The organism is Thiohalorhabdus denitrificans, from assembly GCF_001399755.1.
Classification (GTDB): Bacteria; Pseudomonadota; Gammaproteobacteria; order Thiohalorhabdales; family Thiohalorhabdaceae; genus Thiohalorhabdus; species Thiohalorhabdus denitrificans.
The window spans coordinates 112,412-168,312 of the sequence record NZ_LJCP01000014.1 but is presented as its reverse complement, the minus strand read 5'-3'; the positions used below and the strand labels follow the sequence as shown (position 1 = coordinate 168,312).

Annotated in this window: 53 protein-coding genes and 1 tRNA gene (1 of these 54 cut by a window edge); 33 read left to right on the top strand and 21 right to left on the bottom strand. The window is 70.4% G+C overall.

What is annotated here, in order from left to right; genetic code table 11:
* Positions 1–542: the final stretch of a glutathione-disulfide reductase gene (gene gorA / locus AN478_RS12550; RefSeq protein ID WP_054967117.1), read on the top strand. Its footprint begins 808 nt before the window's first position; 542 of the gene's 1,350 nt are visible here — the last part of the coding sequence; the start codon falls outside the window, past its left edge; the stop codon is at positions 540–542.
* 177 nt (positions 543–719) lie between these two features.
* On the opposite strand, the gene AN478_RS12545 is transcribed toward gorA, so the two are convergent.
* Together AN478_RS12545 and AN478_RS12540 are read right to left on the bottom strand one after the other, a co-directional pair.
* The gene (locus AN478_RS12545) at positions 720–1,730 is read right to left on the bottom strand and encodes a ribonuclease Z (RefSeq protein ID WP_054966962.1); all 1,011 of its coding nucleotides are present in this window, start codon (positions 1,728–1,730) and stop codon (positions 720–722) included.
* Between the two features lie 101 nt (positions 1,731–1,831).
* The gene (locus AN478_RS12540) at positions 1,832–4,345 is read right to left on the bottom strand and encodes a putative bifunctional diguanylate cyclase/phosphodiesterase (RefSeq protein WP_054966961.1); all 2,514 of its coding nucleotides are present in this window, start codon (positions 4,343–4,345) and stop codon (positions 1,832–1,834) included.
* Between the two features lie 276 nt (positions 4,346–4,621).
* On the opposite strand from AN478_RS12540, the gene AN478_RS12535 reads away from it, so the two are divergent.
* From AN478_RS12535 to AN478_RS12515, 5 genes are all read left to right on the top strand, one after another.
* Positions 4,622–5,266, top strand: coding sequence for a lysophospholipid acyltransferase family protein (locus tag AN478_RS12535; RefSeq protein WP_231627425.1), 645 nt, complete (start codon positions 4,622–4,624; stop codon positions 5,264–5,266).
* Entirely contained in the window at positions 5,250–6,569 is a 1,320-nt protein-coding gene (locus AN478_RS12530) for an MFS transporter (protein ID WP_054966959.1), read from the top strand. The genes AN478_RS12535 and AN478_RS12530 overlap by 17 nt, the downstream gene beginning before the upstream one ends.
* A gap of 165 nt (positions 6,570–6,734) precedes the next feature.
* A complete protein-coding gene (locus AN478_RS12525; protein WP_054966958.1) occupies positions 6,735–7,154 on the top strand; it encodes a rubrerythrin family protein in 420 nt (139 codons plus the stop codon).
* Between the two features lie 263 nt (positions 7,155–7,417).
* Complete coding sequence (locus AN478_RS12520; protein ID WP_054966957.1) at positions 7,418–8,758, top strand: heterodisulfide reductase-related iron-sulfur binding cluster; 1,341 nt, start codon at positions 7,418–7,420, stop codon at positions 8,756–8,758.
* Positions 8,759–8,980: 222 nt separating this feature from the next.
* Positions 8,981–9,562, top strand: a complete 582-nt coding sequence (locus tag AN478_RS12515) for a DUF3501 family protein (protein ID WP_054966956.1) — start codon at positions 8,981–8,983, stop codon at positions 9,560–9,562.
* A gap of 17 nt (positions 9,563–9,579) precedes the next feature.
* Here AN478_RS12515 and AN478_RS12510 read toward each other — a convergent pair whose 3' ends face one another.
* Positions 9,580–10,392, bottom strand: coding sequence for an ABC transporter permease (locus AN478_RS12510; protein WP_054966955.1), 813 nt, complete (start codon positions 10,390–10,392; stop codon positions 9,580–9,582).
* A complete protein-coding gene (locus AN478_RS12505) occupies positions 10,382–11,089 on the bottom strand; it encodes an ABC transporter ATP-binding protein (protein ID WP_054966954.1) in 708 nt (235 codons plus the stop codon). The genes AN478_RS12510 and AN478_RS12505 overlap by 11 nt, the downstream gene beginning before the upstream one ends.
* A 138-nt stretch (positions 11,090–11,227) precedes the next feature.
* On the opposite strand from AN478_RS12505, the gene AN478_RS12500 reads away from it, so the two are divergent.
* The 3 genes from AN478_RS12500 (at position 11,228) to AN478_RS12490 (ending at position 15,035) form a co-directional block, all read left to right on the top strand.
* Positions 11,228–11,602, top strand: coding sequence for a DnaJ family domain-containing protein (locus AN478_RS12500; RefSeq protein ID WP_074471179.1), 375 nt, complete (start codon positions 11,228–11,230; stop codon positions 11,600–11,602).
* Between the two features lie 132 nt (positions 11,603–11,734).
* Positions 11,735–14,272, top strand: a complete 2,538-nt coding sequence (locus AN478_RS12495) for a putative bifunctional diguanylate cyclase/phosphodiesterase (protein ID WP_054966953.1) — start codon at positions 11,735–11,737, stop codon at positions 14,270–14,272.
* A 103-nt stretch (positions 14,273–14,375) separates the two neighbouring features.
* Positions 14,376–15,035, top strand: a complete 660-nt coding sequence (locus AN478_RS12490) for a phosphoribosyltransferase (RefSeq protein ID WP_054966952.1) — start codon at positions 14,376–14,378, stop codon at positions 15,033–15,035.
* Here the strand turns inward: AN478_RS12490 and AN478_RS12485 are convergent.
* A complete protein-coding gene (locus AN478_RS12485) occupies positions 15,032–15,337 on the bottom strand; it encodes a hypothetical protein (protein ID WP_143004026.1) in 306 nt (101 codons plus the stop codon). The two genes, AN478_RS12490 and AN478_RS12485, sit on opposite strands and share 4 nt — an antisense overlap.
* 293 nt (positions 15,338–15,630) lie before the next feature.
* Here AN478_RS12485 and AN478_RS12480 point away from each other — a divergent pair, with 293 nt between their 5' ends.
* The 3 genes from AN478_RS12480 to ftsH are packed head-to-tail and all read left to right on the top strand — an operon-like array spanning position 15,631 to position 19,085.
* Positions 15,631–16,392, top strand: a complete 762-nt coding sequence (locus AN478_RS12480) for a DUF72 domain-containing protein (RefSeq protein ID WP_054966950.1) — start codon at positions 15,631–15,633, stop codon at positions 16,390–16,392.
* Between the two features lie 3 nt (positions 16,393–16,395).
* Entirely contained in the window at positions 16,396–17,037 is a 642-nt protein-coding gene (locus tag AN478_RS12475) for a dienelactone hydrolase family protein (RefSeq protein ID WP_054966949.1), read from the top strand.
* A 47-nt stretch (positions 17,038–17,084) separates the two neighbouring features.
* On the top strand, positions 17,085–19,085 hold the full coding sequence (gene ftsH, locus AN478_RS12470; protein WP_074471180.1) for an ATP-dependent zinc metalloprotease FtsH: 2,001 nt from the start codon (positions 17,085–17,087) through the stop codon (positions 19,083–19,085).
* A gap of 128 nt (positions 19,086–19,213) precedes the next feature.
* Here the strand turns inward: ftsH and AN478_RS12465 are convergent, their stop codons facing one another.
* The 3 genes from AN478_RS12465 to AN478_RS12455 all read right to left on the bottom strand — a co-directional run bounded on the left by AN478_RS12465 (position 19,214) and on the right by AN478_RS12455 (position 22,739).
* Entirely contained in the window at positions 19,214–20,473 is a 1,260-nt protein-coding gene (locus AN478_RS12465; protein ID WP_054966948.1) for an MgtC/SapB family protein, read from the bottom strand.
* 15 nt (positions 20,474–20,488) lie between these two features.
* Positions 20,489–21,808 carry a citrate synthase gene (locus AN478_RS12460; RefSeq protein WP_082433085.1) on the bottom strand — a complete coding sequence of 440 codons (1,320 nt, stop codon included), beginning with the start codon at positions 21,806–21,808 and terminating at the stop codon, positions 20,489–20,491.
* Between the two features lie 169 nt (positions 21,809–21,977).
* Complete coding sequence (locus AN478_RS12455) at positions 21,978–22,739, bottom strand: YdcF family protein (RefSeq protein WP_054966947.1); 762 nt, start codon at positions 22,737–22,739, stop codon at positions 21,978–21,980.
* Positions 22,740–22,795: 56 nt separating this feature from the next.
* Here AN478_RS12455 and AN478_RS12450 point away from each other — a divergent pair, with 56 nt between their 5' ends.
* Positions 22,796–23,320 carry a hypothetical protein gene (locus tag AN478_RS12450; RefSeq protein WP_054966946.1) on the top strand — a complete coding sequence of 175 codons (525 nt, stop codon included), beginning with the start codon at positions 22,796–22,798 and terminating at the stop codon, positions 23,318–23,320.
* 121 nt (positions 23,321–23,441) lie between these two features.
* On the opposite strand, the gene acnA is transcribed toward AN478_RS12450, so the two are convergent.
* The 4 genes from acnA to AN478_RS12430 form a co-directional block, all read right to left on the bottom strand.
* Positions 23,442–26,111: an aconitate hydratase AcnA gene (gene acnA / locus AN478_RS12445; RefSeq protein ID WP_054966945.1), complete on the bottom strand. Its 2,670-nt coding sequence runs from the start codon at positions 26,109–26,111 to the stop codon at positions 23,442–23,444.
* A 219-nt stretch (positions 26,112–26,330) separates the two neighbouring features.
* Complete coding sequence (gene htpG / locus AN478_RS12440; protein ID WP_399354568.1) at positions 26,331–28,235, bottom strand: molecular chaperone HtpG; 1,905 nt, start codon at positions 28,233–28,235, stop codon at positions 26,331–26,333.
* A gap of 100 nt (positions 28,236–28,335) precedes the next feature.
* Entirely contained in the window at positions 28,336–29,163 is an 828-nt protein-coding gene (locus tag AN478_RS12435; protein WP_074471183.1) for an endonuclease/exonuclease/phosphatase family protein, read from the bottom strand.
* A 151-nt stretch (positions 29,164–29,314) separates the two neighbouring features.
* Positions 29,315–29,785: a thioredoxin family protein gene (locus AN478_RS12430; protein WP_054966944.1), complete on the bottom strand. Its 471-nt coding sequence runs from the start codon at positions 29,783–29,785 to the stop codon at positions 29,315–29,317.
* 206 nt (positions 29,786–29,991) lie between these two features.
* Here AN478_RS12430 and hemC point away from each other — a divergent pair, with 206 nt between their 5' ends.
* The 5 genes from hemC to AN478_RS12405 all read left to right on the top strand — a co-directional run bounded on the left by hemC (position 29,992) and on the right by AN478_RS12405 (position 35,299).
* Entirely contained in the window at positions 29,992–30,924 is a 933-nt protein-coding gene (hemC, locus tag AN478_RS12425) for a hydroxymethylbilane synthase (RefSeq protein ID WP_054966943.1), read from the top strand.
* Complete coding sequence (locus AN478_RS12420) at positions 30,917–31,711, top strand: uroporphyrinogen-III synthase (protein WP_074471184.1); 795 nt, start codon at positions 30,917–30,919, stop codon at positions 31,709–31,711. The genes hemC and AN478_RS12420 overlap by 8 nt, the downstream gene beginning before the upstream one ends.
* A 14-nt stretch (positions 31,712–31,725) precedes the next feature.
* Complete coding sequence (hemB, locus tag AN478_RS12415; protein ID WP_054966941.1) at positions 31,726–32,700, top strand: porphobilinogen synthase; 975 nt, start codon at positions 31,726–31,728, stop codon at positions 32,698–32,700.
* Between the two features lie 101 nt (positions 32,701–32,801).
* Positions 32,802–34,046 (top strand): uroporphyrinogen-III C-methyltransferase, encoded by a 1,245-nt coding sequence (locus AN478_RS12410; protein ID WP_054966940.1) that lies wholly within the window; start codon positions 32,802–32,804, stop codon positions 34,044–34,046.
* Positions 34,046–35,299: a heme biosynthesis HemY N-terminal domain-containing protein gene (locus tag AN478_RS12405; RefSeq protein ID WP_054966939.1), complete on the top strand. Its 1,254-nt coding sequence runs from the start codon at positions 34,046–34,048 to the stop codon at positions 35,297–35,299. Before AN478_RS12410 ends, AN478_RS12405 begins: the two co-directional genes overlap by 1 nt.
* A 100-nt stretch (positions 35,300–35,399) precedes the next feature.
* Here the strand turns inward: AN478_RS12405 and AN478_RS12400 are convergent, their stop codons facing one another.
* Entirely contained in the window at positions 35,400–36,413 is a 1,014-nt protein-coding gene (locus tag AN478_RS12400) for a CDP-6-deoxy-delta-3,4-glucoseen reductase (protein WP_054966938.1), read from the bottom strand.
* A 104-nt stretch (positions 36,414–36,517) separates the two neighbouring features.
* Here AN478_RS12400 and AN478_RS12395 point away from each other — a divergent pair, with 104 nt between their 5' ends.
* Positions 36,518–37,441 carry an NAD-dependent epimerase/dehydratase family protein gene (locus AN478_RS12395; protein ID WP_074471185.1) on the top strand — a complete coding sequence of 308 codons (924 nt, stop codon included), beginning with the start codon at positions 36,518–36,520 and terminating at the stop codon, positions 37,439–37,441.
* Positions 37,442–37,485: 44 nt separating this feature from the next.
* A complete protein-coding gene (gene trmB, locus AN478_RS12390; protein WP_054966936.1) occupies positions 37,486–38,190 on the top strand; it encodes a tRNA (guanosine(46)-N7)-methyltransferase TrmB in 705 nt (234 codons plus the stop codon).
* Here the strand turns inward: trmB and AN478_RS12385 are convergent.
* The 4 genes from AN478_RS12385 to mltA form a co-directional block, all read right to left on the bottom strand.
* Complete coding sequence (locus AN478_RS12385) at positions 38,187–38,609, bottom strand: gamma-glutamylcyclotransferase family protein (RefSeq protein ID WP_054966935.1); 423 nt, start codon at positions 38,607–38,609, stop codon at positions 38,187–38,189. The two genes, trmB and AN478_RS12385, sit on opposite strands and share 4 nt — an antisense overlap.
* 38 nt (positions 38,610–38,647) lie before the next feature.
* Positions 38,648–39,802, bottom strand: coding sequence for a radical SAM family heme chaperone HemW (gene hemW, locus AN478_RS12380; RefSeq protein WP_054966934.1), 1,155 nt, complete (start codon positions 39,800–39,802; stop codon positions 38,648–38,650).
* Complete coding sequence (rdgB, locus tag AN478_RS12375) at positions 39,799–40,401, bottom strand: RdgB/HAM1 family non-canonical purine NTP pyrophosphatase (protein WP_054966933.1); 603 nt, start codon at positions 40,399–40,401, stop codon at positions 39,799–39,801. Before rdgB ends, hemW begins: the two co-directional genes overlap by 4 nt.
* 70 nt (positions 40,402–40,471) lie before the next feature.
* Positions 40,472–41,692, bottom strand: coding sequence for a murein transglycosylase A (gene mltA / locus AN478_RS12370; RefSeq protein WP_054966932.1), 1,221 nt, complete (start codon positions 41,690–41,692; stop codon positions 40,472–40,474).
* 213 nt (positions 41,693–41,905) lie between these two features.
* On the opposite strand from mltA, the gene AN478_RS12365 reads away from it, so the two are divergent.
* The 5 genes from AN478_RS12365 (at position 41,906) to AN478_RS12345 (ending at position 46,652) form a co-directional block, all read left to right on the top strand.
* On the top strand, positions 41,906–42,772 hold the full coding sequence (locus AN478_RS12365) for a YicC/YloC family endoribonuclease (protein WP_054966931.1): 867 nt from the start codon (positions 41,906–41,908) through the stop codon (positions 42,770–42,772).
* A gap of 18 nt (positions 42,773–42,790) precedes the next feature.
* On the top strand, positions 42,791–43,453 hold the full coding sequence (gmk, locus tag AN478_RS12360; protein WP_054966930.1) for a guanylate kinase: 663 nt from the start codon (positions 42,791–42,793) through the stop codon (positions 43,451–43,453).
* Between the two features lie 63 nt (positions 43,454–43,516).
* Positions 43,517–44,008 carry a DNA-directed RNA polymerase subunit omega gene (gene rpoZ, locus AN478_RS13720; protein WP_074471186.1) on the top strand — a complete coding sequence of 164 codons (492 nt, stop codon included), beginning with the start codon at positions 43,517–43,519 and terminating at the stop codon, positions 44,006–44,008.
* Between the two features lie 68 nt (positions 44,009–44,076).
* Positions 44,077–46,233, top strand: a complete 2,157-nt coding sequence (locus AN478_RS12350; RefSeq protein ID WP_054966929.1) for a RelA/SpoT family protein — start codon at positions 44,077–44,079, stop codon at positions 46,231–46,233.
* 17 nt (positions 46,234–46,250) lie between these two features.
* Positions 46,251–46,652, top strand: coding sequence for a RidA family protein (locus AN478_RS12345; protein WP_054966928.1), 402 nt, complete (start codon positions 46,251–46,253; stop codon positions 46,650–46,652).
* 78 nt (positions 46,653–46,730) lie between these two features.
* On the opposite strand, the gene rpmB is transcribed toward AN478_RS12345, so the two are convergent.
* Positions 46,731–46,922 carry a 50S ribosomal protein L28 gene (gene rpmB, locus AN478_RS12340; RefSeq protein WP_054966927.1) on the bottom strand — a complete coding sequence of 64 codons (192 nt, stop codon included), beginning with the start codon at positions 46,920–46,922 and terminating at the stop codon, positions 46,731–46,733.
* 158 nt (positions 46,923–47,080) lie between these two features.
* On the opposite strand from rpmB, the gene recG reads away from it, so the two are divergent.
* The 3 genes from recG (at position 47,081) to AN478_RS12325 (ending at position 50,109) form a co-directional block, all read left to right on the top strand.
* A complete protein-coding gene (gene recG / locus AN478_RS12335) occupies positions 47,081–49,147 on the top strand; it encodes an ATP-dependent DNA helicase RecG (RefSeq protein WP_074471187.1) in 2,067 nt (688 codons plus the stop codon).
* 108 nt (positions 49,148–49,255) lie between these two features.
* The gene (locus AN478_RS12330) at positions 49,256–49,525 is read left to right on the top strand and encodes a hypothetical protein (RefSeq protein ID WP_054966925.1); all 270 of its coding nucleotides are present in this window, start codon (positions 49,256–49,258) and stop codon (positions 49,523–49,525) included.
* Positions 49,526–49,665: 140 nt separating this feature from the next.
* On the top strand, positions 49,666–50,109 hold the full coding sequence (locus AN478_RS12325) for a molybdenum cofactor biosynthesis protein MoaE (protein ID WP_054966924.1): 444 nt from the start codon (positions 49,666–49,668) through the stop codon (positions 50,107–50,109).
* 13 nt (positions 50,110–50,122) lie between these two features.
* On the opposite strand, the gene AN478_RS12320 is transcribed toward AN478_RS12325, so the two are convergent.
* A complete protein-coding gene (locus AN478_RS12320) occupies positions 50,123–50,881 on the bottom strand; it encodes a DUF481 domain-containing protein (RefSeq protein WP_176758708.1) in 759 nt (252 codons plus the stop codon).
* Between the two features lie 135 nt (positions 50,882–51,016).
* On the opposite strand from AN478_RS12320, the gene thiO reads away from it, so the two are divergent.
* The 4 genes from thiO (at position 51,017) to AN478_RS12300 (ending at position 54,062) form a co-directional block, all read left to right on the top strand.
* Positions 51,017–52,147, top strand: coding sequence for a glycine oxidase ThiO (gene thiO, locus AN478_RS12315; RefSeq protein ID WP_054966922.1), 1,131 nt, complete (start codon positions 51,017–51,019; stop codon positions 52,145–52,147).
* Between the two features lie 244 nt (positions 52,148–52,391).
* Positions 52,392–52,838, top strand: a complete 447-nt coding sequence (locus tag AN478_RS12310; RefSeq protein ID WP_054966921.1) for a Fur family transcriptional regulator — start codon at positions 52,392–52,394, stop codon at positions 52,836–52,838.
* Positions 52,839–52,958: 120 nt separating this feature from the next.
* Positions 52,959–53,034 (top strand) — tRNA-Thr (locus tag AN478_RS12305).
* A 179-nt stretch (positions 53,035–53,213) separates the two neighbouring features.
* A complete protein-coding gene (locus tag AN478_RS12300) occupies positions 53,214–54,062 on the top strand; it encodes an SAM-dependent methyltransferase (protein ID WP_054966920.1) in 849 nt (282 codons plus the stop codon).
* A 102-nt stretch (positions 54,063–54,164) separates the two neighbouring features.
* Here AN478_RS12300 and AN478_RS12295 read toward each other — a convergent pair whose 3' ends face one another.
* Together AN478_RS12295 and AN478_RS12290 are read right to left on the bottom strand one after the other, a co-directional pair.
* On the bottom strand, positions 54,165–54,722 hold the full coding sequence (locus tag AN478_RS12295; protein WP_054966919.1) for a DJ-1 family glyoxalase III: 558 nt from the start codon (positions 54,720–54,722) through the stop codon (positions 54,165–54,167).
* Positions 54,723–54,868: 146 nt separating this feature from the next.
* Positions 54,869–55,354, bottom strand: a complete 486-nt coding sequence (locus tag AN478_RS12290) for a DsrE family protein (RefSeq protein WP_054966918.1) — start codon at positions 55,352–55,354, stop codon at positions 54,869–54,871.
* A gap of 209 nt (positions 55,355–55,563) precedes the next feature.
* Between AN478_RS12290 and AN478_RS12285 the strand changes: the two genes are divergently transcribed.
* Positions 55,564–55,863, top strand: a complete 300-nt coding sequence (locus AN478_RS12285) for a hypothetical protein (RefSeq protein WP_054966917.1) — start codon at positions 55,564–55,566, stop codon at positions 55,861–55,863.
* The last annotated feature ends 38 nt before the right edge of the window (positions 55,864–55,901 follow it).

The following is a 55,901-nucleotide window of genomic DNA, read 5'->3' as shown; positions in this document are numbered from 1 at the left end:
GGCTCGAGGCGGCCGGGGTGGAGACCGGTCCGGAGGGCATTGTCCCCGTGGACGAGTGGCAGGACACCAACATCCCCGGCGTCCACGCGGTGGGCGACGTCACCGGTCGCGCTCCCCTGACCCCGGTGGCCATCGCCGCGGGGCGCCGGCTCGCCGACCGCCTCTTCGGGGGGCAGGCCGACGCGCGCCTGGACTACGCCGACATCCCCTCGGTGGTGTTCAGCCATCCCCCCATCGGTACCGTGGGCCTTACCGAGGAGGAGGCGGAGGAGCGGTACGGCCAGGGCGGCTTTGCCTGCCACACCACCACCTTCAAGGACATGTACTACGCCCCCCTGGACCGCAAGGAGCCCACCGCCATGAAGGTCATCACCGTGGGCCCCCACGAGAAGCTGGCGGGCATCCACGTCATCGGCCGCGGCGCCGACGAGATGATCCAGGGCTTCGCCGCGACCCTGAAGGCGGGCGGCACCCTCCAGACCCTGCGTGACACCGTCGCCATCCACCCCACCGCCGCCGAGGAGCTGGTGCTCATCGGCTAGTGTCCTGTCGCAGAAATTCGTACCCAAAATGGGCTCCCCGGGATGCGGGGTAAGCCCGAAAGGCGACTGAAGGGATGCCCGCAGGGCAGGGCCCCTTGGAGCCTGGAGGGCTTGCCCCGCGTCCCGGGCCCGGCCCAAAGATTAGAGAAAGAATTTCTGCGACAGGACACTAGGGCGTCAGAGGTCGGCCGCGAAGGCCTCCTCGGCCTCCCGGATCAGGGCCTCCACCTCGTGCTCATGACGCGGGGAGAAGTGGAAGGGCACCAGCTCCCCCACCCCCGCCCGCGCGGCCAGGCGGCCGGCCTGCGGGGCCGTCAGGTGGTAGGTGGCCGCGGCCCGGTCGGTTTCCCGCCCCCGGAAGGCCGCCTCGATGTAGAGCCGGTCCGCGCCGCGCACCAGCTCCACGATGCGCGCGGCGTTGCCGGGGCTGTCCACGGCGTCCACCACATAGCCCACCTTCTGGCCCCGCTCCCGGGAGAGGAGGGCGGCGCGCAGCTCGCCCAGGGGTAGGGTGGCCGGCCGGTTGCCCGGGTCCTTCCAGGCCACCCGGATGGGGGTGGCATCAGGGTCTTCCCGGCGCACCGCCGCCTTGAGCTCCGCCAGCCAGGGGCCAGGCCTCAGGCCGCGGTCCTCCAGCCGGTTACGCCACACGTTGAGGTGCTCCGGCTCTTCCAGCGCGAAGGCGAGGCAGGGGATGCGGTGGTCCAGCTCCGCCGCCCGCACCCGGAAGGCATCCTCGTCCACCAACAGGCCGCCGGGGAACCGGGGCGGCTCCAGCTCCTCGCGCCGGAAGCCGTTGCGTACCCGGAAGCGGGCCCGGTGTCCCGGCCGGTCCTCGGCGTACTCCGCCACCTCCAGAGTGAGGTCGTTGGCGTAGCCCTCCACCAGGTTCCAGGTGTAGCCGCCCAGCTTGTGGCCCACCCGGTCGATGAAGCCCGGCGGGCCGAACAGGCGCAGGCGCACGTCCCGGCCCAGGCAGATGCGCAGCAGGCGGTCGAAGCCGGCGAAATGGTCCATGTGGGCGTGGGAGACGAAGACGTGGGTGAGGCGCAGGATCTTGCGCGGGGCGAGGTCGGGGATCTCGCCCAGGTCGAACAGCAAAGCCCCGCGCCGGTCCAGGAATTCCACGTAGAGGGCGGGGTCTCCCAGCGGCCCGTTCACCAGTGCGGGGTGGAAGGTGGGGCGCATGACGGCATGCTCCTCCCGGTGCCGACGCCGGCGGGCGCCGCCGGGCCTGCCCCTCATCATGGGAGCGGTGGCCGGCGGTGACAAACCGCCCACAGCGGGGTTCAGCCGGTCCAGTCCCCGGACGGCAGGGGGGCGCCCAGGTGGAAGCCCTGGGCGCGGTCGCAGCCCCATTGGCGCAGCAGGTGCAGGGCCTCCCCGTCCTCCACACCCTCCGCCACCACCTGCAGGCCCAGGCTGTGGCCCAGGTCGATGGTGGAGCGCACGATGGCCTGGTCCTCGGGGTCCTGATGGAGCCTCATGACGAAGGACTTGTCGATCTTGAGGGTGTCCACGGGGAGCTCCTTGAGGTAGCCGAGGGCGGAATACCCAGTGCCGTAGTCGTCCACGGCGATACGCACGCCGAGGGCGCGCAGGTCGCCCAGGATCCGCTTGGCGCGCTCGGCGTCGGCCACCATGGCGTTCTCCGTGATCTCCAGCTCCAGCCGGTGGGCCGGGAGGTCCCAGGCCGTCAGGAAGTTCCGGATCTCCTCCACCATACCGGTTTCCTGGAGGTCGTCCGCGGAGAGGTTCACGGCGATCCCCAGGTCGTATCCGCGGAGGTGCCAGCGGGCGCATTCCCGCACCGAGGCGTTGAGCACCCTTCGGGTCAGGGCGTGGAGGACCCCGGCGCGCTCCGCCATGCCGAAGACGTCCTGCGGCGGCAGAGGGTGGGTTCCGGCTGGGCCCCAGCGCAGCAGGGCCTCCGCGCTGGCGGTTCGGCCCGAGGCCAGGTCCATCTGGGGCTGGAAGTGGACAGGGATGCGGTCCTGGCGGATGTCCTCGAAAAGGTCGTTCACCCGGGTGAGGCGCTCCACGGTGTCGGGGTGGTGGTCGGAATGGAACTCCACGAAGCCCTGGCGGAGCCGTTTGGCCTCGTACATGGCCAGGTCGGCGCGCCGGATGAGAGTCTCGGGGTCCTCGCCGTGCTCCGGGAAGAGGGTGATCCCCATGCTGGCGCCGATGTGCAGGTCGCCGTTGCCCGAGCTCAGCGGGGCCTGGAGGCGGGCGAGCAGCTTGCCCGCCACGTGCTTGGCGGCGTCGCCGTCCGTGTCCGGCAGCAGGATGCCGAACTCGTCCCCGCCGAAGCGGGCTACCGTGTCCGTGTCCCGCAGGACCTGGCGGAGGCGCTGGGCCACCTCCACCAGCACCCGGTCGCCGGTGGGATGGCCGAAGGTGTCGTTGATCTCCTTGAAGAAGTCCAGATCCAGCATGACCAGGGCCCCCGCCAGGCCCTTCCGGCGGGCCCGCTGGATGGCCTGGGTGAGGCGGTCCTCCAGCAGCGGGCGATTGGGCAGGTCCGTGAGGGGGTCGTGGAAGGCCTGGTGCTGCAGGTCGGATTCCCGGGAACGCACCTCCTCGCGCATGACCCCGAAGGCGTGCACCACGTCCTCGATCTCCCGGGGGCCGCGCGGCAGGGCCGGCGCCCCGCTGCCGCCCTCGGCCTCCCGCTTGATGGCCCCTGCCACCCGCGCCAGGGGGGCGAGGATGCCGCGGTTGAGGAAGGCGTAGCCCAGCACCACCACCCCGAGGTGGATCACCAGTAGCCCCCACAGCATGGCGGTGAGGTGGCTGGCCACCGTGGCCATGGAGTCCGTGGCCCGGTTGGCGGAATCCGCCAGGCGCTTGTCCAGGCGGATGAGGGAGGATTGGATGGACTGGTAGAGGGGGTGGAGGGAGCCGGTGATCAGCGGGAAGTCCTCCCGCCAGTTGTGGTGGAGGTAGACGCTGCGCACCCGCTCGTAGGCGTCGTACCAGCGGCCCGCCTGCTCCCGCATGGCCACCACCGCCCGCTGCTGGGCCAGGGGCAGGGTTCCGCGCGCGGCGCGTTCCTCGAGCTCCGCCAGGGACTCGGACACGCCGAGGAAGAAGGATTCCACGTTCCGGGCCCGGGTCTCGTCCTCGTCCCCGCCCAGCATCCCCATGCGGGCGGTCATGTACAGGCGGAACTCCGCGATCATGCGGCTCCACTGGTAGCGGCAGTGGTGCAGCACCTCGGCCACGTCGCCGTCCGCCACCCGGCCCAGGGGGCCGGCGGTGCGGGAGGCGTCGGAGGCCAGGGCGAGCTGGGCGGCGTTGAGGAAGGCCCGGCTGGCGGGCCCGAGCTCGTCGCGCATGATGCGCAGGGCCGGGTACATCCGGTCCGGGGAGGTGCGGATGGCGATGAGCGAACGGGCCTCTCCCTCCAGGGCCTCGAAGGCCCGGTCCAGGGCGCGGGCGGGGGGCTCCCAGTGGTTGCGTGCCACCCAGGGCAGGCCGCGGAGTCGCGCGGCCCCTTCCTGGGCGCGCTGAATGGCCTCCAGGGCCCGGGCGCGGCTCTCCTCGTCAGGGGTCAGGGCGAAGGCCTGCAGGTAATGCTCCGCCTCCCAGAAGGCGTTCTGCAGCATGCGGCTGACCTCCAGGGCCTCCTGACGCTGCCGAAAGTGCTCGGTGCGCAGGGACTGCTGGTCGTGCAGGTAGGCCTCCGCGAACCAGCTGCTGGCGAGCAGCACCGCGAGCACCAGCAGGGCGCCGAGGAGGTAGCGCCCGTGCAGGCTGTTGAGCTCCGGCGGCGAGAAGGCGGGGACGCGTGGAGGCAAGGCCTGGGTTCTCCGGGGGGCTCGGGGCGCCCCAAGGCGGTTCCTGGGGCGGTACCCCATGATCAAGGGGTTACGGAATTCTGCTTTAGCCGGCGGCCGGGCTCAAGGGATGTCCGAAAGGCCGGGGGTATTTTTGTCCGGTGCCTCGGACACGACGGTGGAAAAAACGGCGCCCGAATAGGGGGAAAGGATGAGGCCGGACTTTCTTCGGCCCCCGGGCCCCGGTATGGTTACGCTGTCCGCTAGTGGCAATCGCGAGGTGCCGGCTTGTCCTCCATGCTCCCCGACCACACCCGGGACTGGCCCCTCTGGGCCCGCCTCCTGCACGGCGCGATCCGTGCCTACTGCCGCTTCTTCCATCGCCTCCGCGCGGAGGCGAGCACCCTTCCGGAGACGGGTCCGGCGCTGTTGGCGGCCAACCACCACGCCGGTCCGGACCCGCTGTTCCTTGTAGCCACCAACCGTCGGCTCATCTCCTTCATGATCGCCATGGAGTACTACCGGGTGGGCGCCCTGACCTGGCTGTACGACAAGGCCGGCTGCGTGCCCGTGAAGCGGGTGCGGCCCACCGCCTCCAGCCTGCGCGGGGTCCTGGACCGGCTGGACCAGGGAAGGGTGGTGGGGATCTTTCCAGAGGGGGGCATCCATCCCCCGGAGGAGCGGGTCCATCCCAAGGCGGGAATCGCCATGCTGGCCCTGGAGAGCGGTGCGCCGGTCTTTCCGGTGCACGTCGACGGCATTCGGCAGCTGCCCGGCCACGACCTGAAGACCTTCCTGCGCCCGCGCCGGGTGCGGGTGCGGTACGGCCCGGCGGTGGACCTGGAGGACCTCCGCAGCCGGTATGCCGGGGACCGCGACCGCGCCCTCCTCAACGAAGCCGCCCGCCGCATTGTGGACGCCATCTATGCCCTCCCCCGCTGAGCAGGCGCCGGAGCAGGGCTGGGCCGGGCGCCGCGAGATCGTCGCCTGGGCCTTCTACGACTTCGCCAACTCCGGCTATACCACGGTGGTGGTTACCGCCGTGTTCAACGCCTACTTCGTGGGCGCGGTGGCGGGCGGCGGACCCACCGCCTGGCTGCTGTGGACGGTGGCCCTGGCGCTGTCCCACGCCCTGGTGCTGGTCATCGGCCCGTGGGTGGGGCAGACCGCCGACGAGAACGGCCGGCTCAAGCCCTGGCTGGGCGCTTCCACCGCCCTGTGCATCGTGGGGACCGCGGCCCTGGGGCTGGTGGGCCCCGGGGACCTGGTGCTGGGCATGGCGCTGATCGTGGTCTCCAACACCGCCTTCGGCCTGGGCGAGAACCTCATCGCCGCCTTCCTGCCGCGGCTGGTGCCGGTGCACCGCCTGGGCCGCACCTCCGCCTTCGGCTGGACCATCGGCTACCTCGGCGGCCTGCTCACCCTGCTGGTGTGCTTGGCCTACGTGCGCTGGTCCCAGGCCCAGGGGGGCGCCGCCGAGGACTTCGTGCCGGGAACCATGGTCATCGTCGCCGTCATGTTCGCCTTCGCGGCCCTCCCTACCTTCGTCTGGGTGCAGGAGCGGCCCGGCCCCCTGGCCCGCACCGGTTACCGGACCAACCCGTGGCAGCGCACCGTGCAGGCGTGGCGCGACGCGCGCCAGCTCCCCGACCTGGCCCGCTTCCTGGTGTGCCTGGGCATCTTCTATTGCGGCATCCAGACGGTGGTGGCCCTGGCGGCGGTCTACGCCGAGCAGGTGATGGGCTTCTCCAAGGACGAGACCATCAGCATGATCCTGGTGGTCAACCTGGCGGCGGCCGGCGGCGCCTGGCTCCTGGGCCGGGTGCACGACCGCATCGGCGCCGTGCGCACCGTGGGCATCACCCTGGTGGGATGGCTGGCGGCCATCCTGCTGGCCTTCTTCGCCCGGGAGCCGGGCACCTTCTGGGCGGCGGCCTTCCTGGTGGGGGCCTGCATGGGCGCCAGTCAGTCCAGCGGCCGGGCGCTGGTGGCCATGCTCTCCCCGGCCGGCCACGAGGGGGCCTTCTTCGGCCTGTGGGGGGTGGCGGTGAAGGTGGCGGCCATCGTGGGGCCGCTGTCCTACGGCCTGCTCAGCTACTTTTCCGCCGGCAACTACCGCGGCGCCCTGCTGGCCACCGCGGGCTTCTTCGTGGTGGGGCTGGTGCTGCTGGCGGGAGTGGACGAGCGTCGGGGACGGGAGCGCCGCAACCGGTTCGCGCAGGAGGCCGGCGGTGGGGCGGGGTGAGAGGGGCGAGCGTTAGCCGGAAATCCCGGGAGAACAAGCCCTTGAAAGCAATCGACCCCGGCCCCATGTAGCCTGCTGGGAGGGGTTGCATTCCCTTCCAATGCAAACTAGATTTTAATTTAGACTGATTCTAAAACCCACCCGCTCAATGGAGGAGGAGCCACCATGGCGGATCTGAAGGGCACCAAGACCCACGAGAACCTGAAGGAAGCCTTCGGCGGCGAGTCCATGGCCAACCGCCGGTACCTGTATTTCGCCCAGAAGGCCGACGTGGAAGGGGAGAACGAAGTTTCCGCCCTGTTCCGCTCCACCGCCGAGGGCGAGACCGGCCACGCCCACGGCCACCTGGAGTTCCTGGAGGCCGCCGGCGATCCGGCCACCGATGAGCCCATCGGCGATACCACCACCAACCTGAAGTCCGCCATCGCCGGCGAGACCTACGAGTACACCGACATGTACCCCGGCATGGCCAAAACCGCTCGGGACGAAGGTTTCGACGAGGTCGCCGATTGGTTCGAGACCCTGGCCAAGGCCGAGCGCTCCCACGCCAACCGGTTCCAGAAGGCGCTGGACAACATGGACTAAGGACGTGGGACGGCCCCGCGGGGCCGGTCTCCAGCGCGCTGGGGCGCCTTTGCACAGGCCTCCAGCGCCCGAATAAGGGGGTGGCGGGGGCGAGTTCTACGCATTTTCGCCGCGGGGGTTCCGGAGGCCACGGTGGATACCCATGCGGTGGCGGGAGCTCGCCAAGCCCCTGGCGGGGTTCCGCGTGCGACCGGTATCCACCATCGCAGGAATCCCGGGGCTCCGCCCGGCCAGCACCCCCGGCCCAACCCGAGGAGACGCGCATGGCGGAAGAGGGAGCATCCAAGGCGCCCCAGCGGCACCCCCTGAAGTGGGGCGAAGACTCCTTCTGGGACAAGGACGCCCTTCATCAGGAGATGGACCGGGTCTTCGACATCTGTCACACGTGCCGGCGCTGTCTGTCCCTGTGCAACGCCTTCCCCACGCTCTTCGACCTTATCGACGAGTCGGAGACCATGGAGGTGGACAGCCTCACCCGGGAAGACCACTTCCAGGTGGTGGACCGGTGCTACCTCTGCGACATGTGCTTCATGGCCAAGTGCCCCTACGTCCCGCCCCACGAGTGGGAGGTGGATTTTCCCCACCTGATGCTGCGGGCCAAGGCCATCCAGTATAAGGACGGCGAGCCGTCCTTCCGCGACAAGATCCTGACGCAGACGGACACCCTGGGCCGGGTGGCGGCCCGGCCCGTCGTGGCGCCGCTGGTGAATTGGGCCAACCGGCAGCGGCCGCTGCGCGCGGCCATGGAGAAGTCCCTCGGCGTCCACCGCGAGCGGGAGCTGCCCCGCTACGCCTCCCGCACCTTTACCAGCTGGAAGAAGGGCTACCAGGGGCCCGAAGTGGAGCCCACGGCGGGGGAGGAGACCACCGGCAAGGTGGCGGTGTTCGGCACCTGCTACGTGAACTACCAGACGCCCGAGATCGGACGCGACCTGGTGGCCGTGCTGGAGAACAACGGCATCCCGGTACGCTTCGTGGAGGGCGAGCAGTGCTGCGGCATGCCGCGGCTGGAGCTGGGCGACTTCGATTCCGTCATGGCCGCCAAGGAGGCCAACCTGCCCCGGCTGGAGGCCCTGGTGGACGACGGCTGGGACATCCTGGTCCCGGTTCCCTCCTGCGCGCTGATGTTCCGCCAGGAGTACGGCAACGTGGACCCCGACGACGAGCGGGCGCGCAAGGTGGCGGAGCGGGTCTTCGACCCCTTCGAGTACCTGCTGAAGCGCCACCGCGAGGGCCTGCTGAACACGGACTTCCGGCAGGGTCTGGGCAAGGTGGCCTACCATCGGCCTTGCCACCAGCACGTGCAGAACATCGGGCAGCAGACCCAGCGCATGCTGGAGCTGATCCCGGACACCGAGGTGGCGGCCTTCGAGCGCTGCTCCGGCCACGACGGCACCTGGGGCGTGAAGGTGGAGTGGTTCGAGAAGTCCATGGAGATCGGCAAGCCGCTGTTCCGCCGGGTGCGGGAGGCGGAGGCCGACCATTACGCCAGCGATTGCCCCATCGCCGGCACCCAGATCAAGCAGGGCCTGGAGACCGAGCAGCCGCCCACCCACCCCTTGACCCTGGTGCGGATGGCGTACGGGCTGGAGGAGAAGGCCTGAATACGAGGACGCCGAACCGCCAAGCCCGCCAAGGGTCGCCAAGAACGGCGCAAGAGATAGGCAAAGGCTAAACAGGCGGGGTAGGCAAGCTCCTTTTTGTAGGAGCGGCCGTCCCGGCCGCGATCCGGGGCCTCCCCCCGCTAGGCGGGAGGTTCCGGCTTAAGGGCCCGTACCCGCATCCGGACGGATTTGAGCGGGCCGAACCGAGCACGGAGGATTCCCATGCAGGCGATCACCCAGCAGGACCTGCTCTCCCTGGAGGACTACGAGCGTCGGCGCAAGGAGATTCAGGAGCGCATTCAGGCCCACAAGGTGGAGCGCCGCCTGGACCTGGACGACCACATCAGCCTCTTCTTCGAGGACCGCGACACCATGTGGTACCAGGTCCAGGAGATGGCCCGCGCCGAGCGGTTGTACAAGCCGGAGGAGCTCAAGGACGAGCTGGACGTTTACAACCCGCTCATCCCGGACGGCTCCAACCTCAAAGCCACCATGATGATCCAGTACGACGCCCGCGAGGAGCGCATGGCGCGCCTGGCGGAGCTGGTGGGCATCGAGCACCGCGTCTGGGTACGGGTGGACGGCCACGACAAGGTCTACGCCCACGCCGACGAGGACCTGGACCGCTCCACCGAGGACAAGACTTCCACGGTGCACTTCATGCGCTTCGAGCTGGATCCGGACATGATCCACGCCTGGAAGGGCGGCAGCCCGGTGCACGCGGGCACCGACCACGACAAGCGCCAGCTCGAGGTGACCGTGCCCGAGCGGCTGCACGAGAAGCTGGCCAACGACTTCGACTGACCCCGGCCGGGGGCTGGCTATCGGGAGCGGGGCCGCTCCACCAGGAGCCCGCTGCGGACCCGCCCCCGCCCGTCCACCAGCCGCCGCAGGCTGCCCAGCACCGCGCCCACCGTCCCCAGCGCCGTCCCCGCCGCGATCAGGAAGAAGATCATGATCTGGTACTTCACCGCCTCCACGGGGGCGGTGCCGGACAGGATCTGCCCGGTCATCATGCCCGGCAGGCTGACGATGCCCGCCACGGACATGCCGTTGATGATGGGGGTGATGCCCACCCGCACGGCGTCCCGCGCCAGATCCCGCACGGCCTCGCGGCGGGTGGCCCCCAGCGCTAGCAGTAGCTCGATGTAGCCCTGCTCCCGGCGCAGGCCGGTGAGGACCCGGTCCATCCCCAGGGCGATGCCGTTCAGGGTATTCCCCAGCACCATGCCCAGCAGCGGGATGGCGTATTGCGGCTGGAACCAGGGGTCCACGGAGACGATGCCGAACAGGGCCACCGCCGTCACCAGGAAGGACGATCCCACCATGACCCCCCAGCCCAGGGGGTAGATGCCCGAGAAGCGGTAGCGCTGGCGGGCCACCGCCTCGCGCCCGGCGAGCACCGCCATGAGCAGGCCCAGGCCCACCACCGCCGAGGGGTGGCGCAGGCCGAAGACCCACTCCAGGATCATGCCCACCGCCAGCAGCTGCACCACCATGCGCCCCGCGGCGATGAAGATGGAGCGGCCCATGCCCAGGCTCATGGCCAGGGAGATGCCGCCGTTCAGCAGGATCAGCGCGGCGGCTACCGCCAGGTCCGTCGCGGAGAGGGCGATGGGTCCTTCAGGCGTCATCGCGGCGCTCCTCGCCGTAAGCGCGGGTCTCGAAGCGGCGCATGATCGAAGCGAACCGTTCGGGCTCGCGCTCCGGCCCGCGCAGGGCGGTGCCCTCCAGGTGATACAGGGCGTTGCCCAGGCGCGCCGCCTGGGCGGGGTCGTGGGTGACCCAGACCACCGCGGTGCCGGCGCGTACGCGCCGGCGGATGGCCTCCTCCACCAGCTCCGTGGCCCCCGGATCGAGGGCGCCGGTGGGCTCGTCCAACAGCAGGATGCGGGGGTCCCCGCTCAGCAGCAGGCCCAGCGCCGCGCGCAGGGCCTCCCCGGTGGACAGGGCCTGGGCGGGGCGGTCGAGCACTTCCCCGCTCAGGCCCAGGCCGGCCAGCTCCCGCTCCGGCTCCGAGCCGGCGGGCCGGTGGTGCAAGCTCTGGACCTGCGCCAGGAGGTCGCGCAGGGATGCCGTGCCGAGGACCGGGGTGGCGGGCAGAAAGCCCACGGCGCGGCGGTATTCCGGGGCCGGATAGCTCTCCGCCGGCCGGCCCTCCAGCTCCACCCGGCCCCTGGCGGGCCGGTCGAGGTCCGCCAGCGCACGCAGCAGGCGGGACTTTCCCGAGCCGCTGGGGCCGGCGAGCAGGACCAGCTCGCCCGGCCGCAGGGCCAGGTCCAGGGGTCCCAGCGGCGGCTCGGCCAGCTCCAGGTTCCGGGCGCTCAGCAACGGGGCGGTGATCTCGGGCCTCCTCGGCGCGTTTCCGATGGCGAGTGACGGGGAAGGGCGGCTACAATGGCGGTCGGCCGCCCGGGGCGGCCAAGGATAGCGCATCCACCTGGCGGGCTCACGCCCAGGAGGGCAACCGTGTTCCTGTTTCAGCGATTGGCCGAAGAGCGCATCCAGGAGGCCATGGAGGAGGGTACCTTCGACGACCTCCCCGGCCAGGGGGAGCCCCTGGAGCTGGAGGACGACTCCATGGTGCCCCAGGAGCTCCGTACCGCCTACCGCATGCTCAAGAACTCCGGGCACCTGCCGCCCGAGCTGGCGCCCAACCAGGAGATCAAGGAGCTGGAGGACCTGCTGGAGGTGGTGGAGGACCCCGCCGAGGCGGGCCGCGCCCGCGCCCGCCTGCGCGTCCTGACCGAACGGCTCCAGCTGGGCCGCGGTCGCGGTACCTCCCTCAAGACCGAGCAGGTCTACAAGGAGAAGCTCCTGCGCCGCTTCGCCGACGGGGACTGAGCTCCCGGCCCATCCGGGGCTTCTCGCGCTTGCCCCCGCCCCCCTTTCCCGTTTTCCATTTGATGTGTAGGGTTTTTCCTGTCCGGACCGTTCCTGTCCGGTGTTCCCGACCAGGACAGCCCAGGAGGCCCTATGCGTTCCCTGAAAGGTTTCATCCTGGTGGCCGCTGTCGCGGCCTCCATGATCCTGTTCGGCATCGCCTACGGGGTGACCTCCTGGATATCCCGGCGCTACGTCCAGCAGGACGCGGAGGAGCAGGCCCGTTTCCTCGCCGAGCAGACCTTCAGCTCCATGTTCCAGGTCATGCGCCGGGGTTGGGATCGGGAGGACGTGGAGGGCTTCTTGGGCGCCCTCGAGCGCACTACCGAGGGAGAGCGCTTCGGCATCGAGGTGTTCCGGGGCGGGCTGGTGGAGGAGCGGTTCGGCCCCATCGAGCAGCCGCCCCTGACCCCCGCTGTCCGCGAGGCCTTCCGCACCGGCGAACCGGGTCGGGTGGAGGAAGACAATCGGCTCACCTTCGTCCATCCCCTCCGGGCGCGGGCGGAATGCCTGCAATGCCACACCAACGCCGGGGTGGGCGACGTCCTGGGGGTGATCACCGTGGAGGAGGACCTGGGGCCGGCCATCCAGGCCGCCCGGGAGCAGTTCCGCACCGCCTTCCTGCTCATCGCCCTGGTCCCCCTGGGGGCCGCCGTCGGTGTGGCCTGGATCATCAGCCGCCGGATCGACCGCTCCGTGGCCTCCCTCAGCGGCAGCATCGAGCAGGTGAGCACGGTATCGGACCTGCGGGAGGTGGAGCAGGAGATCCCGGACGTGGGCTTCACCGAGCTCAACACCCTGGCGGCGCAGGTGCGCGAGCTGTCCTCCCGGCTCCAGGGGATCGCCGTGGACAAGGATCTCCTGGAGTTCGAGATCCGGCTCCTGGAGAAATTCGTCATCACCTCGGACGTGGTGCAGGACTGGCGGGACTACATCAAGAACCTGCTTTGGGAGATCAACGGGATCATCGAGGCCTACTCCCTGTTCTCCCTGTTCAAGGTGGACGAGGAGCTCTACGACCTGGAGGTGTTTTGGCTCCATCCCCCCAGCTTCGAAACGCGCGAGGCGGTCACCAGCCGGATCAACCACGCTATTGAGGGCAACCCCTGCTTCGGGGCCGCCACGGAGGTGGAGATCCACCACAACGTGGCCGATCCCGGGGCGCCGGAGCTCGCGGTCTCCGCCCAGGAGCTGGACGTTCAGACCAAGTCCCTGTTCCTGGACAGCCCCAAGATCGGTGGGATTGTGGGGATCGGCGTCAACGCCGCCACCACCCGGGACCCCACCCGGGTGCTGGTAACCGAGAGCATCCTGTCCACGCTGCTGAACGTGGTGGGCTCCGTGCGGGCCATCTCCAAGTACACCCGGGACCTGGAGTACTACGCCAGCCGTGACCCCCTGACCAACCTCTACAACCAGCGCACCTTCCGGGAGTTCCTCAGCTACGAGGTGGGTCGCGCCGAGCGTCACGGCTACAGCTTCGGCCTGCTCGTGGTGGATCTCGACAACTTCAAGAACATCAACGACCGTTTCGGCCACCCGGTGGGGGACAAGTTCCTGCAGCGGTTCGCCGGGGCGCTCCACGACGCCCTGCGCGACGGCGACGTCTGGGCCCGCTACGGGGGGGACGAGTTCGTGGGGCTGCTCCCGGAGACCGGGGCCGAGCAGGCCTACGCGGTGGCCCAGCGCCTCCTGGAGGCCGCCGACGGCGTTGTCCTGGACACCCCCGACGGCACCCGCGTCCGGGCCACGGTGTCCGTGGGCATCGCCATGTACCCCGCCCACGCCACCGACGCCCATGATCTGTTCCTGTTCGCGGACAACATGATGTACCGCGCCAAGACCCAGGGGAAGCACCGCATCGGCATGCCCACCGAGGAGGACGTGGTGGAGGTCTTCCGCGAGCTGGGGGAGAAGAGCCACCTGGTCCAGGAGGCCATCGACGGCGCGGCGGTGGTCCCCTACTACCAGCCCATCCGTGCCGTCGCCGACGGCGCCGTGCTGGCCCACGAGGTGCTGAGCCGCCTCCCCAGCGGGGGAGAGGTTCTGCGGGCGGAGGAGTTCATCGAGCACGCCGAGCGCATGGGGGTGGTGCACAAGCTCGATTACCGGGTCATGGAGCGGGCCTTCGCCGATGCCCGGGAGGCCGGGTACCAGGGGCTCCTGTTCATCAATCTCTCCCCGCGCGCCCTGGTCCTGGAGGAATTCCCCGCCCGCACCCGCGAGCTGGTGCGCGCCCACGGCATGGATCCCGCCCGGGTGGTCTTCGAGCTCACCGAGCGCGAGACGGTGCGCAACCTCAACCTGCTGGAGCGGTTCATCAGCGACCTGAAGCGCGACGGCTTCCAGTTCGCCGTGGACGACTTCGGCAGCGGCTTCTCCTCCTTCCACTACCTCAAGCGCCTACCCATCGACTACGTGAAGATCGAGGGCGAGTTCGTGGCCAACATGACCCGGGATCCCCGGGACCACGCCTTCGTCAAGAGCATGGCGACCCTCGCCGCCGAGCTGGGAATCCACACCATCGCCGAGCTCATCGAGGAGGAGGAGGTGCTTCAGGCGGTCCGCGAGGTGGGGATCCCGCTGGGGCAGGGCTTCCATCTGGGCCATCCCTCCCCGGATCTCGGCTAGCTGCGGGGAGCCCCGGACCGCCTGTAGGCCCGGCCGATTTTCCCGCCCGTCCACCGATGGTAGAAAGGTTGGAAGGGTCCGCATCGCGGCGGAGGAGGCACCCGTGTTCCAGGACCGGAAGAAGGCAGGCGAGCGGCTGGCCGCGCTCCTTCAGGAGCGGGGCATCCGCGGCGATATCGTTCTGGCCGTGCCCCGGGGTGGCCTGCCGGTGGGGCGGGCGGTGGCGGACGCCCTGGGCCTGCCGCTGGACATCGTGGTGGCGCGCAAGATGGGCGCGCCGGGTAACCCCGAGCTGGCCGTCGGTGCGGTGGCGAGCGACGGCAGCGTCTGGCGCAACGAGTCGTTGATCCGGCAGCTGGGGGTGGACGAGGCGTACCTGGAGGAGGCGCGCCGGAGGGAGGCCGCCAACGCCCGGGAGAAGTTCGACCGCTACCGGGGTGGCCGCCCCGACCCGGACCTGAAGGGCCGGACCGTGCTGATCGTGGACGACGGCGTGGCCACCGGGGCCACCACCGTGGCCTGCATCCGTCAGGCCTACAGCCGGGGGGCGGCGCGGGTGGTGCTCGCGGTGCCCGTGGCGCCGCCCGAAAGCGTCCGCCGCCTGGAGGGCGAGGCGGACGAGGTGGTGGCGGTGGAGACCCCCGAATGGTTCATGGCCGTGGGCCAGTTCTACGCGGAGTTCGGCCAGGTATCCGACGAGGAGGCCATGCGCTACTTGACCCCCGGGAAGGACCTGCCCGGGGGTCCGGAAGAAGGGAGCTAGGCGGCGGGGTAGACCCGCTCGCTCCACCAGTCCCCGGTGGAATCGCAGATCTGGCATTCCACGCTGGGCTCGCGGGTGTGCTTGACCAGGAGGCTTACCACCTGGAACAGCCAGATGGTGTAGGTGGGGTTGTTGTCCAGGTAGCCCACGCCAAGATGGATGCGCCGGCCCTCGGTTACGATCTCTCCGAGCCCCTGGGAGCGGTCGAGGCGTTGATCCAGCTCGCGGAGGGCCTCCTGGACCTCCGGGTCGTCGATGTCGGCCACCTCCAGGTCGGCGTACAGCTGTAGGTCCCTTGCCATGGCCATGCCTCCTTTGGGCGATTGCGGCCAATCCTTGCCTTCCTTATAACGCCGTCTTTTGGGGTTTTTCAATCCGGAAATCCCACCAGGACGGCAGTTGCGGTATCCCGCTTGGGGAAGTGGGGAGCGCGCCGGGACCGGCGGGTGGCCGGGAAAACCGCCCCCGTGCGGGCAGTGTCTAAATTCTTTATGGGGCCGCAGCCGGGTGGGGCGGATTCCCCCGCTTGCAGGGGGTGGGCCCGCTGGCTCGGGTCATGCATGGATGACCGGAGAGGACCGCCTGGGGAGAAGCCATGAGCGAACACCCGGAACCGCGTATCCGCATCGGCACCTCGGGCTGGCAGTACGACCACTGGCGGGGGCCCTTTTACCCCCAGGATCTGCCCAAGAACGCCTTCCTGGAGTATTACGCCGAGCGGTTCAACGCCACCGAGATCAACAGTTTCTTCTACGGCCTTCCCAAGGCCGAGACGGTGGCCCGCTGGCGGGACGCGGTCCCCGCGGATTTCCTGTTCGCGGTGAAGGCCAGCCGCTACATCACCCACATGAAGAAGCTCAAGGACCCCGGCCCCAGCCTGGAGCGCTTCTGGGAGCGCGCGGGGCTCCTGGGGGACCGCCTCGGCCCCGTGCTGTTCCAGCTTCCCCCCAAATGGGGCCTCAACCTGGACCGCCTGCAGGCCTTCCTGGAGGCCCTGCCGAGGGGCCCGCGGTACGCCTTCGAATTCCGGGATCCCAGCTGGTTCGACGAGCGGGTGTACACCCTCCTGCGCGAGCACAACGCCGGCTTCTGCATCTACGACCTCAGCGGCACGGAGTGTCCCCTCCAGGTGACCGCCGATTTCGTCTACGTGCGGCTGCACGGCCCGGCAGGCGCCTACGCGGGCACCTACGACGACGAGGCCCTGCGGCAGTGGGCCGGACGGCTCCACGAGTGGCAGGTACGGGGCCTGGAGGGGTACGTGTTTTTCGACAACGACGAGGCGGGGTACGCCGCCCTGGACGCCGAGCGTCTGCGGGAGCTGGTGACCACGCCCCGCGCGGTCAGCAGGGGGTAGGTCATGGCCGGGGAGCTTGTGGAGATTCCGCTGAACGGCACCAGCCTGGACGGCGAGCTGGTGGTGCCCGAGGGGGCGCGCGGCCTGGTGATCTTCGTCCACGGCAGCGGGAGCAGCCGCCTGTCGCCCCGCAACAACTACGTGGCCCGGGTCCTCCGGGAGGCGGGGTTGGCCACCTTCCTGTTCGACCTGTTGACGGCCGGCGAGGACCAGGTCTACGCCAACCGCTTCGATATCCCCCTGCTCACCCAGCGCCTGGTGATGGTGGTCCGCTGGATGCGGGGCAAGAACGGGATCCGGGACCTGCCGGTGGGCCTGTTTGGCTCCAGCACCGGCGCGGCCGCCGCCCTGCGGGGGGCCGTGGAGCTGGGGGACGAGATCGCCACCGTGGTCTCCCGGGGCGGCCGTCCGGATCTCGCCGGAGAGGCCCTGGACCGGGTGGGAGCCCCGGTGCTCCTGATCGTGGGGGGCCTGGACCAGGTGGTCATCGACCTCAACCGGGAGGCGCAGGCCCGGCTGCCCGAGGGGAGCCACCTTGAAATCGTCCCGGGGGCGACCCATCTGTTCGAGGAGGAAGGTAAACTGGAGCGGGTGGCCGAGCTGGCCTCCCAGTGGTTCCGGGATCATCTGGGCGCCTCCCCCTGATTCCGGGCCAGCCCCGACGCCCTGGACCGAAAGGCAAGAGCACAACCATGGCGCAGACCAACCAGGAAGGTGGCTCCCCGGAAGGAACCCCCGAGGGTCCCGTGCCGCCGCGGGAGCAATGGCGGTACTGGATCTGGTTCCTGGTGCTCGGCCTGCTGTTCGGCTATTTCCTCTGGCTGGGCGGCCAGGGCGGCAGCCGGTTGGAGCTCTCCTACACCCAGTTCAAGGCGGAGGTGCGTGCCGGGACGGTGGCCGAGGTCACCGTGCGCGGCCAGCAAATCGACGGCCGCTACAGCCCGGACGCCCGGCCGGTTACCGAGCAGGCCCGGGGGGACGGGGCCCCGTCCCGGTTCACCACCGCCAAGCCCCCCTTCGAGGACCCCCGCCTCATGGACCTCCTGGAGGAGAACGGCGTCGCGGTGACCGCCGTGCCGCAGCAGGATTCCCTGCTCGGCCCTTTGCTCATCGGGCTGTTGCCGCTGCTGGTGATCATCGGCCTGATCTGGTTCGCCGGCCGCCGCATGCAGAACCAGCTCGGCGGCATGGGGCAGCAGATCAGCGGGTTCACCAAGTCCCAGGCCAAGCGCTACGAGAAGAGCGCCAGTAGCATCACCTTCGAGGACGTGGCCGGCTCCGAGAACGCCAAGCGCGACCTGCAGGAGCTGGTGGACTACCTCCGGGAGCCGGAGCGGTTCCGCAAGCTCGGTGCCGAGATCCCCCACGGCGTGCTGCTGATGGGCCCGCCCGGGACCGGAAAGACCCTCATGGCCAAGGCGGTGGCGGGCGAGGCGGAGGTGCCCTTCTTCTCCATCTCCGGCTCGCAGTTCGTGGAGATGTTCGTGGGCGTGGGCGCCTCCCGGGTCCGCGACATGTTCAACGACGCCAAGAAGGAGGCCCCGGCGATCATCTTCATCGACGAGATCGACGCCGTGGGCCGGCAGCGCGGCGCGGGCCTGGGTGGCGGCCACGACGAGCGCGAGCAGACCCTCAACCAGATCCTGGCGGAGATGGACGGCTTCGAGTCCGACGAGTCCATCGTGGTCATGGCCGCCACCAACCGGCCCGACGTCCTGGACTCCGCCCTGCTGCGGCCGGGCCGCTTCGACCGCAAGGTGACCCTGGAGCGGCCCCCCAAGCAGGCGCGGGAGGCCATTCTCAAGGTCCACGCCCGCGACGTCCCGCTGGCCGACGACGTGGACCTCGGCACCATCGCCGCCCGCACGGTGGGCTTCTCCGGGGCGGACCTGGAAAACCTCGTCAACGAGGCGGCCCTGTTCGCCGCCCGCGCCCGCAAGGAGGCGGTGGACCGCGAGGACTTCGACCAGGCCCGCGACAAGATCCTGTTCGGAAGCGAGCGCGAGGACCTGCTGCAGGAGGAGGAGAAGCGGCGCATCGCCTACCACGAGTCCGGCCACACCCTGGTGGCGCGCCTGCTCAAGGAGACCGACCCGCTCAAGAAGGTGACCATCATCCCGCGCGGCCAGGCCCTCGGCGCCACGGAGCAGGTGCCCGAGGAGGACCGCTACAACTACACCCTGGGCTACCTGCGGGCGCGCCTCGCCGTCATGCTCGGGGGCCGGGTGGCGGAGAAGGTGCGCTTCAACGACTTCTCCACCGGCGCCCACGACGACCTCAAGCAGACCACCCGGCTGGCGCGGCAGATGGTCACCCAGTGGGGCATGAGCGAGAAGGTGGGGCCGGTGGCCTTCCGCGAGGGCGAGGAGCACGTCTTCCTGGGCCGGGAGATGGCCCAGCCCAAGGACTACAGCGAGCACACCGCCCAGCTCATCGACCAGGAGGTGCACGACCTGATCGCCGCCCAGGAAGGGCGTGCCGAGGACATCCTTACCCGCAATCGCGAGCGTCTCGACGCCCTGGCGGAGGCCCTCCTGGAGCGCGAGACCCTGGAGGCCGAGGAGATCGACGCGATCCTGGGCCTGGAGCCCGAGGACCGGGGCGAAGAGGAAGGGGCGGCCCCGGAAGGGAGGGCCGGATCGAACGCCTCTCCCTCCTCCGTCCACAGCGAGGGGGATTCCGGGGCGTCCTGAGGCCGGTGGTTGCGGGAGCGGGCCGCCGCCCCGGCAGGGCCCGCCCGCCTGGAAGCGGTCGGCCGGTCCCGGCCCCGATCAGCGGCCGCCGGGAAAGCGGGCCCCTGGATCCTCCACGAACCAAGGGGTCACAGGGCGACCACGGTCGCCAGGCCCCCCGCCAGTACCACTCCGAAGGCCGCCGCCACCGGGCCCCCCATGCCCCGGCCGGCGATGGCCACCACCAGTCCCCCCTTCACCAGCGTGTTTACCGCCGCGGCCAGGATGATGGCGTGCGCAGCCACCTCCGTCTCCAGGTCGCCCCGGGCCATGCGGCTCAGGGACAGGGTGATGGCGTCCACGTCCGTCAGCCCCGACACCGCCGCCAACAGGTAGACCCCGGCGTCCCCCAGCCATACCCGGGCCCCCTCCGCCAGCAGCATGATGGCCGCCAGCAGGACCCCGAACTGCAGGGCGGGGCCGATCTCGAAGGGATTCTTGAGGGCCATGTCCCCGGGGGCGTCGCCCTCCCCGGACTGCCACCATAGGAATCCGGCGGCGGCGAAGCCCAGGGCCGTCATGGTGGCCATCACCGGCCCCAGCACGGTGACCACCGAGGGGTTCACCACCGCGGCCTCCAGGACGATGCGGGGGAACATGGTGGCCGCGGAGACGGCCACCCCGGCCGCCAGGAGCCGGCGCAGGCCCGGCTCGCGCCGGCCCATGCGGGAGAAGCTGAGGGTGGTGGCGGTGGAGGAGGCCAGCCCCCCGGCCAGACCGGTGAGGGGCACCCCGCGGTGCGGGCCGATGAGCTTGATGGCGAAGTAGCCCACGAAGGAGATGCCCGCGATCAGGACCACCATCCACCAAAGGGTGTAGGGGTTGAGGGCGCCCCAGGGCCCCATTCCCTGGTTGGGCAGCACGGGCAGGATCACCACGGAAATGAGCAGGAGCTTGAGGGCGGCGAAAAGCTCCGGCTCGGTGAGACGGCGCAGCCAGCCGTGGAGCACGGGCTTAAGGCCCAGCAGGAGGGCGGTTATTACCGCGCCGGCGGCGGCCACCGCCATGTAGCCGGTGACGGCCAGGGCGCCGAAGGCGAAGGTGAGGAGCAGGGCCACCACGGAGGTGATGCCGTAGTCCGGCTCGTCGCCGGCCCGGACCATCTGCAGGTGGGCGAGGATCACCACCGCCGCCAGGGCCAGGAAGCCCAGCCCCAGGGCCGGGGCGCCGAAATCCTCGGCCAGCACCGCCCACACCCCGCCCATGAGCCCGGTGAGGCCGAAGGTGCGGAGGCCCGCCAGCCGGCCCCCCTCGGCCCGCTCGCGCATCTGCCAGCCCCGCTCCAGCCCGATCAGCAGGCCCAGGGCCAGGGCCAGCCCCAACCGCTGGAACAGGGCGAGCGCCTCCAAGGCGGTCCCGTGGGGTCAGCCGCGCTCGGCGAGCGGGCGGAAGGTACGGCCCTCCGGGCCGGTGTAGAGCTGCCGCGGGCGGGTGATGCGCATGGAGGGATCCTCGATCTGCTCCTTCCAGTGCGCGATCCAGCCGGGCAGGCGGCCGAGCGCGAACATCACCGTGAAGAAGTTGGTGGGGATGCCCATGGCTCGGTAGATGAGCCCGCTGTAGAAATCCACGTTGGGGTACAGCTTGCGCTCGGTGAAGTAGCTGTCCGACAGCGCCGCCTCCTCCAGCTTGAGCGCGATCTCCAGCAGGGGGTCGTGGATGCCGAGCTTGTCGAAGACCCGGTAGGCGGCGTCCTTGATGATGCGGGCACGGGGGTCGTAGTTCTTGTAGACCCGATGACCGAAGCCCATCAGGCGGAAGGACGAATGCTTGTCCTTGGCCAGGTTGATGTACTTTTGGACGTCGCCGCCGTCGGCGTGGATCTGTTCCAGCATCTCCACCACCGCCTGGTTGGCGCCGCCGTGGCGCACCCCCCACAGGGCGTTGATGCCGGCGGAGATGGAGGCGAACAGGTTGGTCTGGGCGCTGCCCACCGTGCGCACCGTGTGGGTGGAGCAGTTCTGCTCGTGGTCGGCGTGCAGGATCAGGAGCTGGTTCAGCACCTGCACCAGCTCGTCGTCCACCTCGTACTCCTCGGTGGGCAGGGCGAACATCATGTGCAGCAGGTTCCCGCAGTAGGAGAGGTGGTTCTGCGGGTAGATGAAGGGCTGCCCGTGGAGCTTCTTGTAGGCGAAGGCGGCGATGGTGCGCAGCTTGGACAGCAGCCGCACGATGGTGCGCTCGCGCTCCTCGGGGTTCAGCGCGTCCTGGGCCTCGGGATAGAAGGTGGACAGCGAGTTGACCATGGCAGACAGGATGGCCATGGGATGCGCCGTCATGGGGTAGCCGTCGTAGAAGCGCTTCATGTCCTCGTGGAGCAGGGAATGCTCCGAGAGGGCCCAGGAGAAGGCGTCGTACTCTTCCGGAGTGGGCAGCTCCCCGTTGATCAGCAGGTAGGCGGTCTCCACGAAGGAGGCGCGCTCCGCCAGGTCCTCGATGGAGTACCCGCGGTAGCGCAGGATGCCCCGCTCGCCGTCCAGGTAGGTGATGGCGCTGTCCGTTGCGGCGGTGTTGGCCAGCGCGGGGTCGAAGGTGACCAGGCCCGTCTGGGCGCGGACCCGGGTAATATCCACCCCGCGCTCCGCCTCCGAGCCCTCCAGCGTGTCCAGGGGAGTGCGCTCCCCCTCATGGCGGAGCTCGGCCGTTCCGGACAGGCGCCGAAGGGTCTGGGCATCTTCCGTCATTACACGCTCCTCCTGGGCAGCTCCGGGGCCGGGGCGCCCCCTCCCCGCCGGGCCGAAAAGAGTAATTGTACCCGCCACGGACGGTCGCGCCCACCGGTCCGTCCCCCCTTGCGGGTGCTCCAGCGCGGCTGCCTCCTGGGAGGGGTCGCCGAAGCTCTGTCCCGTGCTCCTACACCCAGCCGCGGACCCGGTAGTAAAGGAGGCCCAGGTACTCGTGGGCGGCGTTGCCGCTCATCTCCAGGAAGCCCGCGGTGGGCAGGAAGTCCAGCCAGTGGTAGGGCTCCCCGAAGCCCTCGTGGAAGTCCGTGGGGGCCGCCACCGGGTCGAGGTCGCCGGCGGCGAAGGTAGCCATGGAGCGGGGCATGTGCCAGGCCGTGGTCACCAGCACCACCCGCTCCCGGCCGTCCAGGAGCGCCTTGAGGTTGGTGACGTGCTCCCGGGTGTTGCGGGAGCCGGTCTCCGCCTGAATGCGGCCCGGCGGGAACCCGTAGTCGTGGACCAGGATGTCGGCCATGAGCCGCCCCGTCGGGGCCCCGCGGCCCAACGGCAGCCCGCCGGTGGTGAACACCGGCAGCCCGTTGCCACGGGCCAGTTGGGCGGCGTAGCGGGTGCGCTGCAGGGTGGCGTCCCCGGCCACGGCGCCGCCGTACTCGGGGCTGTCCGGGATCTGTCCCCCGCCCAGGACCACGATGGCCTCCGCCGTGGGCGGGATCCGTTCCAGGGCCTCGTAGCGGGTCTCCAGCGGGGTGAGGAGCAGCTCCGCGCCGGGGCGGATGCTCAGGAAGTAGGCGAGGGCGAGCACCGCCGCGCCCAGCCAGCCGCCCAGCCGCGGCGCGCGGCGGGCCAGGAGCAGGGCGGCGATCCCGCCCAGGATCAGGAGCCCCGGAGGCATGGCCAGATAGCCGGCGGCCTTGGCAATTTGTAGTTGCATCGCATACCCTTGTGCCGGGAACGCCGTACTTGGCGTTCGTGCCAGAGGAGACCGGGATGAGCTCCCAGGAAGCCGATTACAGTCCATCGTACGGGCCCCCGGGCACGGCGGGCCCCCAGAGCCGGGTCGAGTGGGTGCTGGAGGAGACCCTGCGCAGCCGCAGGTTCCTCGCCGCCATGGTGGTGGGCCCCGACGGCTGGGCCGTGGCCAACCGGGGCTTCGAGCACCCGGACCGCATCACCGCCCTGGCTCCGGATTCTATCCAGCTGTTGCACCGGCTGAAAGACGCCTTCCCCCCGGAGCGCAAGCAAGCCGCCCGGGAACCGGGGGAGGCCGTGCCCTTCGCCGGATTCACCGAGGCCGACCCCGAGGACACGGAGAAGGATCCGGAATACGTGGCCGTGAGCCTGGGGCAGGACCGCAAGCTGCTGTTCCGGCCTTTGGAGGTGAAGGACCGGACCATGACCCTGGTCCTGCTCACCCGTGCCCTTTCCGGGAACACCGACGCGGTGCTCGAGGGCATCGGCCGGGCCGTCACCACCTGCCTGATCACGGACTGGTCGCGCTTGGCCGAGTCCTGAGCCCCGGCCTATACGCCCGGGAGGCGGATAGAGGCAAAAGGGCAGAGTCCGGCACCGAGGGGATGGCCAAAAAAAGGCCCCGGGAAGCACCCGGGGCCTTTGCGCGTCCTGGGGGGCCGCCTCAGCCGGCCATGGAGCGCAGCACGTAGGGCAGGATGCCGCCGTGCTTGAAGTAGGCCAGCTCGTTGGGCGTGTCCAGGCGCGGCTGCACCATAAAGCGCTTCTCCGTGCCGTCGGGACAGTGGACGAAGACGATGAGGTCCTCCTCCGGATCCTCGATGTCGTACATGCCCACGATGTCGAAGGTCTCCTCCCCGGTGAGCTCCAGCTCGTCGGCGTTGTCGCCGTGCTGGAACTCCAGCGGCAGAATGCCCATGCCGATCAGGTTTGAGCGGTGGATGCGCTCGAAGCTCTCGGCGATCACCGCCTGCACGCCCAGCAGGGCGGGGCCCTTGGCCGCCCAGTCGCGGGAGCTGCCGGTGCCGTACTCGCGGCCGGCCATGACGATCAGCGGGGTGCCCTCCGCCCGGTAGCGCATGGCGGTGTCGTAGATGGGCAGCAGCTCGCCACTGGGGACGTGGGTGGTCCAGCCGCCCTCGCGGCCCTGGGCCAGCTTGTTGCGCAGGCGCACGTTGGCGAAGGTGCCGCGCATCATCACCTCGTGGTTGCCGCGCCGGGCCCCGTAGGAGTTGAAGTCCTCGGGGGCCACCCCGTGCTCCATGAGGTACTGGCCGGCGGGGCTGGCGGGGTCGATGGCCCCGGCCGGGGAGATGTGGTCGGTGGTCACCGAGTCGCCCAGGTTGGCCAGGCAGCGGGCGCCGTAAATGTCGGTGGGCTCGCCCACCTCCTTCTTCAGGTCGGCGAAGAAGGGCGGGTTCTGGATGTAGGTGGAGGCGTCGCTCCATTCGAAGCGGTCGCCGGTGGGGGCATCCAGCTCTTTCCAGTGCTCGTCGCCCTCGAAGATGTGGGCGTAGGCGCGCCGGTAGGCCTCGGGGTCCAGGGACTCGCGCAGCAGGGCCTCCACCTCGGACAGCGACGGCCACAGGTCCTTGAGGTAGACCGGCTTGCCCTCGGCGTCCGTGCCAAGCGGATCGCTGTAGGGATCGAAGTCCATGGTGCCGGCCAGGGCGTAGGCCACCACCAGCGGCGGGCTGGCCAGGTAGTTGGCCTTCACCTTGCCGTGGATGCGGCCCTCGAAGTTGCGGTTGCCGGACAGCACCGACGCGGCCACTAGCTCGCCCGCGTCGATGGCCGACTCCACCGCCTCGGGCAGCGGGCCGCTGTTGCCGATGCAGGTGGTGCAGCCGTAGCCCACCAGGTTGAAGTGCAGCTCCTCCAGGTAGGACAGCAGCCCGGCGGCCTGCAGGTAGTCGGTAACCACCCGCGAGCCCGGGGCCAGGCTGGTCTTCACCCAGGGCTTGGTGGACAGGCCCCGCTCCACCGCCTTCTTGGCGACGAGCCCGGCGGCCAGCATCACCGAGGGGTTGGAGGTGTTGGTGCAGGAGGTGATGGCGGCGATCACCACCGAGCCGTGCCCCAGCTCCGCCGCGCCCGAATCCAGGTCGGCGGTGGCCGTGGCTCCCGGCTCCTTGCCGAAGGTCTCGGTGAGGGCGGTGCGGAAGCCCTTCCGGGCCTCGGACAGGGCGATGCGGTCCTGGGGCCGCTTGGGGCCGGCCAGGCTCGGTACCACCGAGGACAGGTCCACCTCCACGGTGGCGTTGAAGGTGGGCTCGGGCGCCTCGGGGGTCCAGAACAGGCCCTGGGCCTTCATGTAGGCCTCGGTGCGGGCGATCTGCTCCTCGGAGCGGCCGCTGGCGCGCATGTAGTCCAGGGTGGTCCCGTCCACCGGGAAGAAGCCCACGGTGGCGCCGTACTCGGGGGCCATGTTGGCGATGGTGGCGCGGTCCGCCAGGGGCAGCTCGCCGATGGCGGGGCCGTAGAACTCCACGAACTTGCCCACCACCCCGTGGGCGCGCAGGGTCTCGGTGATGGTCAGCACCAGGTCGGTGGCGGTGGCGCCCTCCGGCAGCTTGCCGGTGAGGCGCACCCCCACCACCTCGGGGATGAGCATGGACACCGGCTGGCCGAGCATGGCCGCCTCCGCCTCGATGCCGCCCACGCCCCAGCCGAGGACGCCCAGCCCGTTGATCATGGTGGTGTGGGAGTCGGTGCCCACCAGGGTGTCGGGGTAGGCCAGTTTCTGGCCGTTCTCCTCGTCGGCGAACACCACCCGGGCCAGGTGCTCCAGGTTTACCTGGTGGACGATGCCGGACTCGGCGGGCACCACCTGGAAGTTGTCCAGGGCGTTCTGCCCCCAGCGCAGGAAGGTGTAGCGCTCGCGGTTGCGCTCGTACTCCTTTTCCGTGTTGGCCTCCCAGGCGCCCTCCGTGCCGAACTGGTCCACCTGCACCGAGTGGTCCACCACCAGCTCGGCCGGCACGAGGGGGTTGATGCGGCCGGGATCGCCGCCCAGCTCGCCCATGGCGTCGCGCATGGCCGCCAGGTCCACCACCGCGGGCACGCCGGTAAAGTCCTGGAGCAGCACCCGGGCGGGGGAGAAGCCCACCTCGCTGCGCCCGGCGGTCTCCGGGGTCCAGTTCGCCAGCGGCTCCACCTCGTTCGCCCGCACGCGCTCGCCGTCCTCGTTGCGCAGCAGGTTCTCCAGCAGCACCCGCAGGCTCACCGGCATGCGGGAGACGTCCGCGTCCAGGCGGTTGAGGTTGAAGTAGGCATATTCGGTCCCGTTCACCGACAGGGTGTCGCGGGTACCGAAGCTGTCCAGGCTGGGCATGGGCGTGCTCCTGAGGATCCGTAAAAGTTGGAATCTATCCAGAAAAATATCGATCTTGCTCGGCGCAGGGATGGCCCGTAGGAGCAGCGGCCCCCGCCGCGACCACCCTAGTCCAGGCACTCACGGCTACGAAGGGGTGCGGCCTTCCGCCTGTGTGGCGGAAGGCCGCACATCGCGGCGGCGGCCGCCGCTCCTACAGGGGCCCCAGTCCGGCGGCCGTCAGGTAATGATCCGGCTCGGTCCGGACCCCGCCAGGTCGTTCATGACCTCCGAGAGACGCCGGGCGGTGGCGGCCGGGTCCGGCAGCGGCGCCCCCTGGGCGAGCCGCGCCTGGTCCAGCAGGAGCCAGCCCCACTCGCCGAGGCGCTTGTCAGCCGGGTCAGTGCCGTGGATCTCCTTCATGGTCTGCACCAGGGGGTGATCCGGGTTGACCTCCAGGATCGGCTGGCTTTCCGGCACCGGCTGGTTGGCGGCCTTGAGCAGGCGCTCCATGTGCTCGCCCAGGGCGTTCTCGCCGGCCACGATGCAGCTCGGGCTGTCGGTGAGGCGGTGGGAGAGGCGCACGTCCGAGACGGCCTCGCCGAGACGGTCCTTGAGGGTGCCCACCAGGCTGCCGTAGTCGGCCTCGGTGGCCTCCTCTACCTGTTTCTCCTCCTCGCTCTCCAGCTCGCCGAGGTCCAGGTCGCCGTGGGCGACGCTGGTGAGCGGGGTGCCGTCGTATTCGCTCAGGTGCATGACCACCCACTCGTCCACCGGATCGGTGAGCAGCAGCACCTCCACCCCCTTCTTCTTGAACACTTCCAGCTGCGGGCTGTTCTTGAGGGTTTCCAGGTCGTCGCCGGTGAGGTAGTAGATGGCCTTCTGCTCGTCGCGCATGGCGGCCTTGTAGTCGGCCAGGCTCACCCACTCGTCGGGACGCTTGGAGGTATGGAAGCGCAGCAGGCCGGCCAGCTCGTCCTGGTTGGCGGAGTCCTCGGGGATGCCTTCCTTGAGCACCGCGCCGAAGTTGTCCCAGAACTTGCGATAGCGGTCCGGCTCGTTTTCCGCCATGTCGGCGAGGCGCTTGAGCACGCGCTTGACCACGCCCTTGCGGATGCGGGCCACCTGCTGGTCCGACTGCAGCATCTCGCGGGAGACGTTCAGGGGCAGGTCCGGGGCGTCCACCACGCCGCGCAGGAAGCGCAGATAGGTGGGCAGCAGATCGCGGGCCTGGTCGGTGATGAACACCCGGCGCACGTAGAGGCGCACCCCGTGGCGGGCCTCCGGCTGCCACAGGTCCAGCGGAGGCTGCGACGGAAGGTAGAGCAGGGCGGTGTACTCGGTGGTGCCCTCGGCGTGGAAGTGCAGCCAGGTGAGCGGGTCGGTGTCGCCGTGGGCCACATGGGCGTAGAAGTTGCGGTACTCCTCCTCGGAGATCTCATTGCGGGGCCGCGCCCACAGGGCCGAGGCCTCGTTGAGGGTCTCCTCGCCCTCGCCCCCCTCCAGCACCACCGGATAGGGGATGTGGTCGGAGTAGGTCTTCACCACCCGGCGCAGCTCGGCCTCCTCCAGGAACTCCCGGGCGTCGTCCTTGAGGTGGAGGGTGATGGCGGTGCCCAGCTCGGCGCGCTCGATGGTCTCCACGGTGTAGCTGCCGGTGCCGTCGGACTCCCAGCGCACGCCCAGGGACGTGTCCACCCCGGCGCGGCGGGTGGTGACCTCCACGCGGTCGGCCACCATGAAGGCCGAGTAGAAGCCCACGCCGAACTGGCCGATGAGCTCCACGTCCTGATCCTCGTCGCCGGTGAGCCGATCGACGAAGGCCCGCGAGCCGGAATGGGCGATGGTGCCGAGGTTCTCCACCACCTCGTCCCGGTCCATGCCGATGCCGTTGTCGATGATCGTCAGGGTGCCGGCCTCACTGTCCGGAACCAGACGGATCCGTCCTTCCTTCTGCCCCTCGAACAGCTCCTCGTTCTTGAGGCCCTCGAAACGGAGCTTGTCGATGGCGTCCGAGGCGTTGGAGATCAGCTCCCGCAGGAAGATCTCCCGGTGGGAATACAAGGCGTGGACCATCAGATGCAGCAGCTGCTGCACCTCGGTCTCGAAGGTGCGGGTTTCCTGCTGAGGATGTTCCGCCGTCACGGTGCTACCTCGCTTTTCCCGGGGGTTGAACGGATACGCCATCCCTATATAGGGGCAAGCCCCCCATTTTAAAAGAGAGCGGCGCTCCGTGCATGGGTCGCTAGGCGGATTGGGGCGGGGCGGCGGAAAGGGGCTCTTCGGATTCGTCCGGGGTGTCGGGCGCGGCCTCGGGGTCCGCCGTCACCTTCCAGCGGGCCACGGCCTGGACGGGGAGGTGGTCGGAGAGGAGCTCGGGGAGGGGGCCGTACTCCTCGAGAACGATCTCCGGGGAGGCCAGGATGTGGTCCACCGCCACGCGCGGGCGCCAGCTGGGCAGGGTGGCGTGGGCCGGGCGGGTGGACATGTGCAGACCCGCCTCCTCGCAGAGCAGTTGCAGCTCCCGGGAGCGGGGCTTGGCGTTGAAGTCGCCCATGACCACGGAGGGGCCTACCGCGTTCACCAGCTCCGCCACGTAGGCCACCTGCCGCATGCGGGTGCGCTGGCGCAGGGCGAGGTGGGTGATGAACACCGACAGGGGCCGTCCGTCCAGGTTGAAGCGCGCCTCGAGCACCCCGCGGCCGTCCATGGCCCCGGGCAGGCGGTGCTCATGGACGGCCTGCACGGGCAGCCGGCTGAGCAGCGAGTTGGTGTGCTGGGCGAAGCGCCCGAAGTCGCGGGTGATCATGCTCTGGCAGGAGGCGAATGCGGCGCTCGCCGCCAGGTAGCGGGCCTGATCCACGAAGGCGGTGCGGAAGCTGCCGCCGTCCGCCTCCTGGAGGCCGACGATGTCGAAGGGGGCGAGCACCTCGGCGATGCGGTCCAGGTTGTGGAGGCTCTGGCCGTGGGGCATGACGTACTTCCAGCCGTGGCTGACGTAGTGCCGGTATCGGCGGGAGCCGATGGCCACCTGGATGTTGTAAGTAAGAAGGCGCAGGGCCGTCTGGCTCATAGGAGACGTCGTCGGCGGCAGCGGGGTTGGAGGGACCCGGAGCCCGCGGGGCGGGCCGGGGCTCGACAGGTTCAAGCGTACGGGCGGGGGGAGAAGGCGTCAAATGGCCTCCGGGCCGCTTCGCGAGCGGCCCGCGCAACCCCTCTGGAGGTTATCGTTCCTCGGCCAGGGCCCGCTCGGCCTCGTCGATGGCCTCGTCAAGGTAATGGCCGTAGTATTCGGTGCCGCCCTTGAGGCCCACAAGGGGGTCGGTGAGCTGGCGTCCCTCAGGGCCGTAGAAGGCCACGGTGGGGGTGAGGGGCGCGTCCTCCCGCTCGGCGAAGCCCCGATGGCTGGTCTCCTCCCCGTGGAAGTCCTTGAGCCGGCTGTGGTCGCGGGTGTTCACCTCGCGCAGGGCGATCCGGCTGGTATAGGAATCGTTCTTCATGATGGGCCCGAGGTAGTTCTCGCGCACCGCCTCGCAGTAGGGGCATTCGTCCTGGTAGAAGAAGACCAGCACGGGCCGATCCTGACTGCCCGCCTCCTGGGCGGTGGCGGCGAGGTCCCGGGCGGCGGGGATCTCCCCCGCGTAGGCCGGACCGCCGAGGAGGAGAAGGCCGAGAAGGGGGATCAGGCGCGTCATTCCGATTTCCTTGTCCGAATGAAGATTCGGTAACCCTATATCAGGGCACTGCCCCGGGGCAATCCCGCCCCTTACGACCGCTTCGGAGCCCCCGGGTTTCCCGGAGCCGGTTTGATTTTACCCCCCGATTTGCCCAAGATATTGGATTGCCCGGAAACCCCCTCCCGGCGCCCTCCGGGGCCGGGTAGGCAGCCCTAGGAGAGCAAGTGAGCGGGGAGCGGATTCGCATCGGTACGCGCGGCAGCAAGCTGGCCCTGTGGCAGGCCAACCACGTCAAGGGCCTGCTGGAGGCCGCCCACCCCGGCCTGGAGGCGGAGCTGGTGACCATCACCACCACCGGCGACCGGGTCCAGGACCGCTCCCTGCTGGAAATGGGGGGCAAGGGCGCCTTCGTGAAGGAGATCGAGGAGGGGCTGCTCGCCGGCACCATCGACATCGCCGTGCACTCCATGAAGGACGTGCCCGTGGAGCTGCCCGAAGGCCTGCACCTGCCGGTGGTCTGCAAGCGCGAGGATCCCCGCGACGCCTTCCTCTCCCTGCAGTACAGCCATCCCAGCGAGATGCCGGCGGGGGCCCGCATCGGCAGCTCCAGCCTGCGCCGCAAATGCCAGCTCATGGCCCGTTTCCCGGAGCTGGAGGTGGCCGAGATCCGCGGCAACGTGGACACCCGTCTGCGCAAGCTGGAGGACGGGCAGTACGACGCCATCGTCCTGGCCGCCGCCGGCCTGCGCCGCCTGGGCTGGGCGGACCGGATCACCACCCTGCTCGATCCCGCCGACAGCCTACCCGCCATGGGCCAGGGCACCATCGGTATCGAGTGCCGCGAGGCCGATGACGCCACCCTGGAGCGGCTGCGCGCCATCGAGGACGGCGAGACGGCCGTGCGCACCCGCGCCGAGTGGGCCCTGAACCGCCGCATGCAGGGCGGCTGCGAGGTGCCCATGGGCGGCTTCGCCGAGCTGGACGGTGAGCGCCTGCGGGTGCGCGGGCTGGTGGGCGAGCCCGACGGCTCGCGCCTCATCGAGGACGCCGTGGAGGGGCCGGCCGCGGAGGCCGAGCGGCTGGGCCGCGACCTGGCCGACCGCCTTCTGGGCGAGGGCGCCGACGCCATCCTGGAGCGGGCCCGGGGCCGTGCCTGAAACACCCTGGTCCGGGTGCCGGATCCTGGTGACCCGGCCGGCGCACCAGGCGCACGCCCTGGTGGCGGCCATCGAGGAGCGGGGCGGCGAGGCCCTGGCTTTCCCCACCATCGCGGTGGTGCCGCCCCCCGATCGCGGCCCCTGGGGGCGCCTCGCCCCGGACCTGGAGGCCTTCCGGTGGCTGTTCTTCGCCAGCGCCAACGCCGTGGAGGGCTTCGCCCGGCTCCTGCGCGAGGACGGCCTGCCCTGGCCGCAGGGCCCCGGGTACGCGGCCATCGGCCGCAAGACCGCCGCGGTGCTCGAGGAGCACGTGGGCGCGCCGGTGCTCACCCCCGGGGATTTCCGCTCCGAATCCTTCCTGAAGCTGGCGGAGATGGCCCCCGAACGGGTCGCCGGGGCCCGGGTCCTGGTGGTGCGCGGCGAGGAGGGCCGCGAACTGCTGCCGACCACCCTGGAGGAGCGTGGCGCGCGGGTGGAGCGGCTGCCCGTCTACGCCCGCCGCCAGCCGGACGTAGACCCCGCTCCGCTGGCGGCCGAGCTGCAGCACGGCCGGCTGGCGGCGGCCGTCTTCACCAGTCCCGAGACCTTCACCAACCTTCTGGAGATGCTCGACCAGGGGGCCCGGGAGCACCTGCGGGCGGTCCCGCTGGTGGTCATCAGCCCGGTCACGGCCCGGGCGGTCACCGAGCACGGCTTCCCGGAGCCGCTCGTCGCCCCCGAGGCCAGCGACGAGGGGCTCCTGCGGGCCCTGGAAGAGCACGTCTGCAACCCCCGCCCGGATCCGTAAGGAGGCCGAGACCCATGCGCTATCGTCCCCGGCGCCTCAGGCGCAACCAGGCCATCCGTTCCATGGTGCGGGAGAACCACCTGCGCCCCGAGGACCTCATCCAGCCGCTGTTCGTCAAGGAAGGCGGCAGCGTCCCCCAGGCGGTGCCCTCCATGCCCGGCGTCTTCCAGCTGCCCCTGGACCAGCTGGTGGAGGAGGGGCGCAAGGCGCGCGACGCGGGCCTGGGCGGCGTGATCCTGTTCGGCATCCCCGAGGGCAAGGACCCCGAGGGCAGCGAGGCCTGGCACGCCGAGGGGATCATCCAGCAGGCCGTACGCCGCCTCAAGGAGGCTGTGCCGGACCTCTACGTGATCGTGGACGCCTGCTTCTGCGAGTACACCGACCACGGCCACTGCGGCGTCCTGCGCCAGGACGGGGTGGTGGACAACGACTTGACCCTCGACAACCTCCGCAAGGCGGTGGTCAGCTATGCTGAAGCGGGAGCGGACATGGTGGCTCCGTCCGGGATGATGGACGGCATGGTGGACGCCATCCGCTCCGCCCTGGACGAGAGCGGCTACTACGAGCTGCCGGTGATGGCCTACACGGCCAAGTACTCCAGCACCTACTACGGGCCCTTCCGGGACGCCGCCGAGAGCGCTCCCTCCCACGGCGACCGGCGGGGCTACCAGATGGACCCCGCCAACGGCCGCGAGGCCGTGCGGGAGCTGGAGCTGGACGAGGCCGAGGGCGCCGACATCGTCATGGTCAAGCCCGGGCTGGCCTTCATGGACGTGGTCCTGCGCCTGCGCCAGTCCACGGACCTGCCGGTGGCCGTATACAATGTCTCGGGGGAGTACAGCATGATCAAGGCGGCCGCCGAGCGGGGCTGGATCGACGAGCGGGGCGTGGTGCTGGAGACCCTGACCGGGTTCAAGCGTGCGGGGGCCGACCTCATCCTCACCTACCACGCCTTGGACGCCGCGGCGTGGCTCCGCGGCGAGGCCTGAGCCGGCGCGCCCCGCGGCCCCGATCGGGCGCCTCGCTTTCAGCCCGCCCGTGACCGTGGCGGGCCGGCGCCCCCAGCGACGGGACGAACCGAGAGGATTCCATGGCAGACACCAACGAGCAGCGGGGACCCGACGACACCTCCCGGACGGAGCCCACCAGCGAGGCCCCGGAGGGCGGCGAGGGTCCGCACGCCGGGGAGGCGGAGGCCGGCGGGGATACAGGGTCGGCGGAGCAGGCCGGCGGCTCTGGCGGCGAAGGCAGGGACGCGTCTACGCAGCGTGCGGGCGGTGGCCGGGGCGGTCTGGTGCTGGCGGTCCTCGCCCTGCTCCTCGCGCTGGGCGTGGGCGGCGGCGGGGCCTACCTCTACCTCGAGCTTGACCAGCGGCTCGAGGGCCTGGAGACCACCGTGGCCAACCGCGAGCAGCAGCAGGAGGAGCTGCGCCAGGAACTCTCCGAGGAGCTGGATCAGGCCACCCGCGACCTGCGGAGCACGGTGGAGCAGCACGGCCAGCAGCAGGGGCGCATCGCCGAGCGGCAGGAAGAGCTGCGCAACCGCGCCGAGCAGCTCGGCCAGGAGGTGGAGGCCGTGCAACGGGCCAACCAGGAGCTCCGGGCCCGGCTGGAGGGGGGCCCCACCTACTGGCGCCTGGAGCGTGTGGAGACCCTGCTCGTGAACGCCGACCGCATCGCGCGGCTGGAGGGGGATCTGGACGCCGCCCGCGCGGCCCTCGACAGCGCCGACCGCACCCTTCGGGACATGAACGCCCCGGAATGGATGGAAGTGCGGCGGGCCATCCAGTCCGCCATGACCCGGCTGGAGGAGGTGCCCGAGCCCGACCTTCCGGGCATCTCCTTCAAGCTGGCCAGCCTCGCCGACAGCGCCATGAACCTCCCGGTGAAGGGTGTGGAGCCGCCGGCCATGGAGCCCGGGGAGGAGGGCGGCCAGGCGCAGGAGGAGGCCCCGCAGGGCTGGTGGGGACGGTTCCGGGCGGGCCTGGAGGACTTCTGGGAGGACGTCAAGGGCCTGGTGCGGCTCCGGCGCTCCGGGAAGGAGATGGAGCCCCTGCTGCCCCCCGATGAGGCCACCTTCCTGCGCCACAACCTGGTGTTGAACCTGCAGTCCGCCCGTCTGGCCGCCCTTCGCGGGGAGGTCGAGCTCTACCGGCGGACCCTCGAGGAATCCCGGGAGTGGGTCGGGCGCTTCTTCGACCCCGACAGCGACGGCGTGCAGGCCATGCTCGCCTCCCTGGAGTCCCTGGGCGACCGGCTGGTAACCCGGGAGGCCCCCTCCCTGGAAGAGCCGCTGGCCACCTTCCGCCGGATCCGCGCGGAGCGGGAGGAATAATGCGCTCCCTGATCAAGATCCTGATCGTCTTGGGCGTGGCCGCGGCGGTGGTCACCCTGGTGGGGGAGGGGCCGGGCTACGTGCTTGTCCAGGTCGGGGAGTATACCCTGGAGACCACCGCCGCCCTGGCGGGGGTGGCGCTCGCCCTGTTCCTCTTCTTCGGCTGGGAGATCTGGGGGCTCCTGAGCACCGCCTTGCACGCCCCCTCCCGCTTCCGCGAGGCGCGGCTGCAGCGCCGTCGGCGGCGCAGCCTGGCCCTCCTGGAGGAGGGTACCCTGGCCCTGGAGCGCGGCGAGTCCGAGCGGGCCCGCAAGCTGCTGGCCCGCGGCGGCCGCTACGCGGACCGGCCGGCGGCCTTCTTCATCGGCGCCGCCCGGGCCGCCCACCAGGCCGGCGAGGAGGCCGCCGCCGAGGAGTACCTGGGCAAGGCCCAGAACGAGGTGCTCGCCGACGACCCGGCGGCGACCCTGCTGCGGGCCGAGATGGAGATGGAGGCGGGCCGGGCCGAGCACGCCCTGGCCCTGCTATCGGACCTGGAGAAGAAGGACCCCGACAACCGCCAGCTCCTGCGCCGCCTGCTCACCCTCTACCGCCAGGTGGAGGACTGGGACGCCCTGATGCGTCTGCTGCCCCGTGCCCGCAAGGCGGGTGTGCTGTCCGAGTCGGAGGCGGCGGAGCAGATGCGCGAGGCGCGCGCCCAGCGCATGGAACAGGCCCGCCTCGCCGGGGACGGCGGGACCGTGGAGCGGCTCTGGAAGGAGGCCTCGCGGGACGAGCGGGCCGACTCCCGGCTGATGGCCCCGTGGATCCGCTACCTGTTGAGCGAGAACCGTGGGCAGGAAGCCGAGCGGGCCCTGGAACAGGGCCTGAAGCGCCACTGGCGCGGCGAGCTGGTGGACCTCTACCTGGCGCTGCCGCAGGCCCCGGGGTCGGCCCAGGAGCTGCTGCAGCGCCTGGAGCGTTGGCTCCCCGACCATTCGCGCGACCCCCACCTGCTCACGGTGCTCGCCCAGCTGGCCATCGCCGCCCGCCTGTGGGGCAAGGCGGACCGCTACCTGGAGGACGTGGCCGCCCAGGAGAACCTGCCGGCGGAGATCCTGCTGCGCCTGGCGCACCTCTTCCAGGAACGCCAGAAGCCCGACCAGGCCCTGGCCTGCTGCCGGCGCAGCCTGACCGCCCTGGAGGGCCGGGTGCCGGTGCTGGCGCCGCCGGAGGCCGACGGGCAGAAGGAGGGCGGAAGCGCGCAGCCCTAGCCCCGCTATTGTGGGAGCGGCTATCAGCCGCGATCCCCCGGTTCGGAGCCAGTGTCGGGGCCCCTGGCCGCTCCCACAAGGCCCCTTGCCTTTCGGGGCCCTATTCCACCGAGTAGGTGAAGGCGTCGGAGAACAGGCGGTCCTTGTCCAGGCCCAGCTGCTGCAGGGCCTCGCTGGCCGCCTCCACCATGGGCGGCGGTCCGGCCAGGTAGCCCTCGTGGCCCGACAGGTCGTCGTAGTAGCGCGGGATGACCTCGTGGATGTAGCCGGTCTCCCCGCTCCAGTCGGCGTCCTCCTCCCCGGGGTCCGAAAGGGCCGGCGTCCAGCGGAAGTTGGGGTGCTCGGCCTGCCACTGGTCCAGGGTCTCGGTGAGGTAGAGGTCGCGTCGGGCGCGGACGCCGAAGAACAGGTGGAAATCGCGCTCCAGGCCCTCCTCGAAGGCGGTCTCCAGCATGGCCTTGATGGGGCCCAGCCCCGTCCCCCCGGCCACCAGAATGGCGGGCCGGTCGCTGTCGCGCAGGTAGAAGTTGCCCAGGGGGCCCTCGAAGTTCCAGATCTCCTTGGGCTTGAGGCCGGTAAAGACGTGCTCGGTGAACTCGCCGCTTGGCACGTAGCGGATGTGCAGGGTCAGGAAGTCATCGTGCAGGGGCGAGTTGGCGATGGAGAAGGCCCGCCGCCGGCCGTCCTTGAGGATCACCTCGATGTACTGGCCCGCCAGGAACTGAAGACGCTCCGCCGAGGGCAGCTTGAGGCGGACCTCCATGATGTCGTGGGTGAGCTTGCGGGCGTCATGGACCCGGCAGGGGAGGCGGCGCACCTCCGTCTTCTTGGCGTCGTCGATCTCGTAGGCCTCGATCACCAGGTCCGACTGCGGCTGGGCCTGGCAGAACAGGGCTGCACCCTGGGCCCGTTCCTCCTCGCTCATGGCGGTGGGCTGGTACTGCCCGTAGTCCACCTGCCCGGCGACCAGCTTCCCCTTGCAGTCCCCGCAGGCGCCGTTGCGGCAGCCGTAGGGGAGGTTGATGCCGTGATGCATGGCCGCGTCCAGGATGGTCTGTCCCGGGGCGACCTCGAACTGCTTGCCACTGGGTTCCAGCTTGACCGTATACGCCATGGGAGCCGTTTGCCTTTTTGGATGCGGGGCCGCCCCTTCCCCGCGGGGAAGGGCGGCCGGGTCAACCGGTTTCCAACAACGAGTCGAGAAGTAGAGTGGCGGAAATGGTATCGCATGCACAGGGACCCCGGAAGCGCCGGCCGGAGGTGGCCATCGCCGGCTGCGGCTACGTGGGCGCCCGCCTGGCCGGGCGGCTGGCCGCGGCGGGCCATCCCGTGCGCGCCGGCCGGCGCGAGCCCGGGCGCGACTGGCCGGCCGGGGTGGCGCCCTTCCATCTCGACCTGGACAACGGCGCCGGCCTGGAGCGCCTGGCGGGGGCCCGGGCCGTGGTTTGCGCCTTTCCGCCGGGCCGAGGGGAGGCCCGGGACCTCCGCATGGCCCGCCTTCTGGCGGGGCTCGCGGCGGCCCCGCCGGAGCGCCTCGTCTACCTGAGCACCACCGGGGTCTACGGGGACCGGGGCGGGGCGGCCACCCCCGAGACCGCCCCCCGCCGCCCCGGCACCGACCGCGCCCGCCGCCGTTACGACGCCGAGGAGCGGGTCCGGGCCTTCGGTCGCCGCCACGGGACCAGCGTCCAGGTGCTCCGGGTCGCCGGCATCTACGGCCCGGGCCGGCTGCCCCTGGAGCGGGTGCGGGCCGGCGAGGCCCTGCGCGTGGCCTGGCCCGAGCCCCGCTACACCAGCACCATCCACGTGGACGACCTGGTGGTCCTGATCGAGGCGGCTCTCAGGCACGGACGCCCCAATAGGGCCTACAACGCCTGCGACGGCGTGGAGCGTGCCCAGGGCGCCCTGCTGGAGGCCGTGGCTGCCGTGCTCGGCGTCGAGCTGCCCGCGCCGCTGACCCCGGAGGCGGCCTACCGCGAGCTGTCCGCCATGCGTCTGTCCTTCCTGGAGGAATCCCGCCGTTGCCGCAACGAACGCGCCCGGCGCGAGCTGGGCTGGGCGCCGGCCCATCCCGATCTGGAGGCGGCGGTGCGGGGCATCCTGCGGGAAGGAGATCCGGGCCCCTCGCGCCCCCGCGTCTGATAGGGTGGGGCGCCCTGTTCCGGCAACCTCGATTCCCAGGATCCATGAGCCAAGACCCTTCCCGACAGACCCGTCCCGTCCGCAGCTACGTGCTGCGCAAGGGCCGCCTGACCAGGGGCCAGCAGCGCGCCCTGGACGAGCTGCTGCCCCGGTACGGTATCCCCGATACTCCACCGGAACTGGATTGGACCGCCGTCTTCGGCCGCGAGGCCCCCGTGGCCCTGGAAATCGGCATCGGCGGCGGGGAGGCGCTTCTGGGGTTGGCCCGGGCCCATCCCGAATGGAACTGGGTGGGCCTGGACGTCTATCCGCCGGGGGTGGGCAAGCTGCTCCTGGGCCTGGAGGAGTCCGGGCTGGACAACGTCCGGGCGGCCTTGGCCGACGGCGTGGATTTCCTCGCCGAACGGGTGCCCGCGCATAGCCTCTCCGCCTGCTACATCTTCTTCCCCGACCCCTGGACCAAGGAGCGCCACAAGAAGCGGCGCCTGATCCAGGCTCCCTTCCTCGACCTGCTGGCGGCGCGCCTGGCCCCGGAGGCGGACCTCTTCCTGGCCACCGACTGGGCGGACTACGCCGAGTGGATGGTGGCGGCGCTGGAGGCGCATCCCCGCTTCACCAACGTCCACGGTCCCGGCGCCTTCGCCCCCCGCTGCCCCGACCGCCCCCCTACCAAGTTCGAGGCGCGCGGCGAGCTGCGCGGCCACGAGGTCTACGACCTGCACTACCGACGGATGGGCGGAGGCGCCTAGGTGCCGGCATCCGGGCGGCCGCCTGGGCTCGCCGGCGCTTGCCATTCCCCGCCGGAAAGCTCCGTGCCGCCGAGCCTCCGGACCCGTTCCTCGTCCATGAAGTAGGCCTGCGCTTCGCCCAGGGAATCTCCCTCGGGGGTGAAGGCGGGGACCTCCAGGCGCTGGTAGGTATTCGCCGTTCGGGGGCGGTCGGGGGCGTAGCCCTCGATGGCGTCTATCGTCGGCAGGCTCTCCGGGGGAAGGTGGAGGAGGACACCGTGGACCCAGCCCGGCCCCGCAACCGCGGCCGGGAAGCCCTGAGGCAGGTCGAAGAGCCGTCCCCGGATCTTGCCGGGCTGCCAATGCTCCACCCGGCCGCGCAGGGCGCGCTCCCAGTTGGTGTGGCCCGGTTTCAGGGTGCCGTACACAAAGATCCGCATCCGCGCTTCCCCCATGCCCCGACGGGCGCCCGAAGGAATCAGTCGAGGAAGAGCTGCACCAGGTCGTTGAGGAAGGCCCGCCCGCGTGCCGTGGGGGCCAGGCGCTCCGGGTCCGGGTCCAGCAGGCCCAGGCGCTCCGCCTCGGCCCGGGGTCCGGCCAGACGGTCGACGGGCAGGCCGGTGCGCATCTCGAAGAGGCGGGTGGGTACGCCTTCGGTCAGGCGCAAAGCGTTCAGGGCGAACTCCCCGGGCAGCTCCGCCGCCTCCAGGTCGCGGTGCTCGGCGGCGGGATCCCCCTCCCCGGCGGCGCGCAGGTAGGCGTCGGGGCCGCCGTAGTTGCGGGTGCGCCGGATGCCGTCGGCGGTGGTGAGCTTGCCGTGGGCCCCGGCGCCCAGGCCCAAGTAGTCGCCGAATTCCCAGTAGTTGCGGTTGTGGCGGCAGGCGCGGCCGGGCCGGGCATGGTTGGAGACCTCGTAGTGGCCGAAGCCGGCCTCCGCCAGGCGCTCCCGCAGCGCCGCCTCGGTGTCCGCCACGACGTCCTCGTCGGGCAGGGCGGGTGGCCGGGCGGCGAACACGGTGTTGGGCTCGATGGTGAGCTGGTAGAGGGCCACGTGCTCCGGGTCCAGGGCCAGCAGCCCCTCCAGGTCGGCCACCGCCCCTTCGGGCGTCTGCCCCGGCAGCCCGAACATGAGGTCCAGGTTGAGGTTGTCGAAGCCGGCCTCGCGGGCGGCGGCCACCGCCCCCCGCGCCTCCGCCGCCGAATGGACGCGGCCCAGCCGCGCCAGGGAATCGTCCTCCAGGGACTGCACGCCGATACTCAGGCGGTTGACCCCCGCCTCGCGATAAGCCGCGAAGCGCCCCGCCTCGCTCGCCCCGGGGTTGGCCTCGAGGGTCACCTCGCAGTCGGCGGCGAGGCCTACCTCCCGGTCCAGGTCTTCCAGCACGGCGGCGAAGAAGTCGGCCCCGAACAGAGAGGGCGTGCCGCCGCCGAAGAACACGCTTGCGGCGCGGCGTCCGCCGGTCCAGGAGGCGCGCCGCGCCAGCTCGGCGCGGACGGCCTCCAGATAGGCGGCCTCGGGCAGGGTCCCCTCACGGGTGTGGCTGTTGAAATCGCAGTAGGGGCACTTCTTCAGGCAGAAGGGCACATGCACGTACACCGCCAGGGGAAGATCGGCCGGCCGGGGCGGGCTCAACCGCGGGCCTCCTCCTCCAGCCGCCGGCGCAGGGCCTGCATGGCGCGGCCGCGGTGGGACAGGCGCGACTTCTCGGCCGGGTCCAGCTCCGCCGCCGTCACGCCGCGCTCGGGGACGAAAAAGACGGGGTCGTAGCCGAAGCCGCCCGCGCCGGCGGGTGCCTGGGCGATGCGACCGGGCCAGCGGCCCTCGGCGATGACGGGGCAGGGGTCCTCGGCCCCGCGCAGCAGGACCAGGCTGCAGTGGAAGAAGGCCTCCCGTCGCTCCTCGGGGGTGTCGGCCAGGGCATCCAGGAGCTTGTCCAGGTTGTCGGCGTCCGTGGCGTCGGCGCCGGCGTAGCGGCTGGAGTAGATGCCGGGGGCCCCGCCGAGGGCCGCCACGGCCAGGCCCGAGTCGTCGGCCAGGGCGGGCAGGCCCGTGGCCCGCGCGGCGTGGCGGGCCTTGAGGATGGCGTTCTCGACGAAGGTCAGGCCGGTCTCCTCGGCACCCTCCACGCCGAAGTCCCCCTGGGGGCGGACCCGCCAGCCCAGGGGCTCCAGCAGCTCGTTGAGCTCGCGCAGCTTCCCGGCGTTGCCGGTGGCCACCACCACTTCCTGCATGGGAACCCTCTTCCTTGGCGTTCGCTTCGGTAGGTTGCGGTTTTCCGCTGGCTTGGACCGGATCCGGCGGCTAGGATTCGGGGCCGTTCGGCTCCCCGGCAAGGCGGGTGCCGCTGGGCTCGTAGGTCCAGGCCGGCTGGAGCACGAACAGGCGGCCGCCGTCCTTCATGCGCCCCGCCAGCCATTCCCCTGGGACCCCCTGGCCGGTGAAAAGGTCCGCCCGCACGGGGCCCCGAATGGCCCCGCCGGTGTCTTGGGCGAAGGTCAGGCGCCGGAAAGGGCGCTGGCCGCCACCGTGATCGGCCTCCGGCAGCTTGGTGGTCATCCAGACCGGGTACCCCAGCGGGATGTGGTCGGGGTCCACGGCCAGGGATCGGCGCGGGGTCAGGGGAATGCCCAGGGAGCCGAGCGGGCCGTCCAGGTCATTGTCCCGGATCTGGAAGAACACGTAGCTGGGGTTCTCGTTCAGCAGGGAACGGACCTCGCCGGGGTTTTCCCGCAGCCACTGGCGAATGGTGGGCAGGGAGACCTCCTCCCGGGGGATCTCGCCCCGCTCGATCAGGATCCGGCCGATGGAGGTGTACGGGTGGCCGTTCTGGTCCGCGTAACCCACCTTGACCACCTCCCCATCAGGCAGGCGGACTCGGCCGGAGCCCTGGATGTGGAGGAAGAAGCGGTCGACGCGGCTGTCCACCCACAGCAGCTCGTTGCCCGCCAGGGGCTCCGCGGGGCCCTCGATCTGGGCCCGATCGTAGTAGGGCACCACCTTGCGGTCCCGGGTTATCCGGCCACGCACCCGCTTCCCGCTCAGGCTCCGGAATCGGGACTCCAGGGAGATGCGCAGCAGATCGTCGGGCGGACGATAGAGGGGGTACTTGTAGCGATCGGTGGGCTCCCGGCTGCCCTCCAGCAGGGGCACGTAGTAGCCGGTGATCAGGCCGCGGTTGTCCTCCTCGCCGTTCACCATCCGGCGGGGAAGGAAGCGGGTGCGCATGAAGAAGCGGGCCTGGGCGTGGCTGGGCTCGGGATGAACCTCCGCCTCGTTGCAGATGGCGCGCCACTCGGGCGTGCTGCCGAGCCGCTGGCAGGTGCGCAGCAGGGCCGGCCAGGCCCCGCTCTGCACGCCCCGCTCCCAACCGGGCACTTCGGACCAGGAAACGGTGGGGCCCACGCCGGGCTCCCTGGGCGACTCCTCGCGGGGTCCCAGCAGGGCGCACCCCGCCAGCAGCAGCGGCAGGACCACCAGGGCGAGGGGCAGGCCGGCGATCCGGGGGCTGGAAAAGGCGTTCAAGCGGCTGGCTCCTCCTCCGGCGTGCCCGGGGCTCCATTGGGAGCTGGGACCGGAGAAAACGGTTGCGGGGGCGCCACGGCGGGCGCCCATGCTAGCAAAAGGGCGGTCCGCTGCGGGTCCGGCCTTCGTCTGGGGCGTCGTAGCAGGTAGTATAGGGACCCCGGTCGCGGTGGCAACCGCCCCGCCGGAACCCGTGCAGCAGAGGATTCCCGCATGATCCGAAGCATGACCGCCTTCGCCCGCAGTGAAGCGGACCTGGGGCCGCAGCAGGCCGTCTGGGAGCTGCGCACCGTAAACCACCGCTACCTGGAAGTGAATCCCCGCCTGCCGGAAGGCTACCGGGGTCTGGAGAGCCACCTCCGCGAGCGGGCCCGGGAAACGCTCCAGCGCGGCAAGCTGGACGCCACCCTGCGGCTTTCCGACAACGGCGGCGACGGGGGCAGCCTGCGCTTGGACCACGACCTGGCCCGCTCCCTGGTGGACCTGGGACGGGAGTCGGTCCGGGAGCTGGGCACCCCCGGCGAGCTGTCCACCGCCGAGCTTCTGAAGTGGCCGGGCGTGGTGGTCACCGCCACCCTGGACGCCGGCGAGGCCCAGCGCCGCCTCCAGGAGGCCTTCGACGCCGCCTTGCAGGAGCTGGTGGAGGCCCGGGGACGGGAGGGGCAGGCCCTGGGTACGGCCCTGGAGGAGCGCCTGGACGGGGTGGAGGCCGGCCTGGCCCGAATCAAGGAGCGCCTCCCGGAGGTGCGGGAGGCCTTCCGCAACCGCCTCGAGGAGCGCCTGGGCGAGCTGCGCGAGCGCGTGGATCCCGACCGGCTGGAGCAGGAGGTGGTCCTGCTGGTGCAGCGCGCCGACGTGGACGAGGAACTGGACCGGCTGGCCACCCACACCGCCGAGGTCCGCCGCGTCCTGCGGGAAGGAGGGGCGGTGGGCCGGCGCCTGGACTTCCTCATGCAGGAGATGAACCGGGAGGCCAACACCATCGGCTCCAAGTCGCCGGACACCGCCATCAGCCAGACGGTGGTGGACATCAAGGTGCTGGTGGAGCAGCTGCGCGAGCAGGCCCAGAACATCGAGTAAGCGCCAAGGGAGGCCGTCATGCCCGAAGGACCCGCCGATCTTCCCCACCAGCCGGGGCTGCTGATCATCCTCTCCGCCCCCTCGGGCGCGGGGAAGACCTCCCTGTACCGGGCGCTGCTGGAGCGCGTGGACGGCGTGGTGGCCTCGGTGAGCCACACCACCCGGGCGCCACGGCCGGGGGAGCGGGATGGCGTGGACTACCACTTCGTAGACGAGGCGGAGTTCGAGCGGCAGGTGGCGGAGGGGGCCTTCCTGGAGCATGCACGGGTCTTCGACCGCTACTACGGCACCAGCCGGGCGGCCGTGGAGGCGGAGCGGGCCGCGGGCCGCGACGTGGTCCTGGAGATCGACTGGCAGGGCGCGCGCCAGATCCGCGAGCGGGTGGCGGACGCGGTGAGCGTGTTCGTTCTGCCGCCCTCGCGGGAGGCGCTGCGTGAGCGCCTGGAGGGGCGGGGGCAGGACGACCCGGAGGTGATCGAGCGCCGCATGCGCGACGCCGAGGCGGAGATCAGTCACTACGCCGAGTACGATTACGTCATCGTCAACGACGAGTTCGAGGAGGCCCTGGGGAGCCTGGTGGCGGTGGTGCGGGGCGAGCGCTGCCGGCTGGACCACCGCCGGGAGACCCTTGCGGTGTTCGCGGACCGGCTGATGGGGAAAATTGACGAAGCGGGGGGTTGAGAGTAAGGTAATACGTTTCCCGTCAGATTCTTCCGATGGCTTCCGGGAGAGGGCAAGGAATCCATGGCGCGCATCACCGTTGAAGACTGTCTGGACCAAATCCCCAAACGCAACCGCTTCCACCTGTCGCTGATCGCCGGACGGCGGGCGCGGCAGTTGAGCCATGGCGCCACCCCGCTGGTGGACTCCCCCGAGGACGACGCCACGGTGCTGGCCCTGCGGGAGATCGCCACCGGCCAGGTCAGCATGGAGCTCCTGGACCGGGTGGACCAGGAGCTGGAGGGCGTCCACCTGCCCGACGGCGGCGAGGCCATGCGGGGGGAGTCCTCCGTGGCCGAGGCCGCCGAGGCCCTGGGGGCCGGCATGGCCTCCGGCACCCGGCAGGAAGCCCCCGCGCCGGGCTCCGACGAGGCGGGTACCGGCGAAGCGGAAGCAGAGCCGGAGGCCGAAGAGGCCCAGGAGGAGGCGGCCCCCGAGGAGCCCGGCCCGGCGGAGGAGGAGCCGGAGGGCGAGGAGGGCGCCGCCGACGCCTCCTCCGACGAGGAGAGCCCCTGAAACCGCGCGCCCCCGGGGGAGCCCCGTCGGGGGCCTCCCCCTTCCGAAGCGAGTGAAATTCCCCCGCCGTGCTGCGCATCAACGAGCTCATTGAGGCCGCCCAGGCCTACCTGCCCGCCGAAGACGTCGATCTCATCCATCGCGCCTACCTGCTGGCTGCGGCCGTCCACGAGGGGCAGCAGCGGGCCTCGGGCGAGCCCTACATAACCCATCCCATCGAGGTGGCCCGCATCCTGGCGGGCTTCCACATGGACGGCGCCTGCTTGGCTGCCGCCGTGCTCCACGACGTCGTGGAGGACACCCCCGCCACCTTCGACCAGATCCAGCGCCAGTTCGGCGAGGAGGTGGCCATGCTGGTGGACGGGGTCACCAAGCTGGGGCAGGTGCACTTCGAGACCCACGAGGAGGCCCAGGCGGAGAACTTCCGCAAGATGCTCCTGGCCATGTCCCAGGACCTCCGGGTCATCATCATCAAGCTGGCCGACCGCCTGCACAACATGCGCACTCTCGACTACCTGTCCGAGAACAAGCGCCGCCGGGTGGGTCGGGAGACCCTGGAGATCTTCGCGCCCATCGCCAGCCGGCTGGGTCTGAACCGGATCAAGAACGAGCTCGAGGACCTCTCCTTCAAGCACCTGTACCCGGTGCGCTACCGGGTCCTGTCCGAGCAGGTGCGGAAGGAGCGCGGCAACCGCGCCCACATCACGGACCGCATCGAGGCGGCCATCGCCAGGGACCTCGAGGAGGCGGGCCTGGACGCCGACGTCATCGGCCGCGAGAAGCACCTCTACAGCATCTACCGCAAGATGCGCTCCAAGGGCCTGTCCTTCGAGGAGGTCCAGGACATCTACGCCTTCCGCATCCTGGTGGAGGACGTTCCCACCTGCTACCAGGTGATGGGGCGGGTTCATAACCTGTTCAAGCCCATTCCCGGGCGCTTCAAGGACTACATCGCGATCCCCAAGGCCAACGGCTACCAGTCCCTGCACACGGTGGTGGTGAATCCCTTCGGCGGGGTGATGGAGTTCCAGATCCGCTCCCGGGAGATGCACGAGGTGGCCGAGGCGGGCGTGGCCGCCCACTGGAAGTACAAGGAGAAAGGCGTCACCTCGCCGGACCGCCGCAAGCTGGAGCAGAGCTACGCCTGGCTCCAGCAGCTCCTGCAGATCCAGCAGGAGGCCGGCGACTCGGCGGAGTTCCTCGAGCACGTCAAGGTGGACCTGTTCCCCGACGAGGTCTACGTGTTCACCCACAAGGGCGAGATCCTGCGCCTGCCGCGGGGGGCCACGCCGGTGGACTTCGCCTACGCCGTACACACCGAGATCGGCCACCAGTGCGTTGGCGCCCGGATCAACGGCCGCATCACCAGCCTGCGCACCCCCCTGCGCAACGGCGACCGAGTGGAGATCCTCACCGACCCGGACCACCAGCCCAACAGCTCCTGGCTGCATTTCGTGGTCACGGGCAAGGCGCGCTCCGCCATCCGCCATTTCCTCCAGACCCAGCAGCGCGAGAAGTCCGTGGCCCTGGGCCGCGGCATGCTGGAGCGCACCATGGAGGGGGTGGGGGTGCCCTTCGCCGAGGTCCCCGACAGCGCTTTGCGCGAGGCCGCCGAGCACTTCCACCTGCAGTCCCGCGAGGCCCTCTTCGAGGCCATCGGGCGGGGCACCGTGCTGGCCCCCGCGGTGGTCCAGCACCTGTTCCCGGGCTACCTGGACCGGGACCTGCGGGTGGCCGGCGCCCTGGGCGGCGAGGAGGCCGAGGCCGTGGACCGGGGCAACGGCAACGTGCTGGTGCGGGGCATGGAGGGGATCGTCGCCAATCTGGCCCGGTGCTGCTACCCTATACCGCGGGATGAGATCGTCGGTTTCATCTCCGTGGGCCGGGGCGTCATGGTGCACCGCAAGGACTGCCCCAACCTCCACGAGCTCGCCCACCATCCGGAGAAATGGGTGGACGTGGACTGGGCCCCGGAGACCAAGGGCGCGTTCCCGGTGGCCATCCAGGCCGTGGTGCAGAACACCAAGGGGGTGCTCGCCGGGATGGCCTCGGCCATCGCCGAGGACGGCGCCAATATCGACAACGTCCTGGTGGAGGACCGGGACGGGGTGTACAAGACCATCGCCCTGACCCTGGAAGTGGAGGGTCGCGACCACCTTGCCCAGATCATGCGGATCATGCGCGGATTGGGCGCGGTGGAGCGGATCGTGCGCAAGAAGGGCTGAGCTAGGGAAGAACGACCATGTATTTTCGGGAGAATTATCATACGGACGCCGCGCCGCAGGCCATCGGGCCCTACTCCCAGGCGGTGCGCGCGGGCGAGCTGGTGTTCATCTCCGGGCAGATCCCGCTGGACCCGGTGACCATGGAGCTGGTGGAAGGCGACTTCCGCCGCCAGGTGGAGCAGGTGCTGACCAACATCGAGGCCGTGGCCAGCGCGGCCGGCGGCACGCTGTGCCAGGTGGTCAAGCTCACCGTCTACCTCACGGACCTCGCCAAGTTCGAGGTGGTCAACGAGGTGCTCGACGACTACTTCCTGGAGCCGTACCCCGCCCGCGCGGCGCTCGGGGTGGCCGCCCTGCCCAAGGGGGCGGAGGTGGAGATGGAGGCCATCATGCACGTGGAGCCCGGGGAGGCGGAATAGCGCGCCCGGCCACGCAAAAAAACGCCGACCCCCGCGGGGGTCGGCGTTTGCATGTGCGGTCCGCTCGGAAACGGCGGTTCAGGCAGGCTTCTGAACCTTGCCGCTCCGGATGCACTGGGCGCAGACGTTCAGGCGCTTGATCCCGCCTTCCGCCACGGCACGCACCTTGTGCAGGTTGGGCAGGTAGCGCCGCCGGGTCTTGTTGTGGGCATGGCTGACGTTATTGCCCGTGCCCGGCCCCTTCCCGCAGATCTCACAACGCTTCGCCATGGTGGCTCCCCACTTGCTTACGCCATAAAATAAAAAGTTTACCATATTTTTGCGTTTTCGCCACCGGGTGGGCCCGAATTGTCTACGCTCGTCGCGCACTCCCCCAGCCAGCGCCCCCCCGCTCCCCGCCACCGCGCGGTGCCGGGGGGGCGCCGGCCGTGACCGGGCGCGGATCCGGACGCCCGCTGACGGAGCTGTCGGGCCTCGGCCCCCGCATGGCCGAGCGCCTCGAGCGCCTCGGCGTCACCTCCCAGGAAGGCCTGCTCTTCCACCTTCCCTACCGCTACCAGGACCGTACCCGCGTCACCGCCATCGGCGCCCTGGCCCCGGATCAGGAGGCGGGCTGCCAGGGGGTGGTGCGGGCCGCCGAGGTGGTGGGGCGGCGCCGGCCCATGTTCGTGGCGCGCATCGAGGACGGCACGGGGTTTTTGACCCTGCGCTTCTTTCAGGTGCGGGAGTACCTGAAGCGGAGCCTGCGCCCCGGACGGGGCGTGTGGGCCTTCGGCACGGTGCGGGCGGGGCAGGCGGGCCTGGAGATGGTGCACCCGGAGCTCGAGACCGACGCGGAGGAGCCGCCGGAGGCCCCCGCCCACCTGACGCCGGTGTACGCCGCAACCGAGGGGCTGACCCAGGGGCGGCTGCGGGCCTGGATCGGCCAGGCCCTGTCCCGGGCCGGGCCCCGACTCTCCGAGCACCTGCCGGCGGAGGTGCGCGGGGAGCACGGCTGGCCCGCCCTGGCGGAGGCCCTGGAGACGGTCCACCGTCCCCCGGCGGACGCCGACGTGGAGGCCCTGACGGCCTTCCGGACCCCCGCCCAACAGCGTCTGGCCTTCGAGGAGCTGCTTGCTCACCACTTGGCCCTGCGCAAGGTGGGCCAGGGGCGCCGTAGCGCCCGGGCACCGGTCCTGGAGGGCACGGGGGAGCTCACCAACGCCTTGCTGGCCTCGCTGCCCTTCGCCCTCACCGGCGCCCAGGAGCGGGCCTGGGCGGAGGTGCGGGGGGACCTGCGGGGCGACCACCCCATGCAGCGCCTGATCCAGGGCGACGTGGGCTCGGGCAAGACCGTGGTGGCGGCGCTGGCCCTCCTGCAGGCGGTGGAGGCTGGCTATCAAGCCGCCCTCATGGCCCCCACCGAGATCCTGGCCGAGCAGCACGCCGTCACCCTGACCGAGTGGCTCCGCCCCCTGGGTCTGGAGGTGCACTGGCTGGCGGGCAGCCTCCCCGAGCGCGAGCGGCGCGCCCAGGCGGAGGCTATGGCCAACGGCGCGGCCCGGGTGGTGGTGGGCACCCACGCCCTGTTCCAGAAGGAGGTGCACTTCGCCGAGCTGGGCCTGGTGGTCATCGACGAGCAGCACCGCTTCGGGGTCCACCAGCGCATGGCGCTCAAGGAGAAGGGGCCCGACCCGCACCTGCTGATCATGACCGCCACCCCCATTCCCCGCACCCTGGCCATGACCGCCTTCGCCGACCTGGAGGGCACCGTCATCGACGAGCTGCCTCCGGGACGGCAGCCCGTGGACACCGTGGGCATCTCCGACGCCCGCCGGGAGGAGGTGGAGGCCCGCGTCCGCGAGGCGGTGGCCGGCGGCCAGCAGGCCTACTGGGTGTGCCCGCTGGTGGACGAGAGCGAGATGCTGCAGCTGGAGGCCGCCACCGCCACCCATGAGCGGCTTCAGGCCGCCTTCCCGGAGCTGTCCATAGGCCTCGTCCACGGCCGCATGACCCCCGAAGAGAAGGAGGCCGCCATGGCCGCCTTCAAGGAGGGGGCGACCCACCTGCTGGTGGCCACCCCCGTGATCGAGGTGGGCGTGGACGTGCCCAACGCCACCCTCATGGTCATCGAGCACGCCGAGCGCATGGGCCTGGCCCAGCTCCACCAGCTGCGCGGCCGGGTGGGGCGGGGCAGCCGCAAGTCCGCCTGCGTGCTGCTCTACCATCCGCCCCTCGGCGAGAAGGCCAAGTGGCGCATCGCCGCCATGCGCGAGACCAACGACGGCTTCCGCATCGCCCAGGTGGACCTGGAACTGCGGGGGCCGGGGGAAGTCCTAGGGACAAGGCAGACGGGGCTGGAGCAGATGCGGATCGCCGACCTGGGCCGGGACCGGGACCTGATCACAGCCCTGCCCGGGGCGGCGGACGTCCTGCTCCGGACGGATCCAGAGGCCGCCGACGCGCTGATCCGGCGCTGGGTGGGCGACCGGGCCGTATACGGGGAGGTAGGATGAAGGTCGTTCCCGGTTGCCGCCCCGACGGTTGACAGCGCCGCGAAATCGCCTAAATTCGCGGGCAGCCATCGACGCAACCAGGCCTTCGAGAGACGCAGAAGCACGATCATGGACCAGCAGCAACGCCGCTGGCTTCGCCCCTGGCGGGAAGTCAAAAGCGATACCTATTATCCGAGTCCGGGCCTGATCCGGCTGCGGGGCCGCCACCAGCTGCGGACCCCGCGCCGGCCCCTGGACGCGCGGGAGGCCGCGGCGCTGGTGCGCGAGGTCCAGGAGGTCCACGACCGCTTCCAGGATGAGCTGGACCGCTGCGTGGACCAGCTGCTCGAGCGCCTGTACGGGCCGGAGCCGCCCTCCGACGGCAACGGCTCCTCCTGATCGCCCGCCCTTTGGGCCCCTCCCGCCTCGCTGGGCAACGTACCCGAACGCCCTCCTTTATCCCCGGAAGCCCCCGATTTGGTATCCTGCCCGGCAGGTCGCCCCGTCCGGGACGACCCCGCGATAGGGAGTGATGCCCCATGCAGGTGCGCGTGCAGCAGGAAGCCTTCGACGTGGGCGCCGAGCTGGCCGCCCACCGCCCCAGCGGCGCCGGGGCGGGGGCGGAGGTCCACTTCGTCGGCAACGTCCGGGACCTGAACGATGGCAACGAGGTGGAGGTCATGGAGCTGGAGCACTATCCGGGCATGACCGAGCGGGAGCTGGAGCGGGTGGCCCGCGAGGCCGGGGAGCGGTGGGAGCTGCTGGAGACCCTGGTGATCCACCGCTTCGGACCGCTCCACCCGGGGGAGCGCATCGTCCTCGTCTCCGTGTGGTCGGCCCACCGGGCGGACGCCTTCGACGCCTGCCGCTACATCATCGATACCCTGAAGACCGCGGTGCCGTTCTGGAAGAAGGAGGCCCTCCCCGAAGGGGGGCACCGGTGGGTGGCCCCCGGCGCCGGGGAAGGCGAGCCCGTCCGGTAGCCAGGACCCCCGGCTAGAACTGGTACAGCAGGCTGGTGGAGGTGAACACGTCCGTGCGCTCGGCGCCCTCGGGCGGCTGGCTGTCGTGCTCCACCGCCACGCTGGTCTTGAAGGCGAGGCTCTCGTTCACCCGCAGGCTCAGGGAGGTCTCGCTGGAGAGCAGGAACTCGTCGGCGTTCTCCACGGACTGGGTCCAGGTGATCTGCTCCTGGAAGGAGGAATTCTCGGCGAAGGCCCAGGCGAACTTGGTCCGGACCCGGGCGTTGACGCTGTCCTCGTAGGTGTCGTCCACCAGCCAGTCCTGGCGCAGGGCGGGGCCGGCGTCCAGGCGCCATTCCAGGGTCTCGTGGTCCTGGAAGAAATGCCGGCCAATGCCCAGGGTCTCGATGAGCTGGAGCTCGTAGCCGGCGAAGCGGTCGTTGAGGGCGGCGACGGCCCCGAATGCGTAGACGCTGGCGTTGAGGTCGTAGTCCAGCTGCGTGTCCCCCTGCAGGCGCTGGGTGGTGGATTCCCCCTCCTCCTCGGAGTAGCGTCCGCTGGCCTGGAGCAGGAGATGCGTCCGGCCCGATTCGCGCTCCCCGGATACCGCTCCCGTGTAGGTGGCGCTCTCCGAGTTGCCGGAGGCGGTGCTGATGCCCAGCTCGGCCTCGGAATCCCAGAGCTTGGGATCCTCCACGGCCGCTTCCTGGGCGGCGGCCGTTCCGGGGGCTGCGGCAAGCACCGCGGCCAGGGGCAGGGGATGGAGGCGCCCAGGGCGTGAATCTATCGACAAGCTTGTGTCTCCTGTCGCGGTCGGTATGGGAGAATCGTTCTCTTCGCCCGTCCGTTGCGCGTGAACCGCCGCCGGCGGCCGGGCGCCCGCGGGGAGCGGCGGGAATCAGGACTTCACCTTAACGGAGCCACCCGATTGAGTACATTCCAGCCGGACACGGTTGTCATCGGCGGGGGCATCATCGGCCTGACCACGGCCCTGGCGCTGTCCGAGCGCGGACAGACGGTGACTGTGGTCGATCCGGGCCGGCGCGAGGGGGTCAGCTCCTGGGCGGGGGGCGGTATCCTGTCGCCCCTCTACCCGTGGCGGCAGCACCCCGCGGTGAACGCCCTGGCCAAGCGCAGCCAGCAGGTCTACCCCGAACTCTGCCGGCAGGTGCGGGACCGCACCGGCATCGATCCCGAGCTGCGCTCCCTGGGTATGCTCTATGCGGACTTCCCCAGCCACCCGCCCCTGGACCGCGAGACCGCGCGGGACTGGGCGCGGGAGCAGGGCGTCGAGTTCCAGGAGCTGGGAGGCGACGAGCTGCCCGCCGCGGAGCCCGAGCTCAGCCCGGTGGCCGAGTACGGCATGCGCATGCCGGGTATCAGTTGGGTGCGCAATCCCCGCCTGATGCGGGGTCTGCGGAGCCTGGCGCTGGATGGCGGCGTGGAGATCCTGGACGGGGCGCTGGCCCTCCGGCTCCGGGAGCAGGGCGGGACCATCCGGGGCGTGGAGACCGACGCGGGCTCGGTGGAGGCGGACCGCGTGGTGGTGGCGGCCGGGCCCTGGAGCACGCAGCTCTTGGGCCAGGTGGGCTGGGACCTGCCGGTTCGGCCGGTAAAGGGGACCATGCTTCTGCTGCAGGGTTGGCATCCGGTATTGGAGCAGGTGGTCATGACCGGGAGCCACTACCTCATCCCGCGGGCCGATAACCGGATCCTGGTGGGCTCCACCACCGAGGAGGCGGGCTTCGATAACCGGACGGTGCTGGGCTCGGTGCGGGCCCTCTCCCAGGCGGCGGTGGAGATGGTCCCCGAAACGGCCAACCTGGAGCTGGAGACCTTCTGGTCGGGGCTGCGCCCGGGCAGCCCGGACGAGCGCCCCTTTGTCGGCCCGGTGCCCGGCGTGGACGGGCTCTACGTGAGCTCCGGCCACTACCGCAATGGGGTGGTGCATGCCCCGGCTTCCGCGGAGCTCCTGGCCGCTCAGATGACCGGCTCCGAGCCCCCGCTGGACCCGGAGCCCTTCGCCCCCGGCCGGTCCCTGTCCGAGGGGGAGGAGTAGGCCCCCGGCCGGGAAAGCCCGAGCGAACCGCTGGGGTTTTCGCCCCGGGTCAAGGATAGTACGGTTCCCCTAGAGCCTCCGATGCCGGCGCCCCTGGGGGAGCGGGACGGTGGTGGTGGGGCGCATCCCCCGGGTTGATCCCGGTCAAATCTTATCGGGGGAAACAGGGTTAGGGTCCGTATATGGTCAAATCGGGATGCGTTCTGTATAGTTGCAAGCGTTCTAATGGTCAGGTAAAGGCCCCATGAGCTTCCAGAGCAAGAACGAGATCGCCCGGGCCCTCCGGGAGCATCGGATCCAGCCGACGAGCCAGCGGGTGGAGATCGCCCATGTGCTCTTCGAGCGGGGCATGGAGGCGGGAGCCGACCACCATATGAGCGCCGATGAGGTGCTGGAGCGGGTGAACGCCGACTACCATCGGGTCTCCAAGGCTACGGTCTACAATACCCTGCGCCTGTTCGAGGAGACCGGCCTGATTCGTGCCGTGGTGGTTTCCTCCAGTAAGGTGTTCTTCGACGCCAACACCGAGCCGCACCACCACCTCTACGACGAGTCCACCGGCACCCTGCAGGATATCCCCGCCGAGGATATCGACACGGCGCAGCTCTTCCACAAGCTGCCCGAGGGGGTATCGGGGAACGATCTGGACATCGTGGTGCGTGTACGGGGCCAGGCCACCAGCGCCGGCTGAAGCCACTCTTCTCTCCCTCGCCGGACGGGCGTCCCCCAGTGGAGCGCCCGTCCGCGTGCCGTCGGCCCCCGCTGGTTGCCGGGCTCCACGGGGGCGGGCTAGAATGGCCACCGCTTTGACGCCGCCGTAGCTCAGCTGGCAGAGCAATCGATTCGTAATCGATAGGTCGGGTGTTCGAATCACCCCGGCGGCACCATCCCCTTGAAGGCCCACGCTCCGCGGCGTGGGCTTTTTCGCGTGGGGCCGGGGATTCGAGGCCCATCGGTCGGTTTGTTACCATAGCGGGATCCCATGGCCCGATCCCCATACCGACCTTGCCCGGGCCCCGCCCTGGACCCGCCACCGCCTACCGAACATTCTTCGAGAGGAGCACCCATGAGCAACCAGGACTACACCTCCGCCGTCGAGACCGCGCGGGCGTACTACAACAGCGAGGACGCCGACACCTTCTACTTCACTATCTGGGGCGGTGAGGACCTCCACATCGGCATGTACGAGTCCGAGGACGAGCCGATTTTCGACGCCAGCGTCCGCACCGTGCACCGCATGGCCGACAAGGTGGAGCAGACCATCGGCGAAAACACCCGGGTCTGCGACATCGGCGGTGGCTACGGCGGCACCGCCCGCCACCTGGTGAAGCGCTTCAACTGCCACGTGGACGTCCTCAACCTCTCCGAGGTGGAGAACGAGCGCGACCGGCAGATGAACAAGGAGCAGGGGCTCGATCACAAGATCGACGTCTACGACGGCAGCTTCGACGGCACCCCCTTCGAGACGGAGAGCTTCGACCTGGTGTGGTGCCAGGACTCCATCCTCCACGCCGACGACCGCGCCGCGGTCCTGAAGGAGGTGGACCGGATCCTCAAGCCGGGCGGGGAGTTTATCTTCACCGACCCCATGCAGACCGACAACGTGCCGGAGGGGGTGCTCGACCCCATCCTGGCCCGCATCCATCTGCCGAGCCTCGGTTCCGTCACCTTCTACCAGGAGACCGCCGGGAAGCTGGGCTGGGAGGACCTGGGCTTCGAGGACCACACCGGCCAGCTGCCGCGCCACTACGGCCGGGTGCTCGAGGAGCTGGAGCGCCGCGAGGACGAGCTCAAGGGCAAGGTCAGCGACGAGTACATCGCCAACATGAAGAAGGGCCTGCGCCACTGGGTGGACGGCGGCAACAGCGGCTACCTTAACTGGGGCATCCTGCACTTCCGCAAACCGCAGGGCTGAGCCCGCGTCCGGCGCCGCCGGACCAGGGTCCTAAAAGAAGAGCCCGCCGGGTGCGCCCGACGGGCTCTTCTGGTTGGGGGCCCGGTTTGCCGGAAGGCGGGGTCAGTGAATGCGCACCAAGCCTTCCTCCACCTTGTCCCGGGTTTCGTCGCCCGCGAGCATCTCCACCAGCTTGAGGCCGAAGTCCATGGAGGTGCCGGGACCGCGGGAGGTGATCACCGAGCCGTCCACCACCACCGGGTCCTCCACGTAGTCCACGTCGCCGATGTTCACCTGGTTCATGAACTTGGGGTTGCTGGTGGCCTGGCGGCCCTCCAGGTGGCCGTGGGCGGCCAGGATCGACGGCGCGGCGCAGATGGCCGAGGTGAACTTGCCGCCGCTCTGATAGCGCTCGATCAGCTTCTGAATTCGGTCGTCCCGCTTCAGATGGTCCACCCCGGGCATGCCGCCAGGCAGGGTGATCATGTCGAATTCCCGGTCCATGACCTCGTCCAGGGCAGCGTCGGGCACGATCCGGGTCTCGCGGGAGCCCTGCACCGGATCGGTACCGTGCAGGCCCGCCAGGACCACCTCGATACCCCCGCGGCGCAGCACGTCAACGATGGTGATCGCCTCCAGCTCCTCGAAACCCTCCGCCAGAGGCATCAAGACGCTAGCCATCGGTTCTCTCTCCTATCGCTTCCACCGACCCCGGCCGGTTAGGCCGGAGTGCGGCCATTTTCATCAACGGGGCATCCTCGGGATGCTGCCATTGTTGCCTCAGGCCGACAACAAACCAAAGTGGGCCCTTCGCCGGGCGGGGCGCCTCAATACTGCAGGTAGGCGTGACCCTCCTCCTGCAGACGGATGATCTCCGCCTCGGCCATGGGAACCAGGGTGACGAAGCCGTGGATGTCCTCGGGCCCGTAGTCCATGGCGGCGGCCGCCTCCTTGCACATGCGGAACTCGATCACGTCGCCCATGGTGAGGCTATGGGCGCGGGTCATGAGGTCCTCGTACTCGTCGTAGTTCTCGATGGCGAAAAAGGGGATCTCCTCGCCGTGGAGAACCAGCACGATGGAGGTATCGAAGGGGTTGGCGCCGTTGAGCTCGCTGATGTAGCTGGCGCGGTCGAGCACCGCGTTCATGCGCTCCACGCTGTCCACCGTGACGTCCATGACCACCTTTTGCCCGCTGTACTCCACGTCTTCCGACTCGGCGTGGCCCCAGGGGGCGTTCTCGCTCTCCTGCGCCTGGGCGGGGCCCGCCGCGAGGAAGGGGAGAAGGAGGGCGAGGGCGAGGATGCGAAGCATGCTGGGTCCTCCCGGATGCGAAGAGGGGGTGAATAGCCGTAACTTCCGAAAACGTAACCTCTTTTTGTCCTCCTGAAAATCCGTTCCTTGCAGAAGGCTGGAATCCAGCGTCCTGGTAGCAGTCTAAAGGTTTATGGGAAAGGTCGGATTTTCCACAAGCGCCCGCTTTCGGACAGGCGCGAATTCATGGGCTGAACAGGAGGTGAGCAATGTCCGTAGCAACCGGTTCCATCCAGAAAAACGGCAAGGTCCTGGTAAACAACGTGCGGGTGTGGGTGAACGCCGAGGAGGACGGCTCCGGACACCGCACCTACTGGGGGTACCTCAACCCCGAATGGGAGACCCCCATCGGCCGCCTGGACCCGGATGGCGAGCAGGACGCCCGTTACGAGCTGGACCTGGAGGGCGGTGAGCACATCCCCATCCGGGTGGAGGACCACCGCGACGAGGCCTTCATCCAGGTGAACCAGAACGGCTACCGCACCCTCCATTTCCGCAGCGTGCAGTAGGGGGGGGCTGGTACACTGGCCGCATGACGGAGCCCGGT

Coding starts and splice junctions, on each gene's coding strand:
- ftsH (WP_074471180.1), top strand. CDS start 17,085: ATGGCGCAGACCAACCAGGAAGGTGGCTCCCCGGAAGGAACCCCCGAG.
- AN478_RS12475 (WP_054966949.1), top strand. CDS start 16,396: ATGGCCGGGGAGCTTGTGGAGATTCCGCTGAACGGCACCAGCCTGGAC.
- AN478_RS12460 (WP_082433085.1), bottom strand. CDS start 21,808: ATGACGGAAGATGCCCAGACCCTTCGGCGCCTGTCCGGAACGGCCGAG.
- AN478_RS12535 (WP_231627425.1), top strand. CDS start 4,622: ATGCTCCCCGACCACACCCGGGACTGGCCCCTCTGGGCCCGCCTCCTG.
- AN478_RS12295 (WP_054966919.1), bottom strand. CDS start 54,722: ATGGCTAGCGTCTTGATGCCTCTGGCGGAGGGTTTCGAGGAGCTGGAG.
- AN478_RS12325 (WP_054966924.1), top strand. CDS start 49,666: ATGCAGGTGCGCGTGCAGCAGGAAGCCTTCGACGTGGGCGCCGAGCTG.
- AN478_RS12410 (WP_054966940.1), top strand. CDS start 32,802: ATGGCAGACACCAACGAGCAGCGGGGACCCGACGACACCTCCCGGACG.
- AN478_RS12405 (WP_054966939.1), top strand. CDS start 34,046: ATGCGCTCCCTGATCAAGATCCTGATCGTCTTGGGCGTGGCCGCGGCG.
- hemB (WP_054966941.1), top strand. CDS start 31,726: ATGCGCTATCGTCCCCGGCGCCTCAGGCGCAACCAGGCCATCCGTTCC.
- AN478_RS12400 (WP_054966938.1), bottom strand. CDS start 36,413: ATGGCGTATACGGTCAAGCTGGAACCCAGTGGCAAGCAGTTCGAGGTC.
- AN478_RS12345 (WP_054966928.1), top strand. CDS start 46,251: ATGTATTTTCGGGAGAATTATCATACGGACGCCGCGCCGCAGGCCATC.
- AN478_RS12485 (WP_143004026.1), bottom strand. CDS start 15,337: ATGGCAAGGGACCTACAGCTGTACGCCGACCTGGAGGTGGCCGACATC.
- AN478_RS12395 (WP_074471185.1), top strand. CDS start 36,518: ATGGTATCGCATGCACAGGGACCCCGGAAGCGCCGGCCGGAGGTGGCC.
- AN478_RS12330 (WP_054966925.1), top strand. CDS start 49,256: ATGGACCAGCAGCAACGCCGCTGGCTTCGCCCCTGGCGGGAAGTCAAA.
- AN478_RS12495 (WP_054966953.1), top strand. CDS start 11,735: ATGCGTTCCCTGAAAGGTTTCATCCTGGTGGCCGCTGTCGCGGCCTCC.
- AN478_RS12285 (WP_054966917.1), top strand. CDS start 55,564: ATGTCCGTAGCAACCGGTTCCATCCAGAAAAACGGCAAGGTCCTGGTA.
- AN478_RS12515 (WP_054966956.1), top strand. CDS start 8,981: ATGCAGGCGATCACCCAGCAGGACCTGCTCTCCCTGGAGGACTACGAG.
- rpmB (WP_054966927.1), bottom strand. CDS start 46,922: ATGGCGAAGCGTTGTGAGATCTGCGGGAAGGGGCCGGGCACGGGCAAT.
- AN478_RS12450 (WP_054966946.1), top strand. CDS start 22,796: ATGAGCTCCCAGGAAGCCGATTACAGTCCATCGTACGGGCCCCCGGGC.
- AN478_RS12520 (WP_054966957.1), top strand. CDS start 7,418: ATGGCGGAAGAGGGAGCATCCAAGGCGCCCCAGCGGCACCCCCTGAAG.
- rpoZ (WP_074471186.1), top strand. CDS start 43,517: ATGGCGCGCATCACCGTTGAAGACTGTCTGGACCAAATCCCCAAACGC.
- AN478_RS12385 (WP_054966935.1), bottom strand. CDS start 38,609: ATGCGGATCTTTGTGTACGGCACCCTGAAACCGGGCCACACCAACTGG.
- AN478_RS12290 (WP_054966918.1), bottom strand. CDS start 55,354: ATGCTTCGCATCCTCGCCCTCGCCCTCCTTCTCCCCTTCCTCGCGGCG.
- gmk (WP_054966930.1), top strand. CDS start 42,791: ATGCCCGAAGGACCCGCCGATCTTCCCCACCAGCCGGGGCTGCTGATC.
- AN478_RS12525 (WP_054966958.1), top strand. CDS start 6,735: ATGGCGGATCTGAAGGGCACCAAGACCCACGAGAACCTGAAGGAAGCC.
- AN478_RS12545 (WP_054966962.1), bottom strand. CDS start 1,730: ATGCGCCCCACCTTCCACCCCGCACTGGTGAACGGGCCGCTGGGAGAC.
- AN478_RS12510 (WP_054966955.1), bottom strand. CDS start 10,392: ATGACGCCTGAAGGACCCATCGCCCTCTCCGCGACGGACCTGGCGGTA.
- AN478_RS12530 (WP_054966959.1), top strand. CDS start 5,250: ATGCCCTCCCCCGCTGAGCAGGCGCCGGAGCAGGGCTGGGCCGGGCGC.
- AN478_RS12480 (WP_054966950.1), top strand. CDS start 15,631: ATGAGCGAACACCCGGAACCGCGTATCCGCATCGGCACCTCGGGCTGG.
- AN478_RS12455 (WP_054966947.1), bottom strand. CDS start 22,739: ATGCAACTACAAATTGCCAAGGCCGCCGGCTATCTGGCCATGCCTCCG.
- AN478_RS12365 (WP_054966931.1), top strand. CDS start 41,906: ATGATCCGAAGCATGACCGCCTTCGCCCGCAGTGAAGCGGACCTGGGG.
- rdgB (WP_054966933.1), bottom strand. CDS start 40,401: ATGCAGGAAGTGGTGGTGGCCACCGGCAACGCCGGGAAGCTGCGCGAG.
- AN478_RS12435 (WP_074471183.1), bottom strand. CDS start 29,163: ATGAGCCAGACGGCCCTGCGCCTTCTTACTTACAACATCCAGGTGGCC.
- trmB (WP_054966936.1), top strand. CDS start 37,486: ATGAGCCAAGACCCTTCCCGACAGACCCGTCCCGTCCGCAGCTACGTG.
- acnA (WP_054966945.1), bottom strand. CDS start 26,111: ATGCCCAGCCTGGACAGCTTCGGTACCCGCGACACCCTGTCGGTGAAC.
- AN478_RS12430 (WP_054966944.1), bottom strand. CDS start 29,785: ATGACGCGCCTGATCCCCCTTCTCGGCCTTCTCCTCCTCGGCGGTCCG.
- AN478_RS12310 (WP_054966921.1), top strand. CDS start 52,392: ATGAGCTTCCAGAGCAAGAACGAGATCGCCCGGGCCCTCCGGGAGCAT.
- AN478_RS12300 (WP_054966920.1), top strand. CDS start 53,214: ATGAGCAACCAGGACTACACCTCCGCCGTCGAGACCGCGCGGGCGTAC.